At 75.6% G+C, this 56,090-nt stretch carries 55 protein-coding genes and 1 pseudogene (1 of these 56 running past the window's edge); 26 read left to right on the plus strand and 30 right to left on the minus strand.

The window, feature by feature from the left end; genetic code table 11:
• The 3 genes and pseudogenes from AB0883_RS26570 to AB0883_RS26580 all read right to left on the minus strand — a co-directional run.
• Window positions 1-224, minus strand: a pseudogene (locus AB0883_RS26570) (hypothetical protein); the annotation flags it as partial.
• A gap of 711 nt (window positions 225-935) precedes the next feature.
• Complete coding sequence (locus tag AB0883_RS26575) at window positions 936-1,643, minus strand: hypothetical protein (protein WP_366644057.1); 708 nt, start codon at window positions 1,641-1,643, stop codon at window positions 936-938.
• Window positions 1,644-1,908: 265 nt separating this feature from the next.
• Entirely contained in the window at window positions 1,909-3,093 is a 1,185-nt protein-coding gene (locus AB0883_RS26580) for a DUF3626 domain-containing protein (protein ID WP_366644058.1), read from the minus strand.
• A gap of 366 nt (window positions 3,094-3,459) precedes the next feature.
• Between AB0883_RS26580 and AB0883_RS26585 the strand changes: the two genes are divergently transcribed.
• Window positions 3,460-4,404 (plus strand): sensor histidine kinase, encoded by a 945-nt coding sequence (locus tag AB0883_RS26585; RefSeq protein WP_366644059.1) that lies wholly within the window; start codon window positions 3,460-3,462, stop codon window positions 4,402-4,404.
• A gap of 57 nt (window positions 4,405-4,461) precedes the next feature.
• Here the strand turns inward: AB0883_RS26585 and AB0883_RS26590 are convergent, their stop codons facing one another.
• Together AB0883_RS26590 and AB0883_RS26595 are read right to left on the minus strand one after the other, a co-directional pair.
• Entirely contained in the window at window positions 4,462-5,091 is a 630-nt protein-coding gene (locus tag AB0883_RS26590; protein ID WP_366644060.1) for an MBL fold metallo-hydrolase, read from the minus strand.
• Complete coding sequence (locus tag AB0883_RS26595) at window positions 5,091-6,176, minus strand: S-(hydroxymethyl)mycothiol dehydrogenase (RefSeq protein WP_366644061.1); 1,086 nt, start codon at window positions 6,174-6,176, stop codon at window positions 5,091-5,093. The genes AB0883_RS26590 and AB0883_RS26595 overlap by 1 nt, the downstream gene beginning before the upstream one ends.
• A gap of 186 nt (window positions 6,177-6,362) precedes the next feature.
• Between AB0883_RS26595 and AB0883_RS26600 the strand changes: the two genes are divergently transcribed.
• The gene (locus AB0883_RS26600; protein WP_121398398.1) at window positions 6,363-6,782 is read left to right on the plus strand and encodes a hypothetical protein; all 420 of its coding nucleotides are present in this window, start codon (window positions 6,363-6,365) and stop codon (window positions 6,780-6,782) included.
• A gap of 20 nt (window positions 6,783-6,802) precedes the next feature.
• Here the strand turns inward: AB0883_RS26600 and AB0883_RS26605 are convergent, their stop codons facing one another.
• The 6 genes from AB0883_RS26605 to AB0883_RS26630 all read right to left on the minus strand — a co-directional run bounded on the left by AB0883_RS26605 (window position 6,803) and on the right by AB0883_RS26630 (window position 13,416).
• A complete protein-coding gene (locus tag AB0883_RS26605; protein ID WP_366644062.1) occupies window positions 6,803-8,098 on the minus strand; it encodes an MFS transporter in 1,296 nt (431 codons plus the stop codon).
• Window positions 8,095-8,757 (minus strand): GntR family transcriptional regulator, encoded by a 663-nt coding sequence (locus tag AB0883_RS26610; RefSeq protein ID WP_366644063.1) that lies wholly within the window; start codon window positions 8,755-8,757, stop codon window positions 8,095-8,097. Before AB0883_RS26610 ends, AB0883_RS26605 begins: the two co-directional genes overlap by 4 nt.
• A 67-nt stretch (window positions 8,758-8,824) precedes the next feature.
• Window positions 8,825-9,931, minus strand: a complete 1,107-nt coding sequence (locus AB0883_RS26615) for a CapA family protein (RefSeq protein WP_366644064.1) — start codon at window positions 9,929-9,931, stop codon at window positions 8,825-8,827.
• Between the two features lie 147 nt (window positions 9,932-10,078).
• Window positions 10,079-10,990: an alpha/beta fold hydrolase gene (locus AB0883_RS26620; protein ID WP_366644065.1), complete on the minus strand. Its 912-nt coding sequence runs from the start codon at window positions 10,988-10,990 to the stop codon at window positions 10,079-10,081.
• Window positions 10,991-11,012: 22 nt separating this feature from the next.
• Entirely contained in the window at window positions 11,013-11,939 is a 927-nt protein-coding gene (locus tag AB0883_RS26625; RefSeq protein ID WP_366644066.1) for an SDR family oxidoreductase, read from the minus strand.
• Window positions 11,932-13,416 (minus strand): NAD(P)/FAD-dependent oxidoreductase, encoded by a 1,485-nt coding sequence (locus AB0883_RS26630; protein ID WP_366644067.1) that lies wholly within the window; start codon window positions 13,414-13,416, stop codon window positions 11,932-11,934. The genes AB0883_RS26625 and AB0883_RS26630 overlap by 8 nt, the downstream gene beginning before the upstream one ends.
• Window positions 13,417-13,529: 113 nt before the next feature.
• Here AB0883_RS26630 and AB0883_RS26635 point away from each other — a divergent pair, with 113 nt between their 5' ends.
• The gene (locus AB0883_RS26635) at window positions 13,530-14,192 is read left to right on the plus strand and encodes a TetR/AcrR family transcriptional regulator (protein ID WP_366644068.1); all 663 of its coding nucleotides are present in this window, start codon (window positions 13,530-13,532) and stop codon (window positions 14,190-14,192) included.
• Here AB0883_RS26635 and AB0883_RS26640 read toward each other — a convergent pair.
• From AB0883_RS26640 to AB0883_RS26655, 4 genes are all read right to left on the minus strand, one after another.
• Window positions 14,162-14,386, minus strand: coding sequence for a hypothetical protein (locus AB0883_RS26640; RefSeq protein WP_366644069.1), 225 nt, complete (start codon window positions 14,384-14,386; stop codon window positions 14,162-14,164). The genes AB0883_RS26635 and AB0883_RS26640 overlap by 31 nt on opposite strands.
• The gene (locus tag AB0883_RS26645) at window positions 14,383-15,264 is read right to left on the minus strand and encodes a hypothetical protein (protein WP_366644070.1); all 882 of its coding nucleotides are present in this window, start codon (window positions 15,262-15,264) and stop codon (window positions 14,383-14,385) included. Before AB0883_RS26645 ends, AB0883_RS26640 begins: the two co-directional genes overlap by 4 nt.
• Window positions 15,261-16,355: a DUF916 domain-containing protein gene (locus AB0883_RS26650; protein ID WP_366644071.1), complete on the minus strand. Its 1,095-nt coding sequence runs from the start codon at window positions 16,353-16,355 to the stop codon at window positions 15,261-15,263. Before AB0883_RS26650 ends, AB0883_RS26645 begins: the two co-directional genes overlap by 4 nt.
• 90 nt (window positions 16,356-16,445) lie before the next feature.
• Window positions 16,446-17,948, minus strand: a complete 1,503-nt coding sequence (locus tag AB0883_RS26655) for an HtaA domain-containing protein (RefSeq protein ID WP_366644072.1) — start codon at window positions 17,946-17,948, stop codon at window positions 16,446-16,448.
• 180 nt (window positions 17,949-18,128) lie between these two features.
• Here AB0883_RS26655 and AB0883_RS26660 point away from each other — a divergent pair, with 180 nt between their 5' ends.
• The 10 genes from AB0883_RS26660 to AB0883_RS26705 all read left to right on the plus strand — a co-directional run bounded on the left by AB0883_RS26660 (window position 18,129) and on the right by AB0883_RS26705 (window position 29,164).
• A complete protein-coding gene (locus AB0883_RS26660) occupies window positions 18,129-18,959 on the plus strand; it encodes a hypothetical protein (RefSeq protein WP_366644073.1) in 831 nt (276 codons plus the stop codon).
• Window positions 18,956-20,005, plus strand: coding sequence for an ABC transporter substrate-binding protein (locus AB0883_RS26665; RefSeq protein WP_366644074.1), 1,050 nt, complete (start codon window positions 18,956-18,958; stop codon window positions 20,003-20,005). Before AB0883_RS26660 ends, AB0883_RS26665 begins: the two co-directional genes overlap by 4 nt.
• Complete coding sequence (locus AB0883_RS26670; RefSeq protein WP_366644075.1) at window positions 20,002-21,090, plus strand: iron ABC transporter permease; 1,089 nt, start codon at window positions 20,002-20,004, stop codon at window positions 21,088-21,090. Before AB0883_RS26665 ends, AB0883_RS26670 begins: the two co-directional genes overlap by 4 nt.
• The gene (locus AB0883_RS26675; protein WP_366644076.1) at window positions 21,087-21,971 is read left to right on the plus strand and encodes a heme ABC transporter ATP-binding protein; all 885 of its coding nucleotides are present in this window, start codon (window positions 21,087-21,089) and stop codon (window positions 21,969-21,971) included. The genes AB0883_RS26670 and AB0883_RS26675 overlap by 4 nt, the downstream gene beginning before the upstream one ends.
• Window positions 21,968-22,636 (plus strand): biliverdin-producing heme oxygenase, encoded by a 669-nt coding sequence (locus AB0883_RS26680; protein WP_366644077.1) that lies wholly within the window; start codon window positions 21,968-21,970, stop codon window positions 22,634-22,636. The genes AB0883_RS26675 and AB0883_RS26680 overlap by 4 nt, the downstream gene beginning before the upstream one ends.
• Entirely contained in the window at window positions 22,633-22,938 is a 306-nt protein-coding gene (locus AB0883_RS26685; RefSeq protein WP_366644078.1) for a DUF2470 domain-containing protein, read from the plus strand. The genes AB0883_RS26680 and AB0883_RS26685 overlap by 4 nt, the downstream gene beginning before the upstream one ends.
• A gap of 190 nt (window positions 22,939-23,128) precedes the next feature.
• Window positions 23,129-23,737: an ATP-binding cassette domain-containing protein gene (locus AB0883_RS26690; RefSeq protein WP_366644079.1), complete on the plus strand. Its 609-nt coding sequence runs from the start codon at window positions 23,129-23,131 to the stop codon at window positions 23,735-23,737.
• Entirely contained in the window at window positions 23,734-25,032 is a 1,299-nt protein-coding gene (locus AB0883_RS26695; RefSeq protein ID WP_366644080.1) for an extracellular solute-binding protein, read from the plus strand. The genes AB0883_RS26690 and AB0883_RS26695 overlap by 4 nt, the downstream gene beginning before the upstream one ends.
• A complete protein-coding gene (locus tag AB0883_RS26700; protein WP_366644081.1) occupies window positions 25,029-26,792 on the plus strand; it encodes an ABC transporter permease subunit in 1,764 nt (587 codons plus the stop codon). The genes AB0883_RS26695 and AB0883_RS26700 overlap by 4 nt, the downstream gene beginning before the upstream one ends.
• A complete protein-coding gene (locus AB0883_RS26705) occupies window positions 26,789-29,164 on the plus strand; it encodes a tetratricopeptide repeat protein (RefSeq protein WP_366644082.1) in 2,376 nt (791 codons plus the stop codon). The genes AB0883_RS26700 and AB0883_RS26705 overlap by 4 nt, the downstream gene beginning before the upstream one ends.
• Before the next feature lie 43 nt (window positions 29,165-29,207).
• Here AB0883_RS26705 and AB0883_RS26710 read toward each other — a convergent pair whose 3' ends face one another.
• Window positions 29,208-30,239, minus strand: coding sequence for a PHB depolymerase family esterase (locus AB0883_RS26710; RefSeq protein ID WP_366644083.1), 1,032 nt, complete (start codon window positions 30,237-30,239; stop codon window positions 29,208-29,210).
• A 130-nt stretch (window positions 30,240-30,369) separates the two neighbouring features.
• Window positions 30,370-30,681, minus strand: a complete 312-nt coding sequence (locus AB0883_RS26715) for a hypothetical protein (RefSeq protein ID WP_366644084.1) — start codon at window positions 30,679-30,681, stop codon at window positions 30,370-30,372.
• A gap of 90 nt (window positions 30,682-30,771) precedes the next feature.
• Between AB0883_RS26715 and AB0883_RS26720 the strand changes: the two genes are divergently transcribed.
• Complete coding sequence (locus AB0883_RS26720) at window positions 30,772-31,134, plus strand: metalloregulator ArsR/SmtB family transcription factor (protein WP_121399309.1); 363 nt, start codon at window positions 30,772-30,774, stop codon at window positions 31,132-31,134.
• A complete protein-coding gene (locus tag AB0883_RS26725; RefSeq protein ID WP_366644085.1) occupies window positions 31,131-31,616 on the plus strand; it encodes an SRPBCC family protein in 486 nt (161 codons plus the stop codon). Before AB0883_RS26720 ends, AB0883_RS26725 begins: the two co-directional genes overlap by 4 nt.
• Before the next feature lie 157 nt (window positions 31,617-31,773).
• Here AB0883_RS26725 and ygiD read toward each other — a convergent pair whose 3' ends face one another.
• Window positions 31,774-32,643 (minus strand): 4,5-DOPA dioxygenase extradiol, encoded by an 870-nt coding sequence (gene ygiD, locus AB0883_RS26730; protein ID WP_366644086.1) that lies wholly within the window; start codon window positions 32,641-32,643, stop codon window positions 31,774-31,776.
• A 401-nt stretch (window positions 32,644-33,044) separates the two neighbouring features.
• Complete coding sequence (locus tag AB0883_RS26735; RefSeq protein ID WP_366644087.1) at window positions 33,045-33,647, minus strand: MBL fold metallo-hydrolase; 603 nt, start codon at window positions 33,645-33,647, stop codon at window positions 33,045-33,047.
• Between the two features lie 165 nt (window positions 33,648-33,812).
• On the opposite strand from AB0883_RS26735, the gene AB0883_RS26740 reads away from it, so the two are divergent.
• Window positions 33,813-35,387 (plus strand): LLM class flavin-dependent oxidoreductase, encoded by a 1,575-nt coding sequence (locus AB0883_RS26740; protein WP_366644088.1) that lies wholly within the window; start codon window positions 33,813-33,815, stop codon window positions 35,385-35,387.
• Between the two features lie 41 nt (window positions 35,388-35,428).
• Entirely contained in the window at window positions 35,429-35,860 is a 432-nt protein-coding gene (locus AB0883_RS26745) for an archease (RefSeq protein ID WP_366644089.1), read from the plus strand.
• A gap of 63 nt (window positions 35,861-35,923) precedes the next feature.
• Here AB0883_RS26745 and AB0883_RS26750 read toward each other — a convergent pair whose 3' ends face one another.
• From AB0883_RS26750 to AB0883_RS26780, 7 genes are all read right to left on the minus strand, one after another.
• A complete protein-coding gene (locus AB0883_RS26750; protein ID WP_366644090.1) occupies window positions 35,924-37,342 on the minus strand; it encodes an RtcB family protein in 1,419 nt (472 codons plus the stop codon).
• 28 nt (window positions 37,343-37,370) lie between these two features.
• Window positions 37,371-37,985, minus strand: coding sequence for a GNAT family N-acetyltransferase (locus AB0883_RS26755; RefSeq protein WP_366644178.1), 615 nt, complete (start codon window positions 37,983-37,985; stop codon window positions 37,371-37,373).
• Between the two features lie 100 nt (window positions 37,986-38,085).
• Window positions 38,086-38,955: a sugar ABC transporter permease gene (locus AB0883_RS26760; protein ID WP_366644179.1), complete on the minus strand. Its 870-nt coding sequence runs from the start codon at window positions 38,953-38,955 to the stop codon at window positions 38,086-38,088.
• 38 nt (window positions 38,956-38,993) lie between these two features.
• Window positions 38,994-40,037 (minus strand): ABC transporter ATP-binding protein, encoded by a 1,044-nt coding sequence (locus tag AB0883_RS26765; RefSeq protein WP_366644091.1) that lies wholly within the window; start codon window positions 40,035-40,037, stop codon window positions 38,994-38,996.
• Window positions 40,034-41,356, minus strand: coding sequence for a sugar ABC transporter substrate-binding protein (locus tag AB0883_RS26770; RefSeq protein WP_366644092.1), 1,323 nt, complete (start codon window positions 41,354-41,356; stop codon window positions 40,034-40,036). Before AB0883_RS26770 ends, AB0883_RS26765 begins: the two co-directional genes overlap by 4 nt.
• A 2-nt stretch (window positions 41,357-41,358) precedes the next feature.
• On the minus strand, window positions 41,359-42,213 hold the full coding sequence (locus AB0883_RS26775; RefSeq protein ID WP_366644180.1) for a carbohydrate ABC transporter permease: 855 nt from the start codon (window positions 42,211-42,213) through the stop codon (window positions 41,359-41,361).
• 26 nt (window positions 42,214-42,239) lie between these two features.
• On the minus strand, window positions 42,240-45,032 hold the full coding sequence (locus tag AB0883_RS26780; RefSeq protein WP_366644093.1) for a sialidase family protein: 2,793 nt from the start codon (window positions 45,030-45,032) through the stop codon (window positions 42,240-42,242).
• A 170-nt stretch (window positions 45,033-45,202) separates the two neighbouring features.
• Here AB0883_RS26780 and AB0883_RS26785 point away from each other — a divergent pair, with 170 nt between their 5' ends.
• From AB0883_RS26785 to AB0883_RS26800, 4 genes are all read left to right on the plus strand, one after another.
• Window positions 45,203-46,015, plus strand: coding sequence for an SDR family oxidoreductase (locus AB0883_RS26785; protein ID WP_366644094.1), 813 nt, complete (start codon window positions 45,203-45,205; stop codon window positions 46,013-46,015).
• Window positions 46,016-46,184: 169 nt separating this feature from the next.
• Window positions 46,185-47,084, plus strand: coding sequence for a pentapeptide repeat-containing protein (locus AB0883_RS26790; RefSeq protein ID WP_366644095.1), 900 nt, complete (start codon window positions 46,185-46,187; stop codon window positions 47,082-47,084).
• A 387-nt stretch (window positions 47,085-47,471) separates the two neighbouring features.
• Window positions 47,472-47,708 carry a preprotein translocase YidC gene (locus AB0883_RS26795; protein WP_121398426.1) on the plus strand — a complete coding sequence of 79 codons (237 nt, stop codon included), beginning with the start codon at window positions 47,472-47,474 and terminating at the stop codon, window positions 47,706-47,708.
• 48 nt (window positions 47,709-47,756) lie between these two features.
• On the plus strand, window positions 47,757-47,987 hold the full coding sequence (locus tag AB0883_RS26800; RefSeq protein WP_121398427.1) for a hypothetical protein: 231 nt from the start codon (window positions 47,757-47,759) through the stop codon (window positions 47,985-47,987).
• A 29-nt stretch (window positions 47,988-48,016) separates the two neighbouring features.
• Here the strand turns inward: AB0883_RS26800 and rnhA are convergent, their stop codons facing one another.
• Window positions 48,017-48,496, minus strand: coding sequence for a ribonuclease HI (rnhA, locus tag AB0883_RS26805; protein ID WP_366644096.1), 480 nt, complete (start codon window positions 48,494-48,496; stop codon window positions 48,017-48,019).
• Between the two features lie 199 nt (window positions 48,497-48,695).
• Here rnhA and AB0883_RS26810 point away from each other — a divergent pair, with 199 nt between their 5' ends.
• Window positions 48,696-49,799 carry a serine hydrolase domain-containing protein gene (locus AB0883_RS26810; protein ID WP_366644097.1) on the plus strand — a complete coding sequence of 368 codons (1,104 nt, stop codon included), beginning with the start codon at window positions 48,696-48,698 and terminating at the stop codon, window positions 49,797-49,799.
• A 6-nt stretch (window positions 49,800-49,805) separates the two neighbouring features.
• Here the strand turns inward: AB0883_RS26810 and AB0883_RS26815 are convergent, their stop codons facing one another.
• On the minus strand, window positions 49,806-51,056 hold the full coding sequence (locus AB0883_RS26815; RefSeq protein WP_366644098.1) for a lycopene cyclase family protein: 1,251 nt from the start codon (window positions 51,054-51,056) through the stop codon (window positions 49,806-49,808).
• 195 nt (window positions 51,057-51,251) lie between these two features.
• On the opposite strand from AB0883_RS26815, the gene AB0883_RS26820 reads away from it, so the two are divergent.
• Window positions 51,252-52,361: a hypothetical protein gene (locus AB0883_RS26820; RefSeq protein WP_366644099.1), complete on the plus strand. Its 1,110-nt coding sequence runs from the start codon at window positions 51,252-51,254 to the stop codon at window positions 52,359-52,361.
• Window positions 52,362-52,424: 63 nt separating this feature from the next.
• On the opposite strand, the gene AB0883_RS26825 is transcribed toward AB0883_RS26820, so the two are convergent.
• A complete protein-coding gene (locus AB0883_RS26825; RefSeq protein WP_366644100.1) occupies window positions 52,425-52,961 on the minus strand; it encodes a GNAT family N-acetyltransferase in 537 nt (178 codons plus the stop codon).
• Between the two features lie 55 nt (window positions 52,962-53,016).
• Entirely contained in the window at window positions 53,017-53,352 is a 336-nt protein-coding gene (locus AB0883_RS26830) for a helix-turn-helix domain-containing protein (RefSeq protein WP_366644101.1), read from the minus strand.
• 139 nt (window positions 53,353-53,491) lie between these two features.
• Here AB0883_RS26830 and AB0883_RS26835 point away from each other — a divergent pair, with 139 nt between their 5' ends.
• The 3 genes from AB0883_RS26835 to AB0883_RS26845 form a co-directional block, all read left to right on the plus strand.
• Window positions 53,492-54,376, plus strand: a complete 885-nt coding sequence (locus AB0883_RS26835; RefSeq protein ID WP_366644102.1) for an NAD(P)-binding domain-containing protein — start codon at window positions 53,492-53,494, stop codon at window positions 54,374-54,376.
• Complete coding sequence (locus tag AB0883_RS26840; RefSeq protein ID WP_366644103.1) at window positions 54,373-55,257, plus strand: NAD(P)-binding domain-containing protein; 885 nt, start codon at window positions 54,373-54,375, stop codon at window positions 55,255-55,257. Before AB0883_RS26835 ends, AB0883_RS26840 begins: the two co-directional genes overlap by 4 nt.
• A gap of 110 nt (window positions 55,258-55,367) precedes the next feature.
• Window positions 55,368-56,090, plus strand: partial view of a metalloregulator ArsR/SmtB family transcription factor gene (locus tag AB0883_RS26845; RefSeq protein ID WP_366644104.1) — the 5' portion only. The gene runs 117 nt beyond the window's last position; only the first 723 of its 840 coding nucleotides appear in the window; its start codon is at window positions 55,368-55,370; the stop codon falls past the right edge of the window.

Here is a 56,090-nt window from a genome sequence, read left to right on the forward strand (position 1 = left end):
ACCTGCTCGTCGGACAGGTCGATACGCGACTGCGCACCCTGCACACCATGCGGCACCAGCACACCCATGTCCGGCTTGTCCGCCTGCACCGCCACGGCGGTGACCGGAGCCGCCGACGACACCGCGGCGCTGCTGTCGCTGTGGTTCAGCGGACCGGCAGCCAGACCACCGGCGAACGCCAGACCAGCAACACCGAGAACGCTCTTACGCAGAATCGTGTTCATCGCAGATGCTCCATTCGGGGGTTGGCACCCACACGCCGAGGGGGATCGGCTCACGCGGGTGCAAGCACCGTCCGGCGCTCATGTACTCAAGGGGGAATCTCCGGCGAATCAACCGGAGGAAAGATCAGATCGGCCCGTGCCGGCCGGATGTCCGAGCCGTAGAGGCCCACACCGGGGCCTGTCTCGCGGGGGCGGGGGGATGCCCTCACGTCGGCCGGACCATGTGTAACGACCACCGGCCCGCCATCATTCCGGGGCCCCGGCACGCCATCCTGTCGGGCGGCGCGGCCCTGCCTTGCTCGGTCGTACGCAGGGTGTAACGACCCCGGCCCCGCCACGATTCCGCCCCCACGATGCCCCCGATCACACCCCCGAACCGGACACCCGTCACCGGATTACCTGACGGGACACGAGCCACCCGCCTCTCTTGGACAGCCACCCACAAACCGGACACCTCACGCAGACGACTATCGGTGAGCCGCGGAGATCTTGATGGACGGCGGCCCCCGGAGGGGCATTTTTCTTGCCAAGATCGCTCTCCCCGGCAGTCGCGCACCCGGTAGTAGCAGCCCGGAGCGGGTCGGGGATGGCGGGAGGGCGGGAGGGCGGGTTGGGGGCCGCCGGTCGGGTGCCGGGTTGGAGGCGGGTCGCGTCGGTGTGGACGGGACCGGCCGGCCCCCGATGCGGGGACCGGCCGGTGTCACGGGGTTGTCACCAGAGCTGGGAGACGATGTCCGCCGCCTGCTCCTCCCACTGCGCGTACGCGAAGGGGTAGGCCGAGACCTGTACGGTCTGCGCGGCGGAGGTCAGCGGCAGGTCCTGCCAGCCGCCCACGTTCTTGAGCGCGCGGAAGAACGCCTGCGAGGCGTACTCGGGGTCGGTGATCTGGTCCGGCGAACCCCAACCCGACGACGGACGCTGCTGGAACAGGCCCTGCGAGTCGTGGTCGTTGTACGCGCCCAGGTGGCCGAGGTTGTAGAGCTTCGACTCCTGTAGCGAGGTGGCGATCCCGATGACGGCGCCCCGCTCACCCACGCCGGTCTCCTTGGCCTCCTCGATGATGGCCTTGGCGTTGGCGAGCTGCGCGTCGTCGAGCGGGATGCGCGACTGGGCGCCCTGCACGCCGTGCGGGATGAGTTCCTCGCGGCTGGGCTTGTCGGCGGACGGCTTGGTGGTGGTACCGCCCGTGGTCAGGGCCGACTCCTCGGCCGCGCCCGGCCTGCCCTTGCCGGTGGCCTGCTCGATCGCCGCCACGGCGCCCTCGTGGGGCGTGGTGGTGACAGGGGCGGCCACGGCCGTCGGCCCGAAGGCGAGGCCACCGAGGGCGGCGACACCCACCACGCTCAGCGCGATCTTGCGGTTCGAGTCCTTCGAGTCCTTCGCGATGGCCGGGAGCCATCGAGTGAAGTCGTACTTCACGATGGTTGCCCTTTCGGTCAGGCGAAGCGCTCCCTGGATGAGCACTCCTTCGGGGGAAACTTCCGCGCCGGACGGGTTTCGGTTCCGGCGGTACGGGGAACACAACCAGCCTGGCCTGTCGGGCATTCCGGATATGAACCGGTGCCGGTCGGCTGCGACCCGGGTCACTCGGCGCTCGGGACGGGCGGGCACAGGCGGTCGCGTTCCGGAATACCGCGGCGGAACCGGACGGCCGGCACGGTCCGCCCGGCCGCGTCCGGGCGGCTCACCGACCCGCCCGCGCTCCCCCCGAGGGGCCCCCGGGCCGCGGGGCCCGGTCGTCCTGGGCGGCGTACGGGGCACCGAAGCGGACGAGGACGTGCCAGAGCTGCTTGAGGTGTTGGCGGGTGACCTCCGTCGGCCCACGGTCGGCCCAGCGGGACGGCTCCGTGACCAGCGAGGCCGCCGCGCGGCCGATCAGGGCGGCGTCGACCGGTTCGCCCGGCCGGGCGAACTCGGCGTGCACCCGGGCGGCCAACGGCGGGATGGCCGGCCCCCGGAACTCGGCGTCGATCCGGTCGACGGGCAGCGCGAACCCGGCGTGCCAGCGCAGGGCGAAGCCGTGCCGCCGGGCGATCGCGGCGAGCGTCGCCCCGGCTTCGGTGCCCCGGAACGACGGATCGACCACCATCGCCTCCACGTCCCGGGCGAGGCTCAGCTCGCCGTGGACCTGCGCCTCGATGTAGTCGTCGAGCGCGCGACCGGCCGCGCCGGGGGCCCACACGGCGTCCTCGCGCCGGCGCAGCAGCGCCCGGGTCAGGGTCACCACGTCGCCCGGCACGCCGAGGCAGATCCCGGTGCCGTCGGTCGCGGCCAGCAGGGCCGCCAGCACCGGTTCGAACACGTCCACGGTGCCCACGTCACGGGGTCCGAGGTGGCTGTCGCCGAAGCAGAACGTGGTCCGCGCCAGCACCTGCGAACGCAGCCGCAGGTAGCAGGAGCCGAACCGGGGGCACGCGCCGTCCGGATGGTCGAGCAGGTTCAGACCGCCGTACTTGGGCCGGTCGGCGGGGCGTACGCCGGCCGTCTGGTAGGCGCCGCCGAAGAGCGTCTCCTCCCAGCGGTCCCGGTCGCCCCCGGGGTAGGCGAACAGGCCGCCGTTGGAGATGCCGGTCTCGAACTGGCTGCGGTAGACGCCCTCGGCGGCGAGGGCGTCGGCGACCGTACGCCCGTCGGCGAGCAGCCGGTCGGGGTGGAAGTTCAGGGTGAGCCGCCCGTTCCCGCCGACCGCCGCGATCAGGCGCTCCGGCCCGTGGGTGACGCCCGAGCCGGCGAGCGCCCGGGCGATGGCGGCCAAGGCGGCGGGACGCTCGCGCAGCGCCGTCTCGCGTACGTGCGCGAGAGCGGCGCGTTGGGCGGGGGTGAGTGCCGGCTCCGCGTGCGTGGCGGCCGGTTCTGTGGCGGGTCGCACGCCGACGAATCTCCCTCACGAGCGGGCCGGGACGCACCCCCGTTTTCGGTGCGCCGCGCACCTCCTCGAAGAGGGTGGTCCGGCGGCCGGCCGGGGGTTCGAGGCGCGCGTCGGACGCGACCCGGACCACGCCTGTGGGCGGGCGATGCCCGGCCCGTGCCGGCCGGATGGGCGGCGCGGCGGCGCCGACGTTTCACCCGGTGGGCCGGCACCGGGACCAGCCACTACAGTGGGAACGCGAAGTGAAAGCCGACGGATGACTGGTGGTGCCGTGGTCGAGCAGGTGCCCCGCCGGGTGGTCGCGCTGCGCCGCTACGACCGGCGGCTACGCGGGACCAGGTCCGCCCCCGGCCTGGGACAGCCGGCATGACCGGGGCGTGGCATGCGGAGGCGGCGGGCGCCTTCGTGCACGAGGGGCTCTTCTACCACGACCCGGAGGGTCTGCTCGCGGGCACGGTGCCGTTCGTCACCGACGGGCTCGCCGCCGGGGAGCCGGTGCTGGTCGCGATGCCCGGCGCCAACCTGCGGCTGGTCCGCGCCGCCGTCGGGCCCACGGCTTCGGTGCGCTGGGCGGACATGTCGGAGGCCGGCCGGAACCCGGGCCGGATCATCCCCTGGGTGTTGCAGGCGTTCATCGACCAGCATGCCGGCCGCCGCGTGCGGATCATCGGCGAGCCGATCTGGGCCGGGCGCAGCGACACCGAGTATCCGGCGTGCGCCCAGCACGAGGCGCTGATCAACGCGGCGTTCGCCGGCCGCGAGGCGACCATCCTCTGCCCGTACGACGTCGCCGGGCTCGACGCCGACGTGCTGGCCGACGCGTACGCCACGCATCCGATCCTCGTCGACCACGCCGGGCGACGGCCGAGCGCGGAGTACGCCCCGGCGGACGTGGTCGCCCGCTACAACAAACCCCTGCCGTGCCCGGCGGAGCCGGTTTCGGCGCTGGTCTACGAGTTCGGCACGCTGTCCGCCGTGCGCCGGTTCGTGGCCGGGCACGGCGAGGCCGTCGGGCTGGACGAGGACCGGCTGGCCGACCTGCAGATCGCGGTGACCGAGCTGGCGACGAACAGCGTCGCGCACGCCGGCGGCACCGGCGTGCTGCGCGTGTGGCGCACCGCCGAGCACCTGGTCTGCGAGATCCGCGACGACGGCTGGCTGACCGACCCGCTGGCCGGGCGCCTGACCCCGGCCGCGGACGGCATCGGCGGCCGGGGTCTGGTGATCGTGCAGGCGCTGTGCGACCTGGTCCGCGTGCACACCACCGCCGCCGGGACGACCGTCCGGATGTACGTGCGGCGCCCGGCGTGACCGGGGCCCCGGGCAGTCGCTGAGCGGCTGCCCGGGACGCCCGGCGGCCGGCCTGGGTCAGTGCCCGCGGGCCAGCCACTCGTCGAGGTGGGGAGCCTCCCCGCCGATGGTGGTGCTCTCCCCGTGCCCGGTGTGCACGACCGTCTCCGCCGGAAGGGTGAGCAGCCGGTTCCGGATCGAGGCGACGATCGTGCCGAAGTCGCTGTACGAGCGTCCCGTCGCCCCCGGCCCGCCGGCGAAGAGCGTGTCGCCGGTGAACACGACGCCGAGCTGCGGCGCGTGGAAGCTGCACGCGCCGGGGCTGTGGCCCGGCGTGTGCAGCACGGTCAGCGCGGTGCCGGCCACCTCGACGCTCTGCCCGTCGCGCAGGTCTCCGCCCGGCGCCTCGTCGGGGTGCACCATGTCCCACAGCACCCGGTCGGCGGGGTGCAGCAGCACCGGAGCGCCGGTGGCCCGGGCCAGCGCCGGGGCCACCCGGACGTGGTCGTCGTGCGCGTGGGTGGCGAGGATCGCCCGGACCCGTCGGTCGCCGACGGCGGCCAGGATCGCGTCGACGTCATGCGGGGCGTCGACGACGACGCACTCGGTGTCGTCGCCGACCACCCACACGTTGTTGTCCACGTCGAAGGTCTGACCGTCGAGGGAGAAGGTGCCGGAGGTGACGGCGTGGTCGACGCGGGCCGCCATCAGAGGACCACCACCGAGCGCAGCACGTCGCCGCGGTGCATCCGGGCGAATGCCTCCTCGACCTTGTCCAGGGCGATCTCCTCGGTGACGAAGGCGTCCAGGTCGAGCCGGCCCTGCAGGTAGAGCTCGGTGAGCACGGGGAAGTCCCGGCTGGGCAGGCAGTCGCCGTACCAGCTCGACTTGAGCGCGCCGCCGCGGCCGAAGACGTCGAGCAGCGGCAGGTCGACGGTCATCTCCGGGGTCGGCACGCCGACCAGCACGACGGTGCCGGCCAGGTCACGGGCGTAGAACGCCTGCTTCCAGGTCTCGGGGCGGCCGACCGCGTCGATCACCACGTCGGCGCCGAAGCCGCCGGTGGCGGCGCGGATCGCCTCGACCGGGTCGTCGTCGCGGGCGTTCACGGTGTGGGTGGCGCCGAACTTCCGGGCCCAGTCGAGCTTGCGCGGGTCGGTGTCCACCGCGACGATCGTCGTCGCGCCGGCCAGCGCGGCGCCGGCCACCGCCGCGTCCCCGACGCCGCCGCAGCCGATCACGGCCACCGAGTCGCCCCGGGTGACCCCGCCGGTGTTCATGGCGGCGCCGAGACCGGCCATCACGCCGCAGCCGAGCAGACCGACGGCGGCGGGCCGGGCCGCCGGGTCGACCTTGGTGCACTGACCGGCGTGGACCAGGGTCTTCTCCGCGAAGGCGCCGATGCCCAGCGCGGGCGTGAGCTCGGTGCCGTCGGTGAGGGTCATCTTCTGCGCCGCGTTGTGGGTGGCGAAGCAGTACCACGGGCGGCCCCGGCGGCAGGCCCGGCACACCCCGCAGACGGCCCGCCAGTTGAGCACCACGAAGTCGCCCGGCGCGACGCCGTCGACGCCCGGCCCGACCTGCTCGACGACGCCGGCGGCCTCGTGGCCCAGCAGGAACGGGTAGTCGTCGTTGATGCCGCCTTCCCGGTAGTGCAGGTCGGTGTGGCAGACCCCGCAGGACTGGATCCGCACGATCGCCTCGCCCGGCCCCGGGTCGGGCAGCACGATCGTGGTCACCTCGACCGGCGCGCCCTTGCTGCGGGAGATGACTCCCCTGACCTCCTGGCTCACGCTTCCTCCTGCTCCACGACGACGCGTCGCGCCGCCGTCCGTCGGTGCGCTGACGCGGCACCTCGATCACATCCCTCGGGCCGAAACTACCCCCGATCGTCGCGGACGACCGGGGCCGCCGGGCGGTTATCGCGGCCGGCGAGGGGTAGGCGGGGGCACGGTTCGACAGTCGGACGGGAGTACGCCATGAGGGTCAGCCATCTGCCGCTGCGGGTCAGCATCGGCGCGTTCGTCCTCAACTCGGGGATGGGCAAGCGGTCGCTGGAGGGGGAAGCAGCGCAGGGCGTGCACGGGATGGCCGTCGGCGCCGTCCCGCAACTCGGCAGGCTCGACCCGGACCGGTTCGCCCGGCTGCTCTCCCGGGCCGAGATCGCCCTGGGCGCCGCGCTGCTCGCCCCGTTCGTGCCGTCGGCCCTGGCCGGTCTGGGGCTGGCCGCGTTCGGCGCGGGGCTGGTCCAGCTCTACCTGAGGACCCCGGGCATGCGCGAGCCGGGCAGCCTCCGGCCCACCCAGGACGGCATCGGCCTGGCCAAGGACGTCTGGCTGCTCGGGGCCGGCCTGACCCTGGTGCTGGACGACCTCACCCACGGCCGCCGGCGCCGCTGAGGTCCCGCGCGCGCCGGAGGTCAGGTCGGGATCGCGGCGGGTGTCCGCGCGGCGAGTTCGCGGCGGGCCGCGTTGCGGTAGCGCAGCACCTGGACCGCGCCGAGCGCCCAGAGGACGTACTGCACGGCGAAGGCCCACCGGAAGGCGGCCAGGTCCGGGGTGGCCCGACCGGCCGGGGTGGCCAGGTCGAGCACCACGCCGACGGCCAGCACCAGCACGATCGAGGCGACGAAGCCGCCGACGTTGACGACCCCGGTGGCGCTGCCGATCCGGTTGACCGGGTTGAAGCTGCGCGCGTAGTCGAAGCCGATGAGGGAGGCCGGGCCGTTGACCGCGAGCACCAGCACCAGGGTGACCAGCAGCCAGCCCGGCGCGCGTCCCGGCCAGGCGAGCACGACGGCCCAGACCGCGGCGGTGGCGCCGGTGATCGTGAAGACCAGCACCGAGCGGTGGAAGGGGTGCCGGGCGCAGAGGTGCGCGACCACCGGCCCGGTCAGCAGCATGGCGGCGGTCATCAGGGTGAGCAGCGACGCCGCCGTGGTCGGGCTGAGCCCCTGCCCCTGCACCAGGAACGGGTACCCCCAGAGCAGGGCGAACACGGCACCGGAGAACTGGGTGACGAAGTGCGTCCAGAGCCCCAGCCGGGTGCCCGGCTGGGCCCAGGCGGCGGCGAGTTCCCGGCGGACGTCGGTGAGGGTGGGCGCCGCGCCGGCCGGGACCGGCCCGCCCGGGGTGTCCCGGACGGCGACGACGACCATCAGCAGCACGGTCGCCCCGACCGCCCCGGCGGTGAGGAAGGCGGGGGTCCAGCCCGCCGCGTGCAGCAGGAACACCAGCGGTACGGCGCCGAGGATCGCCCCGAGCTGGCCGAGCGTGCCGGTGAGCTGGGTCATCATCGGGTAGCGCCGCCCCGGGAACCACAGCGCCACGATGCGCAGCACGCTGATGAACGTCATCGCGTCGCCGAGCCCGATCAGCACGCGGGCGGCGATCGCCAGGGGCACGTCGGTGGCGAGGGCGAAGCAGAGCTGGCCGGCGACCATCAGCGCGCCGCCGGCGACGAGCAGCCGGCGGGACCCGAACCGGTCGAGCAGCACGCCGACCGGGACCTGCATCGCCGCGTACACGGCGAGCTGGGCGACGGAGAAGGTGGCCAGCGCCGAGGCGCTGACCTCGAAGCGGTGCGCCGCGTCGACGCCGGTGACGCCGAGCGAGCTGCGGTGGAACACGGCGGCCACGTACGCGGCCACGGCCACGCCCCAGACGAGGCCGCCCGCCGACCGGAGCGGGGCGACCCGCGCGGTCAGCACCCTCACCGCAGGGCCCGCAGCACGGCCGCGGCGTTGTCGATGTGCGCGGCGACGGCGGCGAGCCAGCGCCCGGGGTCGTCGGAGTCGAGCGCCGCGAGCTGGTCGGCGTGCTCGGTCAGCGCCGTCTCGGCCCAGCCGGGCGAGAGCCGGAAGCTGGCCTCCCCCATCCGCAGTTGCCGGTCGCGCAGCCGCTGGTACAGCTCGGCGAGGATCTCGTTGCCGGCGGCGTCCACGAGGGTGGCGTGGAACGCCCGGTCGGCCTGCATCAGCGCGGCCAGGTCACCGGCGGCGTGCGCGTCGCGCATGTCGGCCAGCCGGGCGGCGAGGTCGTCCCGCAGCGCCGCGCGCCGGGGCCAGACCCGCTCGGCGGCGTGCAGCTCGACCAGCCGCCGCGCCTCGATGACGTCGGTGATCTCGCGGGCGGAGACCGGGCGGATCAGGGCTCCCCGCTTGGGATAGAGCCGGACCAGTCCCTCCGCCTCCAGGCGCAGCAGCGCCTCCCGGACCGGGGTGCGGGAGACCCCCGTGGCCTCGGCGATCTCCCCCTCGCTGACCAGCGACCCGCCCGGGTGGATCTGCTCCAGGATCTCGCGCTTGAGATGCCGGTAGGCGCGTTCGGCGGCCGAGGGCGCGGCCGTCCGGCCCGGCGGGGAGGGATGCGTCATGTATCTATGGTGGGCCCCGCCTCCTCGGCGCGCCCGGCGCCCCCGCCGGGGGTGGTGCGGGCCACCGTCAGCGCGGGTGGAGCGTCAGCAGCCCGTCGCCGTCGACGGCGAACCCACGCGCGAACGGTGGGTCGAAGCCGCCGAGCAGCCCGGCCAGCCAGCGCGCCTCGTCGGGCGCGGCCCGCTCCAGGCGCATCCGGCGCATCCGCACGGGGGCCGCCCGCAGTCGCCGCAGCGCCCCGGTGGCCGCGTCGAGGGTCGGCAGCCAGAGCAGCCGCAGCTCCGGCCGGTACGCCTCCCGCCCGCCGATGCCCTCGTAGTCGTCGACGAGGTCGCCGCAGCCGTAGAGGACCAGCCGGTCGCGGTACACCTCGACGGGCCGGGGGTGGTGCGACGAGTGGCCGTGCACCACGTCCACACCGGCGTCGACCAGCCGGTGGGCGAAGTCGACGTGCGCGGGCGGCACCTCGTACCCCCAGTTGGTGCCCCAGTGCACGGAGACCAGCACCCGGTCCCCCGGCCCGGCCACGGCGGCGATCCGTCCGGCCAGCGCGTCCGCCGAGGCGACCGAGACCTCCGGCAGGTACGCCACCCCGGGCGCCCCGGCGGTGGCCGCCCAGGTTGGAGGCACCCCGCTGGACGGGGCGGCCACCGACCAGACGAGCAGCCGGCCGCCCGGGCCGAGCGGCACCCGGGCGGGTCGCCAGGCCGAGGCCGCGTCCCGGCCGGCGCCGGCGGTGGCGATGCCGGCGTCGGCCAGCGCGTCGAGGGTGTCGGTGAGCCCGACCGGGCCGAAGTCGAGGCTGTGGTTGTTGGCCAGGGCGCAGACGTCGAGCCGGGCGGCGGCGAGGCAGGCCAGGTTCCCCGGGTGCATCCGGTAGTGGATCGCCTTGGCCGGGGCGTGCCCGCCCCGGCCGGTCACCGCGGTCTCCAGGTTGACCACGCGCGCGTCGGGCCGCAGCTCGTCGAGCAGGTCGAGCGCCTCTCCCCACGGCCAGGCCGGCGGCGCCGGGCGCGGGACCGGCCCGCTGGCGGCCCGGGCCAGGTCGACGTAGTCGCGGGCGTCGCGTACCGCCGGTTCCCGCAGCTCGGGCGGGCCGGGCGCGGGCAGGATCGCGTCCACGCCCCGGCCGGTCATCACGTCGCCGCCGAGGAACAGGGTCAGCTCGGGCACCCGGTCCGCTTTCCCCGTCCCGCCGCCCGCTCACCTGCCGACGCCCGGGCGCCGCCGAGCGGCCGTGCATTGCCGGGACACCGGCGACCGCCGTGCATTGCCGCGACACCGTCGCCCGGCCGTCCCGCGCCGGGACGCCGGCGTCGGTCAGCCGGTGCCGGCGACCGCCGGCCGGTCGCCGGGGTCGACAGCGGAGTCCTCGGGCGGGGCGGCGGCGTCCGTACCGGCCCAGAAGTCGACGAGCAGGCGGTGGAACTCCTCGGCGCACTCGATCTGCGGCATGTGCCCGCAGTCGGCGAACAGGTGGGTGCGGGCGCCGGGCAGCCGGGACCGGGCGGCGTCCAGGTGCGCCGCCGGCAGGATCAGGTCCCGGTCGCCCCAGACGACCAGGGTGGGGAGGTCGAGCCGCTCCACCTCGGCCAGCAGCTCCTCGCGCCACTGCGGGCTCACCCCCCGGAAGGTGCCGAGGCTGCGCGCGGTCTCCAGCATCACCCGGGCGGCGTACGGCTGGCGGGCGACCGCCAGGGCGTGGGCGACGCGTTCGGCGGTGGCGAAGGCCGGGTCGTGGAAGAGGGACCGTTCGGCGCGGCGGGCCGCCCACCGGGTGGGCCGCAGCAGCAGCCGGCCCAACGGGCGCAGCGCCAGCAGCCGCAGTGCGATGGTCACCTCCCGGCCGAAGCCGGCGCTGTTGACCAGCGTCAGGCTGGCCACCCGGGCCGGCTCGGACGCCGCGAGGCGCATGGCGACCGCGCCGCCGAGGGAGTTGCCGACCACGTGCGCCGGCCGGTCGACGCCGACGGCGTCGAGGTAGTGGGCGGCGAACTCACCCAGCGCCGGCAGGGTGCAGGGGCGGGCCATCGGCAGCGAACCGCCGTAGCCGGGCAGGTCGACGCTGTGCACCCGGAACCGCTCGGCGAGCAGCTCGTGCAGCTCGGTGAAGTCGCGCAGGGTGCGGCCGATGCCGTGCAGCAGCAGCACCGGCGGCCCGTCGCCGTCGACGCGGTGGCACACCCGCCGGCCGTCCACGCTCACGTGCCGGCGTCCGGCCGGGGCGTTCATGCCGGCTCCCCGGCCGGGGCGTTCATGCCGGCTCCCCGGCCGGGTCGGCCGCCGGGGCCGCCTCGGGCTGCCGCTGCGCCGGGACGGACGACCCGGTGGTGAGCCGGCGCGTGGACTCGCCTCCGACGCGGTCGAGCGCGAAGGCCACGACCCGCTGGTACGACACCGGCGCCACCCGGGCCAGCAGGTCGGGCAGCTTCGCCGACCAGCCGATCAGCACCCGGCCCCGGCGGCGGTGCACGCCGCGCAGGATCACCTCGGCGGCCCGCGCGGAATCGATGGTCAGCAGCTTCTCGAACTGCCGGCGGCCGGTCTCGAACTCCTCGGCGGGCACGCCGCTGCCCACCCGGGCGTTCTGCGCGATCCGGGTGCGGATGCCGCCCGGATGCACGCAGGTCACCCCGATCCCGTCGCCGGCCAACTCCTGGCGCAGCGCCTCGGTGAAGCCGCGGACGGCGAACTTGCTGGCCGAGTAGGCGGTCTGCCCGGCCGGGGCGATGATCCCGAAGAGGCTGGAGACGTTGACCAGGTGCGCGCCCGGCTCGACCCGCAGGGTGGGCAGCAGCGCGTGGGTCAGCTGCGCCACCGCCCGGAAGTTGACGTCGACGACCCAGCTGAACTCGTCCAGGCTCACCTGGTCGAACCGGCCGCCCAGCGCCACTCCCGCGTTGTTGACCAGCAGCCGAAGCACCGGGTGCCGCCGCCGGATCTCCTCGGCCACCCGCGCGGTGGCGGCGGCGTCGGCCAGGTCGACCACGTAGGCGGTGAGCTGCCGGTCGGGGTGCGCGGCGCGGACCGCCGCGACGACGGCGTCGAGGCGCCCGGCGTCGCGGTCGACCAGCACCAGGTCGCTGCCCCGGCGGGCCAGCCCGTGCACGAGGGCCTCCCCGATCCCGCTGGCGGCGCCGGTCACCACGGCCGTGCCGCCGGTGAAGACGAATCTACGCACGGATGGTCCTCCTTTCCGCTGTGCCGGCGCGGGAGAACCGCACGCCGGGGTCGGTGAGCCGGCCGTGCCGCATCAGCAGGACGTCCCGGGGATAGTTCTGGTGCAGCCGCCACGGCGCCCGGGCGCCCTGCTTGGGCAGGGCGTCGACGCTGCGCAGCACGTAGCCGGCCGTCAGGTCGATGATCGGCTCCAGCTCGCCGTCGGGCGGCGGCAGCGGGGTGACGACCTGCTGACCGGTGCGGTCCAGGTGCCGCAGCAGCCGGCAGACGTAGGTGGCGACCAGGTCGGCCTTCAGCGTCCACGAGGCGTTGGTGTAGCCGAGGGTCATCGCGAAGTTCGGCACCCCGGAGAGCATCATGCCCTTGTAGGCGACGGTGCCGGGCAGCTCCACCTCGGTGCCGTCCACGGTCAGCGTCATGCCGCCGAGGGCGAGCAGGTTGAGCCCGGTGGCCGTGACGACGACGTCCGCGGCCAACTCCTCACCGGAGGCGAGCCGGACGCCCCGCTCGGTGAAGGTGTCGATGGTGTCGGTGACCACCGACGCCCTCCCCCGCGCCAACGCGGTGAACAGGTCGCCGTCGGGCACCACGCACAGCCGCTGGTCCCAGGGGTCGTAGCGGGGCGAGAAGTGCCGGTCGACGTCGTAGCCGGCCGGCAGCCGGCCCCGGGCGGCGCGCAGCAGCAGCTTCCTGACCAGGGCGGGGGCGCGCCGGCTGAGCTGGAAGTTGGCGGTGGAGAGCAGGACGTTCTTCCAGCGCACCACCGGATACGCGGCCTTCGCCGGCAGCCGGCGCCGCAGCGCGTCGGCGAGGACGTCGCGCGAGGGCAGCGCGATGACGTACGTGGGTGAGCGCTGGAGCATGGTCACGTGGGCGGCGCGCTCGGCCATCGCCGGCACCAGGGTCACGGCGGTGGCGCCGCTGCCGATCACCACCACCCGCTTGCCGGTGTGGTCGAGGTCCCGCGGCCAGTGCTGCGGGTGCACGATCCGCCCGGCGAACCGGTCGACGCCCGGGAAGCGGGGCGTGTAGCCGCCGTCGTAACGGTAGTAGCCCGCGCAGGTGAACAGGAAGGAGCAGGTCAGCGCGACCGTCTCGCCGGTGTCGTCGCGGTGGGCGTGCACCGTCCAGCGGGCGCTCGCGCTGTCCCAGTCGGCCCGGAGCACCCGGTGCCGGAAACGGATGTGGTCGGTGACGCCGTACTCGTCGGCGGTGCGGCGGACGTAGTCGCGGATCGAGTCGCCGTCGGCGATGGCCTTCGGGTCGGTCCACGGCTTGAAGGAGTAACCAAGGGTGAACATGTCGGAGTCCGACCGGACGCCGGGATAGCGGAACAGGTCCCAGGTGCCGCCGATCGCGTCGCGGGACTCCAGCACCGCGTACGTCTTCTCGGGACAGTGGCGGCGCAGGTGGCAGGCGGCGCCGACGCCGGACAGGCCGGCGCCGACGATGAGCACGTCGACGTGGTCGGTGGCCATCTCGTCTCCCGTCCGCGGGTGAGACACCGGACACTAGCCACGGCTGTCGAGGCTCGTCAACACCGTGTCGAGTTCGATCGACACCGTGTTGATCCGGTGTAGAGTCACCGGGCATGACACCCGCCCGTACGGCCACCGGCAGCGCGACCGGGCGCGGACGGCGCGCGGCGCGCTCCGTCGGCGACGAGCGGGAGCTGGCCATCCTGGCGACCGCCGAGCGGCTGCTGGGGCAGCGGGCCTTCGCCGACATCTCGATCGACGACCTGGCGCGCGGGGCCGGCATCTCCCGGCCCACCTTCTACTTCTACTTCCCGTCGAAGGACGCGGTGCTGCTGACGCTGCTGGACCGGGTCATCGAGGAGGCCGACGCCGCCGCCGGTGACGTGCTGGAGCGGCTGGCCGAGGACCCGCCGGCGCGCTGGCGGGAGCTGATCGACCGGTTCCACGAGACGTTCGGCGCGCACCGCGCGGTGGTGCTGGCCTGCGCCCAGGTGCGCGGCACCAACGCCGAGGTGCGCCGGCTCTGGGCGAGGGTGCTGGAGCGCTGGGTGCACGCGATCGAGACCGCCATCGTGGCCGAGCGGCGGCGCGGGGCGGCCCCCGACGGCGTGCCGGCCCGCGACCTCGCCATCGCGCTCAACTCGATGAACGAGCGCGTCTGGTACGCCACCTTCGCCGGCGACGGGCCGGCGGTGGCCGAGCGGGACGTGGTAGACGTGCTGCGCGACGTGTGGCTGGCAGCGATCTACCGCAGCACCGCTCCCCCGCCGGCCTGACCGCGGCGGGCGGCGGCCAGCTCGGCGTCGAGCCGGGCGACCATCCGGTCGAAGTCCTCCGTACGCAGCACCGGTCCGATGTCCTTGCGCCAGCCCGCCGTCCGGGACCGCCGCTGCACCGGCGTCTCGACCGCGCCGTCGGCCGTGCACCCGGCGGGCGTGCCGGGCGGTCGGCTCCCGCGCGGCGGCGTCACGCGTGCCGGGCGGGACGCCCCGATCCGACCTCCGCACGGCGAAGCCGGCGGGGGCGCCGGGCCGGCCGCGCCAGGGCCCACAGCAACGGTACGGCGACCAGGCCCAGCAGGCCCCAGGGGTAACGGGCCGCCTCGACGGTGAAGGCGACCGGCCCGCCGGACGGCTCGATCCGGCCGTGCAGTTCGTGCCGGCCCACGACGGTCGCGCCGGTCGGGACGCGGATCCGGTACTCCCGGGTCTGCCCGGCCCCGATCGTGCCGAGCGGCGGGGCGTCGACGAGCGTGTGCACCCGGCCGGGGCGGCCGAACAGCAGCGAGAACGGAGGGTCGACCGCGTCGGTGGGGCCGACGTTGCGCAGGGCGAGGTCCACGGTCAGGTCTCCCGGCACACCGAACCAGCCCGGCACGCCGGACCGGTCGGTGGCGCGCAGCCCGGCGACGACCAGTTCCGCAGCGCCGACCGGCGCGGGGGCGGGTGGCGCGCTCACGCCGGTCAGCGGCAGGGCGACGCTGGCCCGGGTGCCGCCGGTCGGCGTGCGGGCCCGTACCAGGCAGGGGCAGCCGACCGGCGGGGCGGCGAGCACCACCGGCAGGGTGAGAGCGCCCGACGCCGGCACCTGTCCGTGCCCGGCCCGGCTCGTCGCGCAGTCGAGCGCGCCGCGTCGCCCCCCGTTGCCGCAGACCTCGATCTGCACGGTGCCGGCCGGCCAGCCGCCGAGGGTGACCAGGATCTGATCGCCGGCCCGGAACGTGCCGGCCGGCACGGCGATCCGCGGCGCCGGTGCGGCGGCGGGGGCGGGCGTGGGGCCGACGACGGGCGCGGGCACCGGGGCGGTCAGCGCGAGCAGCGTGGCGGCGGCCGGCAGGAGCCGGGTCACGGCGCGCCGCCCGCCGGGCCGGCGACCGGGCGGGCGGCCGGTGAGCCGGCCGGACGGCCCGGATCCGCCGCCACGTCCCGCGCGGACGCGTCCCCGGCGCCGCGCCTGGCGAGGGCACGGCGGCGCAGCCGGACGGCCAGCCAGCCGGCCAGCACGGCCAGCGCGGCGAGCAGCAGCCACGGGGGCGCCCAGGCGCTCGCGGAGCGGAGCACCGGCGGCAGCGCCGCGTCCACGGTGGTCGGCGCCAGGTCGACCTCGGCGGTCAGCCGGAGCGCCGGCGGCACGCCGGTGACCCGCTCGGTGACGGTGAAGACCCCGCCGGGCAGCAGCTCGGGCAGGTCCACCGGCGCGGTACGGGCCAGCCGCCACCCGAACGGTCCCTCGACGGCCACCGTGCCGGTTCCGCCGACGCGCACGTTGCCGGTGTTGCGTACGCGGTAGCTGACCACGGCGTCGCCGCCACCGGCCGGGTTGATCGGATTGTCGTAGCTGACGCTGACCGACTCGATCGCGACGGCGGGGCGGACGTCGCCGTCCACCCGGAGGTAGACCCGCGCGGCCAGCCGTTGGTCCACCCGGACCTGCTGCCCGTCGGCCGTGGTGCGGGCCCGGGTGATCGCGGCGATCACCCCGCCCGCGTGGTCGCCCGGGGTGGCGTTGGCGGGCACGCTCAGCCGGAACGGGATGTCGGCGCGGCGTCCGGGGGCGATCGTCCAGGTGCGCTTGTCGAAGCGGACCCAGGAGCCGACGTCGGTGGCCGCCCGGTCGGCCGGCAGCAGGGCGAAGGCGCCGTCGGCGGTGGTGTAGGCGTCGGTGCCGTACACCTGGAAGGTCAGCGGCCGGTCGCTCAGGTTGGTGACGCCGACGTGGTCGGTGAGGGTGCTGCCGGGGGCCAGGTCGTAGATGAAGTAGTTGCGTCCGGTCGGGCCGTCCGGTCCGGACGGCTGCACCGCCCACCGGGTCGCGGCGGGGCCGGGCGTCGGCGCGGCCGGCGCGGGCGTCGGCGCGGCGACGGCGGCCGTCGGCCCCGCCGCGAGCAGCGCGGCGGCGAGCGTGACGCAGGTCCGGGACAGGAGGGTGACGAGGGACATGCCGGGCTCCGGGTGGGTGGGTGACGGTGGGCGGGACGGCCGGTGGGGCGGGCCGGGGAGGGCCCGCCCCACCGGTGACCCGGCGCCGACCTAGGAGAGGGTCAGGGTGAGGGTCGCCGCGTAGTCGCCCGCCGCCGCGGACACCGGCACCCCGAGGTCCAGCCGGGCACCGCAGGTGAAGGTGCCACCGCTGGCTCCGGCCGCCGAGGTGCAGAGCGCCCGGGCCGCACCGAGGCCGGCACCGGGCGCGGCCACCGCGCCCGGCACGACCGTGCCGGGGTCGCCGGCCAGCGGGTCGTCGACGGCGACCGCGCTCGGCACCCAGCCGAGGTTGTCCGCGGCGATGACCCCGCCGGTGCTGGAGGTGAAGTCGGAGACCTGCCCGACGAGGCTCCAGCCGGCGTCGGTGCCCCGCAGGTCCGCCACGGTGGCGTCGTGCAGTGCACCGCTGGCGACCTGGCCGTTGGTGACGGCCGGCAGGGCTACGGCGGAGCCGGCCACGCCCAGGGTGAGCGGGCCGCCCTTCACGGTGGCGGTGATCCGCTGCTCGGCGTCGCCCGCGCCGGTGCCGGTCCCCGAGAAGGTGACCGGCGTGAAGGTGTCCTGGCTGCGGTCCGCCGAGCCGCGGGCCGCGAAGGTGATCACGTAGCACTGCACGGCGGTGCAGTCGACCCGCTTACCGGTCCTGTCGGTGTAGACCGCGCTGACCGGAAGCGTGGTGCGGAACGTGCCGTCGGCGTTGAGCCTGTCCCGCGCCTCCGTCGGCTCGTTCGTCGCGCTCACCCACTTGGTCACCTGGAGCACGCCGGCGTTGGTCCAGTGCTCGTCGACCCTGGGCCCGAACGCGACGTAGATCCCGGCCGCCCCGTTGGCGGCGGGGTCGAAGCCGGAGCCCTCGACGGTGATCGTCGCCCCCGACGGGTCGAGCCCGCCGGACGGGGTGACGGCCACCGCCGGACGCGCCGGCCCGGAGTCCCCGCTGGTGAACGTGAACGACACCGGGTCGAGCGCGTCACCCGCGGCGTAGAAGCCGTTGAACGCCGAGGCGCCGGCGGCGGTCAGCGTCGCGGCGAGGTTGCTGCCGCTCACCGTCCCCGTGCCGCCCGGGTTCCCGCCGCCGGACGCGAGCGTGGCGATGGTCGCCTGCCGCACCGACACCGGTTCGGCCGCCGTCGTCACCAGGTCGACGTCGGCCTTCAGGGCGGCGGTGCCGCCGGAGATGGCGATCGTCGGGTTGGCCAGGGTGATGGTGAACATGTGCGAGGGGTACGAGAAGACCACGGTGCCGCCGTACTCGGCGCTGGCGGCGCCGGTGGCGGAGTCGTGGGTGCCCCCCGTCGACGGGAAGGTGAACGTGCCGTCGGCGTTGATGGTGGCGCCGTTGCTCGCCGCGATCGGCGGGTTGCCGTTGCCGCCGGAGACGTAGTTGCGGAACGACTGCTTGAAACCCCAGGTCAGGGTGCCACCGGTGATGTCGGCCTCGGCTGCCGAGGCGGGGCCGGCGCCCACGAGTGCGGTCGACAGGCCGAGGGCGGCGACCGCCGCCCAACGCATCGACTGCCGCCAGGCCTGACCGGCTCTGGATCGGACCATGCTGACTCCTTCTCTTGATCCGTTACGGACAGTCAGTAAGGTAAGGCAAACCTAAGATCGCGGCCATCTTCATTCGGCCCGGTTATCCGGACCGAACAACCCCTTGTGAACTGGATCTTTATAACTTAGGTTAGCCAAACCTAACTTCGCCTCGCCGCCGACACTCTCGTGAGGAGCCCGATGCGCACACCGCGTCACGTCTTCATGGCCGCCACCCTCATCACCGTGGGTGTCGTCGCCGCCGCACCGCCCGCGTACGCCGGCACCGGCCGCGGCCCCGGCGGCCAGACGCTCAGCGTCACCCCCAGCACCGGACTCGACAGGTCCGGCGCGACCGTCACCGTCTCCGGCCGCGGGTACGACGTCACCAAGGGCATCTACGTGGCGTTCTGTGTGGACAACGGGGCCGGTGCGGTACCCAGCCCCTGCGGCGGCGGGGCCGACACGACCGGCGCGCTCGGGGCGTCGCACTGGATCTCGTCGAACCCGCCCTCGTACGGCGAAGGGCTGGCCGTGCCGTACGGGCCCGGCGGGTCGTTCCGGATCACCCTCCGGGTCACCCCGACCATCGGCGACGTCGACTGCACCACCCGCCGGTGCGCGGTGGTGACCCGCGCCGACCACACCCGCACCGCCGACCGTTCCCAGGACGTCCGGGTGCCGACCACCTTCGCCCGGCCCGCCCCCGCCCCGGCCAGCCCCCGCCCGGCGACATCCGGCGCCACCGCCCCGGGCCGCGCCCCCTCGGCCGCCACCGGGGCACCGGGAGGTGCCGCCGAACCGGCGACCACGACGGCCAGGTCCGCCTCCCCCGCCGGCGCCCCGGTGGCCACCGCCGCCGGGGACGGCGCCGCCCCCACGGCCGCCGCCCCGAGCGAGCTGGCGATCAGCAGGGTGAGCACCGCCACCGAGGTCGGACGCGGGTGGACAATCGGCCTGGTGGTGCTCGCGCTGTCGGCCACCGCGCTGCTGGGCCTGCGCCGGTGGCGTCGCCGAGGACAGGCCCGGTGACCGGGCACCCCCGCCTCGTGCCGGCGGCCGCCCGCCGTCGCGCGGTCGCCGCCCTGGCGGTGCTGCTGCTCGGGGCCACCGCCTGCTCCGCGTCGCCCTCCGGCGCCACGCCGGCCGCGACCGCCGGCTGCGGGCCGGTCACCGCCACTCTGGACAGCACCGACGTCACCGCGTTGCGGCCGGCACCGGCACCCGCCCTGCCGGCCACCGTCACCTCCGCCGACGGCACGAGCGTCACCGTCACCGACGCCAGCCGCATCCTGCCGGTGAACCTCTACGGCTCCATCGCCGAGACCGTGTTCGGCCTCGGGCTCGGCGGCAACGTCATCGGCCGGGACACCTCGACCACCTTCCCGGCCGCCGCGCACCTGCCGGTCGTGACCCCGGCGGGGCACGACCTCTCCGCCGAGGCGGTGCTCGCCCTGAACCCAACCGTGGTGCTCGCCGACGACAGCATCGGGCCGCCGGAGGTGCTCCGCCAGCTGCGCGCCGCCGGCATCCCCGTCGTCCTGATCGAAGCCGAGCAGACCCTCGCCGCCGTACCGGGCCACGTGCGCGCCGTCGCGGCGGCCCTCGGCGTCCCGGCGGCCGGCGAACTGCTCGTGTCCCGGGTCGAGAGCGAGATCGCGGCGGCCCGCCGGAGCGCGCCCGGGGGCCGGGCGCCCCGGATCGCCTTCCTCTACCTGCGCGGCACCGCCGGGGTCTACCTGATCGGCGGCGACGGGGCCGGCTCGGACGCGATGATCGAGGCGATCGGCGGGGTGGACGCCGGCAGCGCCGTCGGCCTGGCCAGGTTCCGCCCGCTGACCAGCGAGGGACTCATCAACGCCGCCCCGGACGTGATCCTGGTGATGAGCGCCGGGCTCGCCTCCGTCGGTGGCGTCGACGGTCTGCTGAAGCTCCCCGGCGTCGCGCAGACCCCGGCCGGCGCGGCCCGCCGGATCGTCGACATGGACGACGGCACCCTGCTCACCTTCGGCACCCGCTCCGGGCGGACCGTGCAGGCCCTGGCCGCCGCCGTGTACTCCTGCGGCAGCCCGTCGTGACCGGCGTCGACACCCCCGTCCGACCACCCGCGCGGCCCCCGTCCCGCCGCCCGGTCCGACGCGGTCCGCTGCTCCTCGCCGGCCTCGGCGCCGCCCTGCTGCTGATCGTCCTGGTCGCGGCGGGCCGGGGACAGGTGCAGGTCTCCCCCGCCGAGGTGCTCGGCTCGGTCCTGCACCGGCTCGGCCTGGACGTCGGCGCCCTGCCGACGAACCCCCAGGGCGAGAACGCGCTCTGGATCGTCCGGTTCCCCCGGGTGGTGCTGGCCGCCGTGGTGGGCGCCGCGCTCGGCTGCGCCGGCGCCGTCATGCAGGGCGTCTTCGGCAACCCGCTCGCCGAGCCCGGCGTCATCGGCGTCTCCGCCGGGGCGGCCGTCGGCGCGGCCCTCGCCATCGTCACCGGTGTCACCGTCCTCGGCGGCTGGACCGTGCCCGCCGCCGCCTTCGCCGGAGGGCTGGCCACCACGTACGCCGTGTACCTGCTGGCCCGCGCCAACGGTCGGACCGAGGTGGTGACCCTGGTCCTGACCGGTGTCGCGGTCAACGCCGTCGCCGGGGCGGCGATCGGACTGCTCATGTTCGTCGCCGACGAGTCCGGCGTGCAGGCCATCGCCTTCTGGAACCTCGGCAGCCTCGCGTCGGCGAACTGGTCGGCGGTCACGCTGGCCGCACCCTGCCTGGCGGTCGGTCTCGGCGTCGCGTACGCCGACGCCCGCCGGCTCGATCTGCTCGCCCTCGGCGAGCCCGCCGCCCGGCACCTCGGGGTCGACGTGGAGCGGCTGCGGATCCGCATGATCGTGGTCACCGCGCTGCTCGGCGCGGCGGCCGTCGCCTTCACCGGCATCATCAGCTTCATCGGGCTGGTGGTGCCGCACCTGGTCCGGATGGTCGCCGGCCCGGGGCACCGCGTGCTGCTGCCGGCCAGCGCGCTGGGCGGCGCGGTCGTGGTGATCGCCGCCGACCTCGCCGCCCGCACCCTGGTCGAGCACCAGGAACTCCCGCTCGGCGTGCTCACCGCGGTCGTCGGCGGGCCGGCCTTCTTCTGGCTGCTGCGCCGCACCCGGGACCGGGCCGGGGGCTGGGGATGAGCCCGCCCGTCGGTTGGGTGACGCGCGCCCCGCGTCGCTGGGCGACGCCCCGCGTGCCGACGCCGGCGCCAGCCGGGACGACCCGGGTACGCGTCGCCGGCCTGCGCGTCGCCCGCGCGGGGCGGCCGGTGCTGGACGGCGTCGACCTGCTGATCCGGGCCGGCGAGGTGCACGCCCTCGTCGGGCCGAACGGGGCGGGCAAGTCCACCCTGCTCGCGGCCGTCAGCGGGGACCTGCCCGCCGTGGCCGGCACCGTGGAGATCGACGGCTCGCCCCCGGCGGGCTGGACGCCGGTGGAGCTGGCGATGCGCCGGGCCGTGCTCCCGCAGCGCAGCACGCTGAGCTTCCCGTTCACCGTCGACGAGGTGGTGCGGATGGGACGGGCGCCGTGGGCGGGGCGACCGGAACAGGAGCGCGACGACGCGGTCGTCGCCGACGTCCTGCGGCGCTGCGACGCGACCCGGTTCGCCGACCGGCCGTACCCGGCGCTGTCGGGCGGCGAGCAGGCGCGCGTCGCGCTGGCCCGGGCGCTGGCGCAGCAGGCCGCCGTGCTGTTGCTCGACGAACCGACCGCGGCCCTCGACCTGGGCCACCAGGAGCTGGTCATGCGCGTCGCGCGGGACCGGGCGCGGGCCGGCGACGCCGTGGTGGCGGTGCTGCACGACCTGACCCTCGCCGGCGCGTACGCCGACACCGTCACCCTGCTGGCCGACGGGCGGGTACGCGCCGCCGGGCCGCCGGCGGAGGTCTTCACCGCCCCCCTGCTCAGCGAGGTGTACCGGCACGACATCGAGGTCGTGCCCCATCCACGTACCCGACTACCCTTGGTCGTTCCCCGGCGGCGAGCCACCCGGCCTTCCGTCACCCTGGAGGAGACATGAGCCCGACCAGCACCCCGTTCTCGGCCGAACTGCGGGCCGCCAGCCAGGAGGCCCACCAGGGCGCCGAGTCCCAGCGGTACGTCTCCGCCCTGGTCGCCGGCGACCTGGACCGCGCCGGCTACACCGCGCTGGTGATGCAGCACCACGTGATCTACGAGGCGCTGGAGGGCGCCGCCGAGGCGATGCGCGACGACCCGCTCGCCGGCCCGTTCGTCGACGACGCGCTGACCCGGCTGCCCGCCCTCGCCGCGGACCTGGAGTTCCTGCTCGGTCCCGACTGGCGCCGACGGATCGACCCGACCCCGGCGACGGTCGCCTACGCCGGGCGCCTCGCGGTCTGTGCCGGCTCGCCGGAGCGGTTCGTCGCGCACCACTACACCCGCTACCTCGGCGACCTCTCCGGCGGCCTGCACATCGGACGGTCGCTCGCCCGGCACTACGGGCTGACCGGGGACGCCGGGGCGGCGTTCTACCGGTTCGACCGGATCCCCAGCCCGAAGGCGTACAAGGACGCCTACCGGGCCAGGCTCGACGCCCTCCCGCTCGACGAGGAGGGTCGGGCCGTGCTGCGGGCCGAGGTGCTCGTGGCGTACCGGCACAACACCGAGGTCCTCGCCGCCCTGTCGCACCTCGTGCCGGCCACGGACGCGGAGGCGGCGGCGTGAGCGCCCCGTTCGGCGCCGACGTGGTCGCCGCCGTCTGCCGGCACATGAACGACGACCACGCCGGGGACTCGGTGCTCATCTGCCGCACGCTCGGCGGGCAGCCGGCGGCCACCCGGGCCCGCGCCACCGGGCTGGACGCCGAGGGGATGGAGTTCGCCGTCACCGTGGACGACATCGAGGTCCCGGTGCGGGTGCCGTTCGCCCACCGGCTGACCGAACGCGCCCAGATCCGGCAGGAGGTGGTGCGGATGTACCGGGAGGCGTGCGAGCGACTCGGGATCCCGCCCCGCCAGGCCGGCTGACCGGACGGCGGTCGCGGCGGCGCGACGCGACGCGGCGGCGCGACCGCCGCCAGCACCGATTGGCCGCCGCACCCGGTGGGCGGTCCCGACCCGGGACCCGCGCCGCCGCTCCACAGGCGACGGTGACGGGGGCGCGGGTCGTCGCCCGGTTGTGCGACCCTGGGACCGACTGCCCCGGTCACCGGAGGTGATGGCCACGTTACGACTGTGCGAGCTCGTCGCCGTGCCCGGCGCCGCCGCGGTGACCCTCGACATTGCCGCCGGCGCCACGGCCGCCCTGGTCGCCGCCCCGCCCGTCGGCACGGCCGTCGCCCGGGTGGTCAGCGGGCTGGCCGCGCCGGTCGCCGGCCGGGTCCTGGTCGGCGACCGGGAGGTGACCGCCCTGCCGCCGCCGCACCGCCGCATCGCCTACGTGCCGGCCGGCGGCGCGCTGCTGCCCCACCTGACCGTGCGCCGCAACATCGCCTACGGCCAGCGCCGGCGGGAACGGGTGCGGGAGATGGCCGACGCGTGGACGGCGACGGTGGTCGACCGGCTGGAGCTGGCCCCGACGCTGGGGCTGCGACCGCACCTGCTGTCGGACGCGCAGCGGTTCCGGGTGGCGCTCGCCCGGGCGGTGGTCTGCCTGCCCGAGGTGCTGGTGATCGACCTGCCGACCGGGCCGGCCGGCGGTGGGCGGCTGACCGACCTGGTCGGCCGGCTCTCCCCGCCGGACACCCCGGGGGTCGCGGTGCTGGTGTGCACGGCCGACCCGGGCGCGCTGCCCGACGTGCCGGTCGCCGCCGAGGTGGGCGGGTGACGCCGGTGGGCCGGGCCGCGCCGGCGGCGCGCCTGAGCCGCCGTGCCCTGCTGCGGGCCGCCGCCGCGGCGACCACGGTCGCCGTCGCGGGCTGCGCCACCACGCCGCCGGCGGTCCAGGTCGCGGTCGTATGGAGCGGCGGCGAGCTGGCCCGTTTCCGCGAGGTCGTGGCCAACTACGGCGCCGACGTGCAGGTGATCAGCGCCGGCAACGACATCGACGCGTTCCTGCGCGCCCGCCAGCTGGCCGGCACCAGCCCCGACGTGGCGATCCTGCCCCGGTCGGGGCTGGTCGTCGAGTACGCCCGGCGCGGCTGGCTGCGCGAGCTGAGCCCCGCCACCAGCTACGCGCTCCCGCCCGGCATGGCCGACCTGCTCTCCGCCGACGGGCGCCGCTACGGCGTCTGGGTCAAGGCGGCCCACAAGTCGCTGTTCTGGTACTTCCCGTCGATGCTCCCCGCGCCCCCGCGCACCTGGGACCAGCTCGTGACGCTCACCCGGCGGCTCGGCGCACGGGCCCGCTCGGGCGACGGCCCGGCGCCGCTGGCCATCGGCGCGGCCGACGGCTGGGTGCTCACCGACTGGTTCGAGAACGTGCTCGCCGACGTGGCCCCGCCCGGCTACTACGAGGCGCTGGCGCGCGGCGAGGCCGACTGGCGGAGCCCGTCGGTGCACACGGCGCTGGACCGGCTCGCCGAGCTGTGGGGCGTCGACGGCGCGTTCCCCGGTGGCGGTCGCCGGGCCCTGCTGACCCAGTACGAGGAGTCGGTGATCCAGGTGGTGCACCACCGCCGGGCGACCATGCTCTTCGAGGCCGACTTCGTCGACGACGTCAGCCGCCGGTTCCGCCGGGGCCCGGAGCAGCCGGAGACCTTCCGCTTCCCCGGCACCCGGGTGGCCGACAGACCGCTGATCGTCGGCGGTGACGCCGCCGTGGCGTTCGCCGGCTCGGCCCGCGGGGCGGAGCTGGTGCGCTGGCTCAGTGGCGGCTCCGCGTTCCAGCCGTGGCTGCGCGCCGGCGGCTACCTCTCCCCCAACGTGTCCGTGCCGCTGGACGACTACCGCGACCCCGTCCGCCGCCGCCTCGCCGCCGAGCTGCGCACGGGCGAGGCGGTGCGCTTCGACCTCTCCGACCGGTTGCCGGGCCCGTTCACCGGCTCCGACGGGGTGGGCATGTGGCGGATCATGCAGGACTTCTTCGCCGACGTCACCGACGGGGTCCCCGCCGGCAGGGCGACCCGCCGGGCCGTCGGGCAACTGGCGGCGGCGGCCCGGTCGGCGGGCGGCGGCCGGTGAGCCGGGTCCTGGGCGAGCTGGCGGTCCTCGACGACGTCGGGCCGCCCCGGCGCGGGCGGGCCTACCCGGCGGCGGGGGCCACCTCGGCGCTGCTGCTGCCCGCCCTGCTGCTGCTCGGCGGACTGGTGGCGTGGCCGGTGCTGCGTACGCTGCACGCCAGCGTCACCACCGACGGCCGGTGGGTGGGCGCGGAACACTTCCGCACCGCGCTGTCCGCGCCCGGCACCGGCGCCGTGGTGGGACGCACGCTGCTCTGGGCGCTGCTGGTGCCGGCGGTGGTCACCGTGCTGGGCTACCTGCTCGCCGCCGCCTCGCGTCGCTCGCAGGAGGGCGGGCTGGTCCGCCTCATCCTGGTGGTGCCCACCGCGCTGCCGCTGGTGGTCACCGGGGTCACCTTCCGGCTGATGTACGACCCGGACCCGGAACGCGGGCTGGCCACCCTGGTCGCCGCGACGCTGACCGGCCGCTCGGCGGCCGACGCCCCGCAACTGCTCGGCCCCCGCCTGGTCACGGTGGCGCTGATGTCGGCGTTCGTGTGGGCGTGGGTAGGGCTGGCCGTGCTGGTGTTCCGGGCCGCCCTCGACGCGGTGCCGCCCAGCCTCGCCGACGCGGTGCGCGCCTACGGCGGCAACCGCCGCGACGTGCTCTGGGACGCGCAGTGGCGGCCACTGCTGCTGCGCACCGTGGCGGTGGTGTTCACCCTGGCGGCGCTCGGCACCGCCAGGACGTTCGACCTGATCCTGGTCATGGCGCCCGGCTCGGTACGTGACGAGGCGTCGGTGCTCGCGCTGCGGGTCTGGCAGACCTCCAACGGCGCCACCACCGGCGAGGGCGCCGCGCTCGGCGTGGTGTGGCTGGTGGCGGTGGCCGCCGGCATGCTGGTCGCGGCGCTGTTCGTGCGGCAGGCGTGGCCGCCGCCCCGGGACCCGGTGCCCGTCGCGCCCGAGCCGGTGGCGGCGGCGCCGCGGCGGACGACCCGGCTGCTGGTGGCGGGCGCGGCGGTCGCCTGGCTGGTGCCGCTCGGGGTGCTGCTCGCCACCTCGCTGCACGGCGCGGTGGACGCGGCGGCCCGGGGCTGGTGGTGGAGCCCGCCCGGCCTCGACTCCTACCGGGACCTGCTGACCGGCGCCGAGCTGTGGCGCACGCTGGGCTTCACGCTGGTGCTGGCGACCGTGGTCACCGCCGTGGTGCTGGGCGTCGCGCTGCTCGCCGCGTACCCGCTGGCCTGGTTGAGCGGGCCACCCGCCCAGGCCACCGGGTTGCTGCTGATGGCCGCCAGCATCGTGCCGGTGCAGGTGATCGCCGGGCCGGTCAACGAGGTGCTCGGCGTGGTGCTCTCCTCGGGCACGGCGCGCGGCCTGGCACTGGTGCACGTCGCGCTGGGCGTGCCGTTCGCCGTGCTGGTGCTGCGCAACGCGTTCGCGGACCTGCCCGCCGAGCAGGTACGGGCGGCCCGGGTGGGTGGGCGGCACTGGTGGGGCACCCTGCGGCTGCTCGCCCGGCACAACCGCCCGGCCGTGGTGGCGGTCGCGGTGCTGGAGTTCGTGCAGGTGTGGAACGACCTGGTGGTGGGTCTGCTGTTCAGCGGGCCGGGCGCGCTGCCGCTGGGGCTGTTCCTCGCCGGCCAGACCCGGGGCTTCGCGGCCAACAGCGGGGCGCTGGCCGCCGGGTCGGTCATCGCCTCCATCCTGCCGGTGCTGCTGGTGGTGCTGGCCCGCCGCCAGCTCGTCGCCGGCCTGGTCGCCGGGGGCGTGCGGTGACGCCGCCGGGGCCGGCCCGCCGCTCGCGGCGGCCCCGGCGGCTGAGCCTGCTGCTCGCGATCGGCGGCGTGGTCGGCGGCACGGTCAGCGCGGTGCTCGGCAACGTCACCGGCAACCTGCTCTCCGAGCTCTCCGTCGCCCAGCTCGGCTCCGCCAGCGCCGGGGTGATCGTGCTCGGCCTCGCCGCCGCGATGATCGTGGAGTGGCGCCGTCAGCGGCAACAGGCCGCCACGCCGGACGACGTCGAGGCCACACCCGTCGCCGGCGCGCCCACCCTGCCGTGGCCGGCCGGCTTCACCGGGCGGGACGGGCACGTCGACGCGATCATCGGCCTGTTGGAGAAGGAGCACGCGGTGGCGGTGGTCGGCCGGCGGGCCGTCGGCACCTCGGCCTGCGCGATCCAGGCCGCCAACCTGTGCCGGGACGACTTCCCGGACGGCCAGTACTACCTGGACCTGCGCCGGGGCGGCCGGCGGCACGACGCGCGGCAGGTGCTGACCGCGCTGGCCCGGATCCTCGGCACCCGGCCACCGGCGTCGGGACGCGCCGACGACCTCGCCGACGCCGTCGACGAGCTGAGCGGCCAGCTCGACGGCCGGGCGATCCTCGTGGTGCTGGACAACGTGGACGACCCGGCCCAGGTCCGGCCGCTGCTGCCGCCGACCGCGCGGACGTGCCGCCTGCTGCTGGCCGGCACGGGAGCGCTGGCCGCGCTGGACGGGGTGGTGGCGCACGGGCTCGCCGAGCCGGACGCCGACGACGCCGTCGAGCTGTTCGCCGCCGCGGGCGCCACCGCGCCCGTCGCCCGGCCGCACCGCCCCGACCCGCGCACCGACCCGGCGGTACGCGCCCTCGTCGAACTCTGCGGGCGGCAGCCCCGCACGGTCGCGGAGCTGGGTCGGCGTACGGCACAGCACGGGTGGCGGCACACCGACGTGCTCGACGCGCTGCGCCGCGCCGTGGACACGCCCCCGCACCAGCACGTCGCCGCCTCCCCGGCGACCCTGCTGGTCACCGCGCGGGACACCGCGTACCACGCGCTCGGCGGCGAGGCGGGGCGACTGTGGCGGCTGATGTCGCTCAGCCCGGTGCCGCTGGACCGGCCGACGCTCGCGGCGCTCGCCGGTCGTCGCCCGGACCGGGTGGCCGCCCTGCTGCACGAGCTGGCCACCGGCGGGTTCGTCACCGGCGCGCCCGGCGACCGCTACGAGGTGCGCCCGCTGCTGGCCCCGTACGCCCGGATGCACCTGCGCGACGCGGAGCCGGCGCGGCGGCGGGTCGCCGCCCAGGCCCGGCTCACCCGGCACCTGGCCCGGCGGGCCGAGCGGCACGCCGCGAGCCTCGCCGTGGTGGGCTCGCCGCCGGACCGGGAGCCGACGTTGGCGCTGGACGACGACCCGTACGGCTGGTTCGACCTGCACCAGGAGCTGCTGCTGGCCGTGGTCCGGGTGCCGGCGGGCGCGGCGGAGACCCTGCCGCGCCGGGTACGCCGCTGGTGGTTCCGCCTGGCGGTGGCGCTGTGCGGCTGGCTCGCCCACGCCGAGCGGCTCGACGAGTGGGCGGAGGTGTGCCGCACGGTGCTCGCCACGCCCACGGCCGACGACCGGCCGGAGATCGCCGGCTGGGCGCACAACGAGCTGGGGGTGCTGCGCCGCCGCCGGCACGACCCGCAGGGGGCGGCGACGGCGCTCAGCCTGGCGGTGGCGGAGCGGGGCCGGCGCGGCACCGCGCAGGCGCGGATGAACCTGGGCCTGGTGCTGCTGGACCTGGGGCAGTTCGACGACGCGGTGGAGCACCTGGAGCTGTCGCGGCGGCACCGCTCCGCGGCCGACCGGGCCGGGCACGCGCTGACCGATCTGGGCCTGGGCGCCGCCCGGCTGGCCCGGGGGGAGCTGGAGGTCGCGCACCGCCACCTGGTCCGCGCGGCGAACGCCTTCCGCGCGCTCGGCGACGCCCGGGGTTACGCGGCGGCGCTGACCAACCTGGTGCTGGTGCACGCCGGGCTCGGCGAGCACCTCGACGCGGCGCAGTCGTGGCGGGCGGCGCTGCGCGAGTACGACTCCGTGGCCGATCCGACCAACCGGGCCGCCGCCCTGCTCAACGCGGGTGCCGCGCTGTTGGCCGCCACGCCGGCCCAGGCCCGGCAGGCGTACGAGATGCTGGCGGAGAGCCTGCGGCTGCGCGACGGGCGACCGACTGCCGGCCTGGGGCGGACCCTGCTGCACCTGGGCGACGCCGCGGCGGCCCTCGACGACGCCGACGAGGCCCGACGGCACTGGGCGGACGCGGCGGGCGTCTGCGAGGAGGCGGGAGACGTCGACGGTCAGGCCGCGGCCGACGCCCGCCTGGTGGGCAGCGACGCGCCGGCCTGAGCGGGGCCCCGTTGACGCCCCGCCCGCGCGGCGGCGGTGCGGCTCAGCCGTCCAGTCGGCGCACCATGTTCATGATCGTCTCCAGCTGGGCACCGCCCTTGATCGGGTAGTTGGTCGCGCCCAGGTAACCCCACCAGTCCCAGCAGCCGTTCGGATTCGTGGCGGCGGTGCTCGCCTGGGGGTACAGCACGATCAGGTCGTTGGTGTCGGCGTACTGGTTGAGGTTCGCCCGGTCCACGAAGGCGGTGCCGACCGCGCCGTGGCCCTGGAGGCAGCCGTGCAGGGCGACGAGCAGCCGGCACGAGTGTCCGGCGGCGCAGGAGGCCGGCACGTAGGCGAACCCGTCGGCGCCCATGCTCAGCCCGGGAGCCCAGCCGTTGACCGCGTACGTGTGCTGGCTGAACCGGATCAGGTTGCCGCCCAGCGGGCCGGTGTTCGGCGCCCGCACGCTGCCGAGGAGCTTGCGCAGCAGGGCGTTCTGCGGGTCGGTGCCACAGTCGGCCAGGAACGGCGACGCGGTGACGGCGCACCCGAGGGTCCCGTACGGGGTGACCCAGGCGTGGCCGGCCGGCGAGCCGCTGTCGTACTGCACGCTGGCACCGAAGTGCTGGTAGTAGCGGACCAGGTCGTCGGTGACGGACTTCCTGACCACGGTGTCGCCGTTGCCGTGGAAGACGTACACGGGATCGCCGGACAGGTTGCCCACCGGGTCGACCCAGCCGTACGAGGCCCACGTCCGGGTGTACGCCTGGAGGGCGGGGACGTTCGTGGGGTACACGTTGTCGCCGCAGCCGTCGAGCGCCTGGGCGACGTTGTTCTGCGCGCAGTAGTACGGCCCCGCGGCGAAGACCGCCGCGCCCCGGATCCGGGACGAGTAGGCGACGTGGAGCTGGGTGGCCATGTAGCCACCCGAGGAGACGCCGGCGACGTACACGCCGGAGACGTCGTAGGCACGCAGGGTGCCGGCGACCGGCGCCTTGGTGGCCGGGGTGGCGGCCTGGGCGGGGATCGCGGTGGTGAGGACGAGCAGCAGGGCGGTGACGAGGGCGGCGGTGGCCCTCAGCGGTGCGGTCATGGCGCTCTCCTGTCCGGGAGCGGCGGCGTCGTGCCGGCGTGCGCAGACGCTAACGTGACGCCGGGCACAGTGGACATGAGTGCCGTCGACACCTCGGGCGACGCCGGAGTGTCCGGGACCGACACAGGGCCTATTCGGCGCGCCAGACGGCCTCGCGCGGCGGGCCGGGTTCGGCCCAGCACAGCCCGCCCTTCGCCGCCACGCCCGGCAGTCCGTCGATCATCCGGTTGATGTCCACGAGCGACGCCAGCGACACGACGACGTCGTTGCGCAGGTCCGCCACCGCCGTTTCGAGGTCGTCCTCCTCCGCCGACCAGTCGATGTCCGCGGCCCGCAGGTCGGCCACCGCGTGGTCGGTGAGCACCTGCGGATCGGTCACGGCCACCGTGAGCCGGCAGTACACGTTGAGGGTGAGTGGTTCCGGGGCGCCGGCGTCGGTCATGCCCTCAGCATGACCGACGCGGACGGATCGGGACCAGGCCACTTCACTTAGGGCTTGACCTAAGTGTGGGGCACGGGCATACTTAGGTCCATGCCTAAGCAATCGGGCGCCGGAGACCGCAGCGACGACGGGACCCTGGACGGCGTGTTCCACGCGCTGTCGGACCCGACCCGCCGCCGGGTCGTCGAGCTCCTCGGCCGGGGGCCCGCGACAACCAGCGAGCTCGCCCGTCCGTTTGACATGGCACTGCCGTCGTTCACCCAGCACCTGGGCGTCCTCGAGCGCTCCGGCCTGGTGACGTCGGAGAAGAAGGGGCGGGTGCGCACCTACCGGCTCGCCCCCCAGCCGCTCGAGCACGTCGACACCTGGCTCGCCGGTCAGCGCGCGACGTGGTCCCGGCGCCTCGACCAGCTCGACTCGTTTCTCCACGACCTGAAGGAGCAGCAGACATGACCGCCTACCCGAGCGTGAACCCGGATCTCGACCTCGTCCTGGAGCGCACCGTCGACGTCGCGCCCGAGCTGGTCTGGAAGGCATGGACCACGCCCGAGCTGGTCGTGCAGTGGTTCGCCCCGCGGCCCTGGTCGACCTCGTCCTGCGAGATCGACCTCCAGCCCGGCGGCAGGTTCAACACGGTGATGCGCTCGCCCGAGGGCGAGGAGTACCCGAACACCGGCTGCATCCTGGTCGTCGAGGAGGGCTCGACGCTGATCTTCACCTCGGGGCTGGGCCCGGGCTTCCGCCCCCAGGTCGGCAGCGACGACTTCCCGTTCACCGCGATCATCAAGCTCGAGCCCACCGGCAACGGCACGAAGTACACGGCCACGGCGATCCACGCCGACGCCTCGGCGAAGAAGTCGCACGAGGAGATGGGCTTCGTCGAGGGCTGGAGCGCCGCGCTGGACCAGCTGGTCGAGGTCGTCAAGGGCCGCTGACGGACGCGGCGGCGGCAGCGGATGAGGGCCCAGCCGTGCGGACCGGTCGCCGGGCCGGCACCCCACGACCGGCTGGTCCCTCGTCCCGCCGCCCGCCGGGACCGGCCGGAAAGCCGACAGGCGGCGGCCCGCAGCGGCGGCGGCCGGCCGGTGGCCGTCAGATGTTGGAGGAGTCCGGCGGCACGTCGGTCGGCAGAGCGGGTGCGCCGGCCAGCGGGGCCTCGGCACGGCAGGACGACCCCACCGTGTAGGCGGTCATCGACAGCGACCCGTACGCGTACCCGTCCACCAGCACCCGCGCGCCGTCGCCGGCGGCACCGGCCAGGCCGGCGAGGTAGAGCAGCGGGATGAAGTGGTCGGGCGTCGGCACGGCCCGGCCGAAGTCACGGTGGGCGTCCAGCGTGGCCGCCTCGGTCGGCTCGCCGAGCATGACGTCCTTCGCCGCCTCGTCGAACCGCCGCGCCCAGTCGAAGCCCTCGTCGACCATGCGCGGGTCCACCCCCCGCAGGTTGTGCACCACGTTGCCGCTGGTCACGACGAGCACTCCGCGCTCGCCCAGCGGGGCGAGCCGCGCGCCCAGGTCCAGGTGGTAGTCCAGGCCCTTGAACGCGTTGATGCTCAACTGGACGACCGGGACGTCCGCGTCGGGAAACGCGTGGGTGAGCACCGACCAGGTGCCGTGGTCGATCCCCCACGAGTCGACGTCCGCCCCGACCCAGGTGGGACGGACCACGTCGGCGATCTCCTCCGCCAGCTCCGGCAGGCCGGGCGCCGGGTAGTCGACGTCGAACAGCTCCGACGGGAAGCCGTAGAAGTCGTGGATCGTCCTCGGCCGGGGCATCGCGGTGACGGCGGTGGCGCCGATGTACCAGTGGGCCGACACGACCAGGATCGCCCGGGGCCGCGGGACCGCCCGCCCGAAGGCACGCCACGCCTGCGTGTAGCGGTTGAGTTCCAGCGCGTTCATTGGGCTGCCGTGGCCGATGAACGCGGCCGGCATCACCGCCGGGACGGTCTCGCCGCTCATGCTGCTCCCCCCGCCGTGGTCACCCGAGCGTAACCAACGTCGGAGGGAGCAGCCGGCCAACGCCGACCGCGACCGGCCGTCACCGCCCGAGGCCGGCGGTCGCCGTCAGTCGGAAACCTCGCGCCAGGCGGGGTGGTTGCCGCGCCACGCGCCGGCCAGAATGACCGCCGATGTCCGACCGGGGCACTCCTGCACCCGGGAGCGGCCTGACTCGCCGCCGATCCGTACCTGTACGTCCCATCGCTGCCCGTCGGTGCGGATGTACACGTCCCGACGTCCGCGTTGCGACGTGTCACCGTTCCACCAGTGTTCTTCGACCCTCACCCAGCGACCGTATAGCAGTTGGCCCGCGGACGACACGGCCGGTCTCGGTGGAGACCACCCCTGAGTGGGGTCAACGGTCAGGCGGACTCCCCCGGCGCCAGGTGGCGGTAGCCGGGCACGGTCTCGGCGAACCAGCCGTTCACGCTGGTCAGGCCGCGCTCGTTGAGCTGCGCGTCGTGGATCGGGAACACCCGCTCGGCCCCGACGGCGGTGGCGAAGTCGATCGCCTCGGTGAGCTTCAGCCAGGATGCCTGTGCCGGGACCAGCAGCGTCTCGACCGGCCGCTCCGGCCGGTGCAGGGAGTCGCCCGGGTGGTAGACCGCGTCGCCGACGAGGTAGCCGAGGTTGGCGCAGTCGGGCTGGCCGCCGTGGATGGTGGCGTGCCGACCGCCGAGCGCGGTCACGGTGAGGCCGGCGGCGGTGAACCGCTGACCTGCGCCGACCCTGGTCACGGACAGCGGCGCCAGATCGGGCAGGACGGCGCCCTCCGGCGCGAAGACCGGCACGCCGAGACCCGCCAGCCGGAGCACGTCGACGTGGTCGGTGTGCTCGTGGGTGACCAGCACGGCGTCCGCGCCGGCCAGGGCCCGTGGCTCGCTCCAGGTGCCGGGGTCGATGACCAGCACGCCGCCGTCGTGCTCCAGCCGGACGCAGGAGTGGGTGAACTTCACGATCCGCATCCGCCGACCGTACGCCGGTGGCGGCGCCCGGTGTGCCCCCGTGGCGGGCGGCACGGGCCGTGCCGGAGCGCGGCGCCGACCGGCGTTCCCGGGCCCGATTCGCCGGACGGCTCGGGGACCGCCCCGAGCCGCGTGAGAGGCTGCGGGACGGAAGGGGGTACCGACATGGGCGACTACGGCCATCCGCTGGCCTTCGGGGCGTTCCTGACGCCCGGCAACGCCGAGCCGGGGCGGGTGGTGAGCCTCGCCGTGCTGGCCGAGCAGGTCGGGTTCGACCTGGTCACCTTCCAGGACCACCCGTACCAGCCCGCGTTCCTCGACACGTGGACGCTGATGAGCTTCGTGGCGGCCCGGACCGGCGCGGTGCGGCTGGCCGCCAACGTGACGAACCTGCCGCTGCGGCCGCCGGCCGTCCTGGCCCGCAGCGTGGCGAGTCTCGACCTGCTCAGCGGTGGCCGGGTGGAGCTCGGCCTGGGCGCGGGCGCGTTCTGGGAGGCCATCGAGGCGATGGGCGGGCGCCGGCTCTCCCCCGGGCAGGGCGTGCGGGCCCTGGCCGAGGCGATCGACGTCATCCGCCAGGTCTGGGACGTCGGGGCGCGCGGCGGCGTCCGGGTCGACGGCGAGTTCCACCGGGTGGTCGGCGCGAAGCGGGGCCCCGCCCCCGCCCACGACGTGGGCATCTGGCTCGGCGCGTACAAGCCGCGGATGCTGGCGTTGACCGGGAGCCGGGCCGACGGGTGGCTGCCGTCGTTGGGCTACCTGCAACCCGGCGACCTCGGCAGGGGCAACACGATCATCGACGACTCCGCCCGGGAGGCCGGCCGCGACCCGGCCGACGTGCGCCGCCTGCTCAACGTCACCGGCCGCTTCGCCCCCGTCGGCCGGGGACCGCTCGACGGCCCCGCCGAGCAGTGGGCCGAGGAGCTGGCGGACCTCGCGCTCAGCGACGGGATCAGCACCTTCATCCTGGGCAGCGACGACCCCGAGGACCTGCGGCGCTTCGCCGCCGAGGTCGCCCCCGCCGTACGCGAACTCGTGGCCGGCGAGCGCGCGGCCGGCACCGCGCCCGCCACGGCCCCGGCGACGCCCGGGCCGACCCCGACGGGGGCGCCGGTCGCTCCCCGCCCGCCCGCCGTCGCCGGAGCCTTCGCCGTCGTCCCGACGCCCGACGACGGCGTGCGCCGCAGCGCGATCCGGGTCTGGGACGAGACCACGCGGCCCACCGGCCCCGCGCCGGACCCGGCACGCGCCTACACCCCGCACGACCAGGCCGGCGCCCAGCACCTGATCGACGTGCACGACGGATTGCGCGCCGAGCTGAACCGGCTGTACGACCTGGTGGAGCAGGTGGGCGCCGGGCTGGTCGACGCGGGCACCGCCCGCTCGCACATCAACACGATGACCATCCGGCAGAACAAGTGGACCCTGGGCACGTACTGCGAGTCGTACTGCCGGGTGGTCACCACCCACCACACGCTGGAGGACCGGGGCATCTTCCCGCACCTGCGCCGGGGCGACGCCCGCCTCGCCCCGGTGCTGGACCGGCTGGAGCAGGAGCACCACGCGATCCACGACGTGCTGGAGCGGGTGGACCGGGCGCTCGTCGCGTTCGTCTCGGTCGCCGACGGGATGGCGGAGCTGCGCGCGGCGGTCGACCTGCTCAGCGACACGCTGCTGTCCCACCTCGCGTACGAGGAGCGCGAGCTCGTCGAGCCGATCGCCCGGCTCGGGCTGAACTGAACCGGCCGTCGCGCGGCGCCCGCGTGGCGGAGGATCGGGGCATGCAGCGACGACCCGGGCGGGGGCACCGCCGCCTGCCGCACACCGCCGACGTCCGCATCGAGGCGTGGGCGCCGAGCCGGGAGGAGTGCGTCGCCGAGGCGGTCGCCGCGCTGGTCGACACGTTCGTCGACCCCGCCGGAGCGCGGCCGGGCCCACGGCGGGAGTTCCGCGCGCCGCCCGGCGACGACGACGCGGACCTGCTGGTGGGCGTACTCGACGAGGTGATCTTCCGGATGGAGACGGCGGGTGAGCTGCCGCTGCGCACCGACGTGGCCGACGACGGCGCCGGCGGCCTGGTGGTGCGCTGGCGCACGGCGGACACCGACGCCGTCGAGCTGGTCGGCGCGGTGCCGAAGGCCGTCGCCCTGCACGGGCTGCGCTTCGGCCCCGACGACGAGGGCTGGTCCTGCGCCGTCACGCTGGACGTGTGAGCCGCCCGCCCGGCCCCGCACCACGCCGCGTGCCGCTCAGCCCTGGACCACGCCGCGTGCCGCTCAGCCCTTCACCACGCCGAGCGGGACCAGCCGGGCCACCTTCCGGCAGAGCCCGGCGCCCTCGGCGGCGGCCACCACCGCCGAGACGTCCTTGTACGCCGTCGGCATCTCCTCGGCCAGGCCGCGCCGGGACGCCCCGCGCACCGCGATGTCCTGCGACTCCAACTGGGCACGCGGGTCCAGCCCGCGCTCCGACCGCACGGCCTGCTTGCGGCTCTGCACCCGGCCGGCCCCGTGGCAGGTGGACGCGAAGGCCGGCGACCCCGGCACGCCGGTGAGCACGTACGAGCCGGTGCCCATGGAGCCGGGGATCAGCACCGGCTGGCCCACGTCCCGCAGGTCGCCGGGCAGGTCGTCGTGGCCGGGCGGCAGCGCGCGCGTGGCCCCCTTGCGGTGTACGCACAGCGCGCGCCGCTCGCCGTCGACGCCGTGCGTCTCGATCTTCGCGAGGTTGTGTGAGATGTCGTAGACCAGGTCGAGCCGGCTGCCGGTGACCCGGGCGAAGACCTTCCGGGCGGCGTCGGTCAGCAGTTGCCGGTTCGCCCGTGCGTAGTTGGCGGCGGCCGCCATCGCGCCCAGGTAGGCGCGGCCCTCGTCGGAGGTGACCGGGGCACAGGCGAGCTGGCGGTCCGGCACCTCGATGCCGTGGCGGGCCATCACCTTCTCCATCTTCCGCACGTAGTCGGTGCAGATCTGGTGGCCCAGCCCCCGGGAGCCGCAGTGGATCATCACGCAGACCTGGCCGGGGCGCAGCCCGAAGGCGGTGGCGGCGGTGTCGTCGTACACCTCCTCGACGGCCTGCACCTCCAGGAAGTGGTTGCCGGAGCCGAGGCTGCCGACCTGGCGCGCGCCGCGCTCGATCGCCCGCTCGCTGACCCGCGCCGGATCGGCGTCGCCGACGGCTCCGGCGTCCTCGCAGCGGTACAGGTCCCGCTCGACGCCGAAGCCGCGCTCCACCGCGTAGCGGGAGCCGCCGCGCAGCACCGCGTCGAGTTCCGCGCGCGTCGACAGCTGCCACACCGCGCCCTTGCCCATGCCGCGCGGGGTCGCCTCGCCCAGCCCGTCCATCAGCGCGTCCACCCGGGGCCGCAGCCCGTCGCGGTCGAAGTCGGCGGCGAGCAGCCGGACGCCGCAGGAGATGTCGAAGCCCACCCCGCCGGGCGAGACCACGCCGCCGTTCGCGACGTCGGTGGCGGCCACCCCGCCGATCGGGAACCCGTAGCCCCAGTGCACGTCGGGCATGGCGTACGAGGCGTCGACGATGCCGGGCAGCGTGGCGACGTTCGCGACCTGCTCCAGCGACCTGTCCTCCCCGGCGTCGGGCAGCAGGGACCGGGACGCGAACACCACCCCCGGCACCCGCATCGGGTCGTGCCGGTCGATCCGGAAGCGGTACGGCGACTCCTCGACCAGCTCCATTCCCGGCGGCTACCCGGGCGGACGGCCCTTACACCCGCTCGCCGGCGGCCGGCCGCCGCATCGCCCAGACCTCGGGTCCGCCGTCGGGCACCCGGGCCTGGCCGGTGACCACGAAGCCCAGCCGCCGGTAGAACCGCACGTTCGGCTCCGACGAGGTCTCCAACACGGCGGGCAGACCGGCGCGGTCGGCCTCGGCCAGGCCGGGCCGCAGCACCCGGGCGCCCAGCCCTCCGCCCTGGTCGGACCGGCGCACGCCCACGGTGGCGAGCAGGAACGCCGGCTCGGCCGACCGCAGGGAGGCGCAGGCCGCGTCGGCGGCGTGCAGCGCCGACTGCCGGTCGCCGGCCAGCTCGGCGTTGCGCGCCGCGACACCGGCCCAGACCTCGTCCGGCACCGGCCGGTCCGGGCGCAGCCAGACCGCCACCGCCGCCGGCCGGCCGCCGGCGTCCACCGCACCCCAGACGTCGCCGTAGGGCAGCCCGACGGCGGCGACGGTGCCGGCGAACATCGCCGACAGCCGCTCCCGGTGCCGGTCGGCCGCCACCGTCCAGGCCATCCAGGGGTACCCGTCGAAGGCGTCGGCGAGCACGTCGGCCGCCTCGGCGGTCGACTCCGGCCCGATCCGGCGTACCTCGAACTCCATGCTGTCCTCCTCGCGCGCCGCCACCCGGCCGGCGCAGTGCGCGATCATGCCACGGCTTCCGGGGCCGGCGCGCGGGATTATCGGGTCGGCGCCGGTGGCCTCAGAGCCGGTAGAACGCGCGGTAGCGGCGGATCAGCCGCCACTGCACCAGCACGGCCGCCACGGTCAGCAGGATCATCACCAGGGTCGCCGCGGCGGCGTAGCCGTAGCGCAGGTACTCGAAGCCGGTGCGGTAGACGAACAGCGACAGGTAGGTGGTGGCGTACGGGGGCGGGCCGCCGTCGGTGACCACGAAGGCCGGCACGAAGGAGAAGTGCAGGCTCTGGATGGCGTCGCGCACCGCCAGCAGCCCCAGCACGGGCGCCATCAGCGGCAGCGTGACCCGGCGGAACACGTCCCAGCCGGTGGCGTCCTCGATCGCCGCCATCTCGTAGACGTCGCGGGGCAGCGCGCGGCGGGCGGCCAGCAGCACCACGAAGGTCTCCCCGACGGTGAACAGGCTCATTCCGATGATCGCCGCGCGGGCGTCGGTCGGGTCGGTGAGCCACTGCGGCGGGGTGCGTCCCAGCGCGGTCAGGCCGTTCTCCCCGCCCGTGCGCAGCAACTGGTTGATCGGGCCGTAGAGCGGGTTGAGCAGCCAGAGCCAGAGCAGCCCGTAGGCGATCTCCGGCACCGCGGTCGGCAGCACCGCCGCGGTGCGGGCGCTGCCGACGCCGATCGCCCGGCGGTGCAGCAGCAGCGCCAGGCCGAGGGCGAAGAGCACCCGCAGCGGTACGGCCACCAGCGCGAAGACCAGCGAGTTGGTCAGCGACACCCGGAACACCGGGTCGGCCAGCAGCGCCGCGAAGTTGTCCAGCCCCACCCAGCGGGGCGGGCGCAGCAGGTCGTACTCGGTGAAGGCCAGCGCCAGGGTGACCGCGGCAGGCAGCAGCACCAGCCCGACCAGCCCGAGCAGGTACGGCGCCAGCATCAGCGCCAGCTGCCGGCGCGAGCGGCGGTCCGTGCCCGTCACGGGACGTACCGGCGCCCGGAGCCGGCGTGGAAGACGTGCACGTCGGCCCAGCGCACGCCGACGCGTACCGGCGCGCCCCTTCCGGGCCGGTGGGCGGCGGGCACCCGGGCGACGACGGGGTGCCCGCCGGCGAGGGTCAGGTACGCGTACGCGTCCTCGCCGACCACCTCGACCCGGTCGACGGTGGCCGCCGCGCCGTCGGTCGCGTCCAGCACGACCGCCTCCGGCCGGAAGCCGATCTCCAGCTCGCCCGCCCCGGCCCGGTCGACGGGAGCGGCGCCGCCGGGCGTGAGCGGCCCCCCGGCGGGCAGCAGGTTCATCGCCGGGGAGCCGACGAAGCGGGCGACGAAGGTGGTGGCCGGGGTGCGCCAGATCTCGTCGGGGGTGCCGACCTGCTCGATGCGCCCGTCGCGCAGCACGGCGATCCGGTCGGCGAGCACCAGCGCCTCGGTCTGGTCGTGGGTGACGTGCACCATCGTCGCGCCCAGCCGGTCGTGCAGGGCCCGCAGCTCGGCGCGCATCTGCACCCGCAGCGCCTGGTCGAGGTTGGACAGCGGCTCGTCGAGCAGGAACACGTCCGGCTCGCGGACCAGGGCCCGGGCCAGCGCCACCCGCTGCCGTTCGCCGCCGGAGAGCTGCCCGGGCCGGCGGTCCAGCAGGGTGGCGCAGCCGACGGTCTCGGCCGCCGCGCGGGCCCGCTCCCGGGCCACCGCGCGCGGCGTGTCGCGTACCTCCAGGCCGAACGCGATGTTCTCGGCGACGCTCAGGTGCGGGAAGAGCGCGTACGACTGGAACACCATCGACACGTTGCGCCGGCCCGGGCGCTCGGCGGTGACGTCGCGGCCGGCGATGCGGATCCGGCCGGCGGTGACCGGCTCCAGGCCGGCGACGACCCGCAGCACCGTCGACTTGCCCGCCCCCGACGGGCCGAGCACCACCAGCAGCTCGCCCCGGGCGGCCGTCAGGTCCACCTCGTGCAGCACCGTCGACCCCCGGTACGCGGCCGAGACGCCGGCCAGGGCCAGGCCCGGATCGCTCACCCGTGCTCCCCGCGGGCGAAGATCGGCCGGGTCTGCCGGTCGAGCTCGCGGACGACGTCGTCGAGGCGGTCGCCCCGGTGCATGGCGTTCTCGAGGATGCCGTAGGTGACGTCCTCGATCTCCGGCCAGGTGGAGACGGTCGGCAGCGCCCGGACGGTGGGGATCGCGTCGAGGAAGACCTTCGCGCTGCGTGGCGGCTGGGCCGGGCCGAGGAACGCCGGGGACCGCGACACCCCGATGTGGGACGGGACGGTACGCCCGGTGGCGGCGATGATCCGCTGGCCCTCCTCGGCGATGGCGAACTCCAGGAACCGCCACGCGGCGTCCTTGTGCTTCGCGCCCCGGGTCATGCAGTACGCGTCGGAGTGCAGCACCCCGACCTGCTCCTTGTAGACGGGCAGCGGGGCGACGTCCCACTCGAAGCCGCTGATCGAGCGGAACGTGGTGGTGGAGCGGCGCGAACTCATCAGCATGGCGAGCCGGCCGTTGGCGAAGCGCGACTCGTCGTCCTCGGCCTCCACCTCCTCGTCGGTGGGCACCACCCCGTACGCCAGCCGCAGGTCGACGAGGTTCTTCAGCGCCTCCCGGGCGGCCGGGGTGTCCAGGGTCAGCCGGGTCGGCCTCGCCGGGTCGTCGACGATCTCGGCCCCGCCCGACCAGACGAACGGGGCGAGCCGGATGATCGACGGCTCGACGCCGAGGCCGTGCACGGCCGGGCGCAGCGCGGCGCCCTCGCTCTCGGTGGCCCTGACCACCACGCCGCGGGAGTCGCGGGTCATCGCGGTCGCGGTGGCGACCAGGTCGTTCCACGTCCAGCCGGCCCTCGGCTCGGGCACGCCGTACTTCGTGAACAGGGTGCGGTTGTAGTAGACGGCCAGGCTGGAGACGTTCTGCGGCAGGCAGAGCTGCCGTCCCTGCCACCGGAACGCGTCCCACGCCACCGGGTAGTAGTCGGCCGGGTCGACGGCCTCGGAGGCGGCCAGCCGGTCGTCCAGCGGCTCGATGACGTCCTTGGCGGCGAACTGGCCGTAGAAGCGGTAGTTCATGAGGAACAGGTCCGGCGGGGCGCCGCCAGCCACCGAGGTGGCCAGCCGGGCCAGCAGGTCCTTGCGGTCGCTGGCCTCGACGAGCTGCACGTCGGCGCCGGGACGCGCCTTCTCGTACGCCTCGACGAGGGTGCGGTAGGCGGCGAGTTCCTCGGGGGCGCCGAAGACCAGCAGCCGCACCGGGCCGTCGGCGGACGACCCGGAGCCGGCGCCGCACCCGGTGGCGGCCAGCACGGCGGTGAGCAGCAGCGCGAGCAGCGCCTTCGGTCGCATCGTCAGTTTCGTCCCGTCGGGTCGTCGTGGTGGAGGAAGCGCCGCTGGGCGAGCACGAAGACGACCAGCGCCGGCACCGTGGCCAGCACCGCGCCGGCCAGGAACACCGGGAAGTTCGTCGGGTCCAGCACCGACAGGGAGCGCAGCGCCAGCGGCAGGGTGAACAGGTCACGGTCGTAGACGTAGACCAGCGGGTCGAGGAAGTTCGACCAGGTGAGCACGAAGGTCAGCGCGGTGAGGCCGGCGGTGACCGGGCGCACCAGCGGCAGGGCGACCCGCCACCAGGTGCGCAGCGGCGACAGGTCCGCCACCAGGCAGGCGTCGTAGAGGTCGGCCGGCAGCGCCCGGAACGCCAGGTGGTAGACCAGGACGTAGAGTGGTGAGGTGCCCAGCAACGCCGGGGCCACCAGCGGCACCAGGGTGTCGGTCAGGCCGAGCATCCGGAAGATCGCGAAGCGGGGCACGAGCAGCGCCGTGGCCGGCACCATCAGCGCGACCAGGGAGGCCGCCACGACGACGCCGGTGACGCGCGGGGCGAGCCGGGTCAGCGCGAAGCCCGCCAGGGAGGCGACGAGCACGCTCAGCGGCACGGCGACGACCGCGACCAGGACCGAGTTGAGCGAGGCGCGCAGCAGCCCGCCCAGCTCGACGGCCTGCCGGTAGCCGGTGGTGGAGACCGGCTCCGGCACGAGCTGCGGGGTGGGCGGCGGCGGCAGGCCCGGCTCGGTGAGCGAACCGGAGACCAGTAGCAGCAGCGGTGGGACGAAGACGAGCAGGACGAAGGCCGCGCCGAGGGTCCGCCAGGCGCGGCCGGCCACCTCGGGCAGCGGTGAGGGGCCGCGTGCGCGGCCCCTCACCGTGTCGTTGCCGATGGTCACCTGCCTCAGAGCGTGAGCTGCCAGGCGCCGAGGCCGTGCGAGGCGGCGTAGAGCACCCGCTTGCCCGGCACGATGGTCAGCCCGGCGACCTCCACGTTCGGCATGCCCCGGGCCGCCTTCACCCAGGTCGTGCTGCCCTCGGCCAGCCGCAGCACGCCGAAGTCGGTGGCCGCGTAGAGGGTGCCGGTGACGTCGTCACGGACCAGGTCGGTGATCGGCTGGTCGCCGAAGTCGTACGACCGGTCGGTCCAGGTCGCGCCGGCGCCGGCCACCCGCACCTCGAACGCGTGCCCCAGGGTCGCCGGGGTGTTCGAGTTGAAGCCGCTGTAGGAGACCCACGCCCGCGCCGGGTCGGCCGGGTCGACGTGGACGCTGGTGACGAAGCGGTTCGGCGTGGCCGCGGTGTCGATGCGCGTCCAGGTGACCGCCGACGCCGGCTCGGCGTCGACGTTGCGGGACACGAAGACCCGGCCGGTGCTGGTGGCCGCGTACGCCGTGGACGAGTCGGAGGCGACCCGCTCGACGACCGAGACGGCGCCGCCGGCCCGGTCGCCCCACGCGGCGTCGGTCAGGTTGACCGTGCCCAGCGGCGCGAAGTCGCCGCACTGCGCCTCGAAGGTGCCGGTCCAGGTGTTGCAGATCCGGTCGGCCTCGGCCAGGCTCCGGTCGCCCAGCCCGAACGTCTTCGTCCGGTAGACGGTGCGCGAGGTGCCGGCGAACATCGTGCCGCTGACCTTCGGGTCGGTGGTCACCGGGGCGTAGAACAGGGTGCCCGGCTGCCCGAAGATCGGGTCGGAGACCGAGATCCAGCTGCCCACGTCGCCGTTGTTGAAGTTCACCTCGGGCGAGGCGTCGTAGAAGGTGTGGAAGCGGAACTCCGGCCTGCCGACGTCGAAGCCGGACGCGCCGCCGTCACCGATCATCGTGTTGACCCAGCGCCGGCGCTCGCCCTTGTTCTCCCAGGTGCCGTTGTCCTGGGTGCCGCCCTGGAGCAGGCGGTGGTCGTGCGGGCTGGCCGAGAGGCTGATGAACTGCAACGTGTTCATGCCCTTGTTGATGCCGTCCAGCTTCGACGGGATCTTCGACAGCATCTGCCGGCAGCGGTCCTTCTGCGCCTGCGTGGTCAGGTTGCGGTCGGGGTTGTCGCACCAGGCCGAGCGGTCCACGAACTGGCCGCTGGAGCGCATAACGCCGCCGTCGTTGGCCTCGAAGAACTGGTACGGGTTGCGCGGGTTGGTGACCAGGGCGTGCTGGTCGGGGTGCAGGCCGTTGGGGTGCAGCTCGTCGGTGCCGTCGTAGGTCATGTCGGTGCCGCTGACGCCGGCGTCCGTGGAGAGCACCACGGCCCGCTTGTGGGCGACGGTCTCGCCGTAGACGTACGAGCCGCCCGTGTAGACGATGTCGGGGTGCCCGGCCGGGGTGTGCACGAACACGTCGTACCAGCACTGGCCGGTGCACTGGTTGTAGGTGGCGTAGCCCGGGTCGGCCGGGTTGGCGCTGCTCAGGTCGGCGAACGCGGGGGCGCCGCCGGCCACGTCGTCGCTGCGGAACAGCCGCGAGTACGGGTTGCCGAGGTTGCCCTCGTAGACGTACATGCGGGTCTTGCCGTTCGGCAGGGCGGTCACGTCGATCGCGGCCCGGGTCTGGAAGACCGCCGGGTTCAGCGACGGCTTGATCTGCGTCCAGGTGGCGCCGGCGTCCGCGGAGCGCCAGACCCCCCGGGCGTACGAGGAGGCGTAGACCGTGTTCGCGTCGCGCGGGTCGAGCTTGACGTAGCGCACGCCACGCGGCGAGCAGGCGGCGGTGTTGTTGTATTCCGCGGCACTGCCCGTGCACTGGGTGGCGTCGGCCGAGCCGTTGTGGATGAACGTCCAGTTCGCGCCGCCGTCGGTGGACTTGTAGAGGCCCCACTTCTCGGCGTCGGGCACGGGCCGGGTGACGCCGGTGCAGCAGGAGCTGGACATGCCGCGCAGGGCGGTGGTGGTGGCGACGTAGAGCGTCTTCGGGTCGCCGGGCTTGATGGTGATCTCACCGATGCCCTTGCCGGCGAGGGCGTCCTTGCCCAGCGGGCCCTTCCAGGTGACGCCACCGTTGGTCGACTTGTAGAGGCCGACGCCGGCGACACAGCCGGAGGCGCAGGTGTTCGCCTCGCCGGTGCCGACGTAGATGGTCAGGCCCGTCCTGTCGTTGCGGTCGATCTTGACCGAGCCGGCCGCGTTGATGCCGAGCGGCCCGCCCAGGTAGAACCACTTCGGCTCGGCGGCGAGGACGTTCAGGGTGCCCCAGACGCCGCCGCCGGCCGGCGTGACGTACGCCCGGCAGAGCAGCGCGTTGCAGTCGGGCGCGATGTCGATGGAGGTGACCCGGCCACCCGCGACGTACGCGTTCGGCACGTAGTTGGAGGCGTTGCGGAACTCGGTGAACGGGTAGAGGGCCTCGCTGGGGCCGATGTTCGTCCAGCCCCGGGTGCCGCCCGCGCGCCGCTCGGCGGCGGCGTACGCCGACTTGGAGCGGTCGACCTGGGCGATGCTGATCGTGTTGGCCGGGTACGCGCGCTCCAGGAACTCCTGCTGCGCGGCGTTGCCGGGCCCGTCCGGCGACATGCCGTCGCTGCCCGGCACGGCCTGGCGCAGCCGCTCCATGTGGGCGCCGAGCGCGCCCGGCATCTCCCCGTCGCCGGCCGCGGCGACGGGCGTCGGCACCTCGGCGCCGGCGAAGTGGATTCCGATGAGCCCGGTCGATGCCACCAGGGCACCGACCGCCAGTCCTGCGAGCAGATGGCGACGTCTGCGCTTCACGAGGTCCCTCCGGCAGATGACGGCGCCACCTCAGCGCGACCTCCGGATTGCCGACCGCCGCTGGCAGCGTCCACGGTGGAGAATGACAGAGCGCATCGACGCAGACAATCCTCTTCGTGGACGGGGATCGACGCGTGGTTGTATCCGCAGGGAACGGGTAGTGCGCCAGCATGCCGTCGCGTTACGAGAACTACCCGAGGATCGCCATCGTCACCGGCGCGGACTCCGGCATCGGCCGGGCCTGCGCCGTCGCCCTCGCCGAGGCCGGCTTCGACGTCGGCGTCACCTGGCACCGCGACGCCGGGGGCGCCGAGCGGACCGCCGCCGAGGTACGCGCCGCCGGCCGGCGCTGCGAGGTCGCCGAACTGGACCTGACCCGGCTGCCGGGCGCCGACGCGGTCGTCGACGAGCTGGCCGACCGGCTCGGCGGCCTCGGCGTGCTCGTCAACAACGCCGGCACCGGGGCGTCCACGCCGTTCGTCGACACCGGCTGGGAGCAGTGGCGCGAGGTGCTCTCCGTCGACCTCGACGGGCCGTTCCTGTGCGGGCAGCGGGCCGCCCGGCGGATGCGCGCCGCGGGGCTGGGCGGACGGATCGTCAACATCACCAGCGTGCACGAGCACGCGCCCCGGGTCGGTTCGGCCGCGTACTGTGCCGCCAAGGGCGGGCTCGGCCTGCTGACCAAGGTGATGGCGCAGGAGCTGGCGGCGGACGGGATCACCGTCAACGCGGTCGCCCCGGGCGAGATCGCCACCCCGATGACCGGCCAGGAGGACGTCGACCCGTTCACCGAGGAACGCCCCGGGGTGCCGGTCGGGCGGCCCGGCGACGCGCGGGAGGTGGCCGCCGTGGTCGCGCTGCTCGCCTCGCCCGCCGCCGCGTACGTCACCGGCGCGTCCTGGCCGGTGGACGGCGGCATGCTGATGATGGGCCCGCAGGCCAACGCGCTGGAGTCGCACGACTGGCGTTCGGTGGAGGGCTGAGCGCAGGCGTGGCCCGCGCTGGCGACGCGGACGGTGCGCCGCGGCTCCCGCGCCCGGGGCGTGGGCCGCGCACCCTGCGGCCCGGTGGCCTCGCGGGGGGGCGGGACAATGGGAGCCTCCGCCCGCGAGACCGTCGGCGGAAGACCCGATCGGCAGGAGAACGGTCAGCGTGTCGGAGACTCCCGGGGCGACGTCGCCTGCGGACGGACTGCGCGCCGACTGCGCCCGGTGCTTCGGGCTCTGCTGCGTCGCGCCCGCCTTCTCCGCGTCGGCCGACTTCGCCATCGACAAGCCCGCCGGGCGGCCCTGCCCGAACCTGCGGGCCGACTCGCGCTGCGGCATCCACGCCGACCTGCGCGACCGGGGTTTCCCCGGCTGCACCGTCTTCGACTGCTTCGGCGCCGGGCAGCGGGTGGCCCAGGTCACCTTCGACGGGCGGGACTGGCGCGATGCGCCGGAGACCGCGGCGCGCATGTTCGACACGTTCGCGGTGATGCGGCCGCTGCACGAGCTGCTCTGGTACCTGACCGAGGCACTCGCGACGCGCCCACCGCAGCCACTGCGCGACGAGTTGTCCGCCGCGCTCGACGAGACCGAGCGGCTGGCCCGCGAGCCCGCCGGGACGCTGCTGGGGCTCGACGTGGACGCGTACCGGGGACGGGTCAACCCGCTGCTGGCCCGCGCCGGGGACGCGGCCCGGAGCCGGGGCGGCCGGCCCGGCGCGGACCGGCGGGGCGCCCAACTGTTCGGCGTCGACCTGCGCCGGACCGACCTGCGCCGGGCGAACCTGCGCGGTGCGCTGCTGATCGGCGCCGACCTGCGCGGCGTCGACCTCGGCCTGGCCGACCTCACCGGCGCCGACCTGCGCGGGGCGGACCTGCGCGGCGCGGACCTCTCCGGCGCCCTGTTCCTGCACCAGTCGCAGCTCGACGCGGCCCGGGGCGACCAGCGCACCGCCCTACCGCCCGGCCGAACGCGCCCCGGCCACTGGTCACCGCTGTCCCTCACCCCCCTGCGCCGCCCACCCCGATCCTCCACCCGCCCCACCCGCCCACCCCGCCGCCGCTGACCCCACTCTCCGGCCCCGCCCCGCCCTCGCGCCCTACGCGCCCCGCGCGCCGCCCCTCGCCCTCGCGCCCTGCGCACGCCCCGCGCGCCCGCTCTCCGCGATCATGCAGTTGTGGTGCTGGACAAAGCGGTCTGCACCCCATCACGGCGGGCACCACCACTGCGTGATCGCCACGGCAGGGCCGCCGGGGCGGGCAGGACCACCTCGGCGGGACTCGCGGCAGGGCCGCCCGGGCGGGCGGCGGCGGGGGGGTGGGGGCAGGGCCGGGAGGGCGGGACTCGCGGCAGAGCCGCCGGCGGGCGGGGGCGGGGCGGGGTGGGGTTTCGGGTGGGGGGTTGCGGGTAGCCGGGGGCGGAACGGCAGCGGCGGACGGCAGGGGAGGCAGCGGTGGGGTATCGGGCGCGCGACGGTGAGCTGCCGGTCGACCCGGCGCACGCCGAGGACGAGGCCGGTCAGGCCCGGCTGGTCCAGGTCGAGGCGGACACCGACGTCCCGGCGCCGGACGACACGACGACGAAGCCCGACATCGTCACCGAGGACGACGGGTCGGGCATGGCGGGCGGCGCGTCGGGCACCTCCAGCGGCGGGTCCGGCATGCCGGGTCACCCGGACGCGGCACGCTGAGCACCACGGGGCACGTTTGCGGGCAGGCCACGGGGGCAGGAGAGCGGCATGACCGATCAGAACCGTACCGACCGGGCCGCCACCGACGAGCCGGACGGCGCCACCGCAATGCAGGCGTCGCTGCGTCCGCCGGGCGAGTCCCTGCGTAGCACCGACGACACCGGCGACGACTTCGCCGACCTGCCGGCCGAGGACCGGCGCTCGGCCCGGGAGGTCAGCCGCGCCGGCTACGACGTGGACGCCGTGTCCGGCACCACCGACCCGAGCCGCACCGAGTGACCTGACCGCCGCCCCGCTCGCCGGTCCGGTCAGCGACCGGCGGGCACCGCCGACGCGCGGGCCTCGGTCATGCCCCGGTTGGCCAGCGCGTCGGCGCGCTCGTTCTCCGGGTGGCCGTTGTGCCCCTTCACCCACAGCCAGGTGACCTCATGCCGGGCGCACGCGGCCTCCAACCGCTGCCACAGGTCGGCGTTCTTGACCGGCTGCTTCGCGGCCGTCCGCCAGCCGTTGCGCTTCCACGAGGCCAGCCAGCTGGTGATGCCGTTGCGCACGTACGTGCTGTCGGTGTGCAGCTCGACCGTGACCGACCGGGTCAGGCTCTCCAGGGCCTGGATGGCCGCCATCAGCTCCATCCGGTTGTTGGTGGTCGGGGTCGCCTCGCCGCCGCACAGTTCCCGCTCGTGCGCGCCGTAGCGCAGCACCACGCCCCACCCGCCGGGGCCGGGGTTGCCGCTGCACGCCCCGTCGGTCCAGATCTGCACGACCCTGCCGGTCGTCTCGTCCACCATGCCGGCAACCTACCGAATCCGCACCGCCTCTCCCGTCGGCGGGCGGCGGCGCGGCGCGGGCCGTCTCCCCCGCGAACGCACCCCGTCGGTCGGAAAGGCCGCATCGCCCGACGGTCAGAAGGTCGCCGCCACCGGCCGGGCGTGGGGCGGCGGAAAAGGCCGTGACCCGGTTCCCCCGCCGCTGGCAGGATGGCCTCCCGTGACGGGGAGCTGGGAGGGCCTGCGGGCCGAGGTGCGGGGCAGGATCGACGAGCTGGTGGCCTCCGGCCGCGAGGCCGGCGTACAGGTGGCCGCCTACCTGCACGGGGCGCGGGTGGTGGACGAGGTGGCAGGCGTGGCCGACCGCGCCACGGGCCGGCCGCTCTCCTCCGGCACGCCGATCTGGAGCGTGTCGACCGGCAAGGGCCTCACGGCGACCGTGGTGCACGTGCTCGCCGAGCGGGGCATGCTCGACTACGACCTGCGGGTCGCCGAGGTGTGGCCGGAGTTCGCCCGCCACGGCAAGGGTGCCGTCACCCTGCGACACGTGCTGACCCACACGGCGGGCGTGCCCGCGCTGCCGCCCGACGTCACCGTCGCCGACGTGACCGACTGGGACCGGATGTGCGGGATCGTCGCCGACAGCGTGCCGCTCTCGGCGCCGGGCGACGTGCTCGCGTACCACGCCTGGACCTTCGGCTGGCTGGTCGGCGAGGTGGTCCGCCGGGTCACCGGCCGGTCGATCTCGCGGGTGCTCGCCGAGGACGTCGCCGGGCCGCTCGGCGTGCCCGGAGAGCTGCTCTTCGGGGTGCCCGAGGCCGAACTGGGCCGGCTGGCCCCGGTCGCCGACCGCAACCTGTCGGCCCTGCTGGCCTGGGCCGCCGCCAACCTGCCGAACTTCGACCGGGTCGCCCCGCCCGGCCTGCGGCCCGACGCCTCCGTCGGCGTCCGGGGCGAGTTCCTCCGCGCCGACGTTCCGGCCACCGGGACGATGTCCGCCCGGGCCGTCGCCCGGATGTTCGCCGCGCTGATCGGCGAGGTCGACGGCGTACGCCTGATCTCGCCCGAGCGGCTGCGCGAGGTCAGCGCCGTCGCGGTGCGCGGCACGGAGTGGGTCTTCGGCCGGGAGGCGAGCTTCGGCCTGGGCTACGCGGTCGAGCCGGACGGTGCGTTCGGCTCCGCGGGCAGCGGCGGCAGCCTCGCGTACGCCTATCCGGACCTCGGCCTGACCGTGGCCGCGACGAAGACGCTGCTCGGCGCCGGCGACGGCGACCCGATGGAGGAGCTGCGCGTCCTGATCCGCGACGCCGTGCGCGCCGGCTGAGGCGGCTCAGTCGTCGGCGTCGGCCCGGTCGCCGACCACCGGTCGCGGGACCGTCCAGGTCGCCGCGCGGCGGGTCGGGTCGAGGCGGTCGCGGAGCCGGGCCACGGCGTCGCCGGCGGTCGCGGCGACCATCGGCCGCAGCCGGGTGGAGCTCATCAGCGCCACCTCCTCCGCCGGGGTGGTCGCGCCGTCGAGGAACCGCAGCACCCGCTCGGCGGGGTTGCGGTCGAAGAGCCGACCGAAGAAGGCCGGGCCGCCGACACCGCCGGCGTCCAGCGCCCGCAGCGCGACCGCGTCCATCCAGCGGTGCCGACGGGGGTACGCGGGAGCGGGCACCGGCGGGCGGCCGGCGGCGAGGGCGCGGGCGACCTGCTCGGCCTGGCGGTGCATGGCGGAGAAGGTGAAGCCGGTGGAGGGTCGGGTGGCGCCGCCGGCCGTGCCGAGGCGGACCACCCGGGGCGAGGGCCGGGCCTCGAACGGGCCGTCGGTCATGGGGATCACCCCGTTCTCCACCTCGCGGACGGTCAGCCGGGTCGCGTCGAGGCCGAGCAGGTCCCGGTAGCCGGCCAGCGCCGCGTCGTACCCGGCGTCCGTGAGCAGGTCGGGGCCGAACTCCGTGTACTCCACCAGGGCGTACCGGTCGCTCACCGGCAGGACGTAGCCGAACGACACGCCCCGGGCGGGCTGCGGGGTGCGGAAGTCCATCAGGACGGCCCGTGCCGGGTCGAAGACCGACACGTCGGACTCCAGCCACCAGCCCCGGAAGTGCTGGAGCCAGTTGGTGCGCCCGGGTCGCCGGGGCGGCCGGGGTCGGGAGTCCAGCACCCAGGACGCGCGGACGGCCGGCCCGGCGCCGCCGGCGCGTACCGTGACGTGCCCGCCGTCGTCGTGCAGGGCGTCGACGGGCGCGACGATCCGTCGTACCCCGAGCCGCCGCTCGGCCTCGGCGGCCCGGTCGTAGACCGGGCCCGAGCGCAGCATGGCGTACCGCAGGGGGGCGAGATCGAGGACGCGGCGGCCGTCGGGCGTCGCCACCTCGACCTGGGGCCAGCTCGCGGCCAGCAGCGGGTCCAGGTCGCTGCCGGGACGGTCCCAGAACGCCCAGGTCCGGTCCTGGCCGCGCCGGTGGACCGGGTCGATGACGGCGACCCGGAGGTCCCGCACCCCGTGCCGGTCCAGGGCAGCGAGGACCAGCGACGCGGCACCGCCGCCACCGACCAGCGCCAGGTCGACGTCCAGCGGCGCGGAGGTGTTCACGCCGCCCACGCTGCCACACCGCCCGGGCCGGCCGGCCACCGACCGGCCCCGCCGCCCCCCGGCCGCGCGCATCCGGGCGCGCGCATCCGGGCGCGCGCATCCGGGCGCGCGCATCCGGCCGGCCACGGGCGGCGGTAGGGTGCCAGCGGTCGCCCCCCGGGCGACGGTCACGTCACCCCCGGAGGACGCCGCCCCATGAGCACCGACGCCACCAACGCGCTCACCGCCCGGTGGGCGTCCGGCCTGGACGACGGGCAGACGGTCCTCTCCGGCGCCGGCGTCTACCCGCTGCTGGCGCTGCTCGCCCGCTACGCCGCCGGTCCGGCCCGCGACGAGCTGCTGGCGGTCGCGCCGGAGTCGGCCCGGTCCGACCTGGACCGCTCCCCCACCACCCGGCTCGCGCTCGCCGCCTGGGCGCGGCGGGACCTGCCGCTGACCGACCGCTGGTCGCGGGAGGTGCCGGCGGCCATGCGCGGGGAGCTGACCGGTGATCCGGCGCGCGACCGGGCGGCCCTCGACGAGTGGGCCGCCACCCACACCGACGGCCTGGTCCCCCGGATGCCGGTGCGGGTCACCCCGACGACGGCGATGGTCCTGGCCAGCGCGCTGTCGCTGCGGACCGGGTGGGCCGAGCCGTTCCGCGACGCGTGGTGCCGGCCGGCCGCCGGGCCGTGGCGCGGCCGCCGGCTGGCCGGGCTGAGCCGGCTCGGGCACGACCTCGACGCGCTGCGGGCCGTCGACACCGCCGCCGGACCGCTGAGCCTGCTGACCGTACGCGGCGCCGAGGACGTCGACGTGGTCCTCGCCCTGGGCGCGCCGGGGCGCGGGGCGGCGCGGGTGCTGCCGGCCGCGATCGGCGCGCTCGGCGCACCGTCCGCGCTGCCGGTCGCCGCCGGCCCCGGCGTCGTCGAGGAGGTCGTGGACGCGTACGACGACCGGCCCGAGCTGCTCGTCTCCACGGTGGGCTTCACCGTCTCGGCCGACCACGACCTGCTGGAGCGGGCGGCGACGTTCGGCCTCGCCACCGCCGTCGGCGACGGCGACCACTTCCCCGGCATCGCCCGGCCCCTGGCCGTCTCGCAGGCGCGGCAGAGCGCGACGGCGACGTTCGGCGCGACGGGTTTCCGCGCGGGTGTGGTGACCGCCGTCTCCACGCGGGCGGGCGCGGCGCGGCGGCCGGTCACCGCGCGCAAGCGGCGGGTACGCCTCGACGTCGACCGCCCCTTCGGCTTCCTCGCCGTGCACCGGCCCTCCGGGCTGGTGCTGCTCGCCGGCTGGGTGACGGAGCCCGACGGCCGCGCCTGAGGTCGGGCGCCGGCCCGGCCCGGGAGACCGCCGGGTCGGGGCCGTGCCGCGACGCCCCGGGGCTCAGCGCCACCCGGCCCGCCTGCGGTAGACGACCTGGCGGCGCAGCGGACCGGAGTCGACGTCCGGGTCGTCGAAGTCGTCGGCCGGATCGGTGGTCATGCCCAGGCGGCGCATCACCGCCTGCGAGCGCACGTTGGTCGCGGTGGTGATGGCGAGGATCTCCGGCAGCCCGACGGTGTCGAAGCCGTGACGCAGGACGGCGCGGGCCGCCTCGGTGGCGTAGCCGTGCCCCCAGGCGGAGCGGGCGAGCCGCCAGCCTGCCTCCACGCCGGTGACCGGCACACCGTCGTCGACCCGGTCCAGCCCGGCGAAGCCCACGAACGCGCCGCCGTCGCGGACCTCGACGGCCCAGAAGCCGTAGCCGAGCCGGTCGAGGTCCGCCTGGAACGAGCGCGCCGAGGCGGCGGCCTGCTCGGCGGTGAGCAGCGGGCCGAGGTGCTCGCGCACCTCGGGATCGGCGTTCATCGCGGCCCACGGCGAGAGGTCGGACTCCCGCCAGTCGCGCAGCAGCAGCCGTTCGGTCCTGATCTCCGTCACCGCGCGACCCTAGCGCCGGGCGGGCGCCTGGGCACGCGGGATTCGCGGCGGCCCGTCAGTCCCGGGCGATGGCCTCGATGGTCGCCATGTGCCGCTCGCCCCAGTCACCGAGCGGCATCAGCGCCTCGTTGAGGGACCGGCCGAAGTCGGTGAGCGAGTATTCCACCTTGGGCGGAACCTGCCGGTAGACCTCGCGGTGCACGAGGCCGTACGCCTCCATCTCGCGCAACTGCTGGATCAGCATCTTCTCGCTGATCCCGTCGACTCCCCGGCGCACCTCGGCGAAGCGGCGGGGGCCGTGGTCCAGCTCCCACAGGATCAGCGCCTTCCACTTGCCGCCCACGACGTCGATCGCGGCGTCGAGCCCGCACGTGTAGGTCCGCTTCTTCACGTCGCTCCCCTCACTTACCAAAAGGTAAGTACCTGAGAAAATAGTCGGTACTTGCTGCTCCGTGCGTACGGAAACAGGATGGGACCGGCCCGGCGGCACGCGCAAGGCCGGGCGATCCGTCCACGAAGGAGCACTCCCCATGACCGACCTCGACCTGCCCCCGGTGACCGTGCTGGGTCTCGGACCGATGGGCCGGGCCCTCGCCGGCGCGCTGCTCGCCGCCGGCCACCCGACCACCGTCTGGAACCGCACGGCCGCCCGGGCGGACCCCCTCGTGGCACGCGGCGCACGCCGGGCGCCGACGGTGCCGGAGGCCGTCCGCGCGAGCCCGCTGGTGCTCGCCTGCGTCATCGACTACGCCGCCGTCCGCGCCATCGTCGAGCCCGCGGCCGACGCCCTCGCCGGGCGCACCCTGGTGAACCTGACCGCCGACACCCCGCAGCGGGCCCGGGCGATGGCCGCCTGGGCCTCCAGGCAGGGCGTCGACTACCTCGACGGCGCGATCATGACGCCGGCCCCCACCATCGGCGGCCCGGAGGCGCTGGTGCTCTACAGCGGGCCGGAGCACCTCTGGCGTGCCCACCGGGACAGCCTGGCGAACCTCGGCGGCTCGGCCGACTGGCTCGGCGCGGACCCGGCTCGCGCCGCCGCCCACGACGTGGCGCTGCTCGACATCTTCTGGACCGGGATGAGCGGTATGGCGCACGCCTTCGCCCTGGCCCGGGCGGAGGGGATCACGGCGGCGGAGCTCGCGCCGTACGCCAAGGGCGTCTCGGGCCTGCTGCCCGACCTCGTCGACGACCTGGCCGGGCGGATCGACGTCGGCAACCACACCGCCGACGTCTCCACCATCGCCTCCGCCGCCGCCACCATGGCACACATCGTCGAGGCGGCCGGGGGACACGGCATCGACACCGGCACGCTGCGGGCGGCCCACGCCGTCGTCGCCCGGGCGCTGGACGCCGGGCACGGTGACGACGACTTCTCCCGGCTGGCCCGGGTGTACGCGGAGGTGGGCGCGTGAGCGCCCCGCACCGACGGCCCGTCACCGTGCTCGGGCTCGGCATGATGGGGCGGGCCCTGGCCGCGGCGCTGCTCGCCGCCGGCCATCCCACGACCGTGTGGAACCGGACGCCGGGGCGGTCCGCCGCGCTGGCCGGGGCCGGCGTGGCCGGCTCGCCCGCCGAGGCGGTCGCCGCGGGCGAACTGGTCGTGGTGTGTCTCCTCGACGACGAGGTCACGCGGCGGGTGCTCGACGAGGCGGCGCCCGTCCTGGCCGGCCGGACGGTGGTCGACCTGACGAACGGCACCCCGGCGCAGGCCCGCCGGCTGGCGCAGTGGGTGACGGCCCGGGGCGCCAGCCACGTCGACGGCGGCATCATGGCGGTTCCGGCCATGATCGGCGGGCCCGGGGCGCTCGTGCTCTACAGCGGTGCGCAGGACGCGTTCCTGGACTGGCGGGACACCCTCGCGGCGTTCGGCGAGGCCCGCTGGCTCGGCACCGACCCCGGCCGGGCGGCCGCGTACGACCTGGCCCTGCTCGCCGCCATGTACGGGATGTTCGGCGGGTTCCTGCACGCCACGGCGATGATCCGCGCGGCCGGCGTACCGGCGGGCGAGTTCGCGCCGATGGTGACCGGCTGGCTGACCGCCATGCTCGGGGAGTTGCCGGCCATGGCGGCGGCCGTCGACTCGGGCACGCACGACGGCGACGGGTCGTCCCTGCGGATGCAGGCCGCCGCCTTCGGCAACCTGCTGGCGGCCTGCCGGGACCTGGGGGTCGACGCCGGGTTGATGCGACCGGTAGGTGACCTGCTGGACGCGGCGGTCGCCCGGGGCCACGGCGAGGAGGGCCTCTCCGCGCTGGCGGGGCTGCTGCACGACGACGCCGGCCGCCCGGCCTGACCGATCCTGCCGCCCCCGCGGGGGTGAAAGCGGCGGCAGACTGGACACGCAGCCGCCCGGTTGCCTAATCTGACAGGCAGCCGGTTGGCTGCGTGTGCGAGGTGAGCAGGGTGGACGACGTTTTCCGGGCGCTGGCTGACCCGAGTCGGCGCCGGCTCCTCGACGACCTCAACCGCCGCAACGGGCAGAGCCTGCGCGAGCTGTGCGCCGGGCTCGACATGACCCGGCAGTCGGTCAGCAAGCACCTGGCGGTGCTGGCCGCGGCCAACCTGGTGACCACCGTGCGACGGGGCCGGGAGAAGCTGCACTACCTCAATCCCGTGCCGATCAACGCCGTCGCCGAACGATGGATCGACCGCTACGACCGCGAGCGGGTGCGCGCACTCGCCGACCTACGGACAGCTCTGGAGCGGGAGCCGATGGACAGTCCCACCTTCGTCTACACCACCTACGTCAACACCACCCCGGAGAAGCTCTGGGCCGCGCTGACCGAGCCGGCGTTCACCCGCCGCTACTGGGGAGGCGTCGCGCTGCGCTCCGACTGGCGGGTCGGCTCCCCCGTGCTGTGGCAGGACGAGCCGGGCGGCGAGTTCCGCGACCTCGGCCAGCGCGTCCTGGTCGCCGAACCGTTCCGCCGGCTCTCCTACAGCTGGCACGGCTTCCAGCCGGAGCACGCCGCGCACTTCGGCTGGTCCGACGAGGAGCTGGCGGCCCGGCTCGGCGAGCGGAGGTCACGGGTCACCTTCGACATCGCCCCGCACGGCGGGTTCGTCAGGCTGACCGTCACCCACGAGGACTTCTCCCCCGACAGCGAGATGTACCGGGCGGTCAGC

This window comes from Micromonospora sp. NPDC047812, assembly GCF_040704175.1.
In the GTDB taxonomy this organism is placed as follows: Bacteria; Actinomycetota; Actinomycetes; order Mycobacteriales; family Micromonosporaceae; genus Micromonospora.

Coding starts and splice junctions, on each gene's coding strand:
- AB0883_RS26675 (WP_366644076.1), top strand. CDS start 21,087: ATGAGCCCGCCCGTCGGTTGGGTGACGCGCGCCCCGCGTCGCTGGGCG.
- AB0883_RS26590 (WP_366644060.1), bottom strand. CDS start 5,091: ATGGCGGCCCGCGTCGACCACGCCGTCACCTCCGGCACCTTCTCCCTC.
- AB0883_RS26600 (WP_121398398.1), top strand. CDS start 6,363: ATGAGGGTCAGCCATCTGCCGCTGCGGGTCAGCATCGGCGCGTTCGTC.
- AB0883_RS26770 (WP_366644092.1), bottom strand. CDS start 41,356: ATGCGACCGAAGGCGCTGCTCGCGCTGCTGCTCACCGCCGTGCTGGCC.
- AB0883_RS26750 (WP_366644090.1), bottom strand. CDS start 37,342: ATGGAGCTGGTCGAGGAGTCGCCGTACCGCTTCCGGATCGACCGGCAC.
- AB0883_RS26715 (WP_366644084.1), bottom strand. CDS start 30,681: ATGACCGACGCCGGCGCCCCGGAACCACTCACCCTCAACGTGTACTGC.
- AB0883_RS26800 (WP_121398427.1), top strand. CDS start 47,757: ATGACCGATCAGAACCGTACCGACCGGGCCGCCACCGACGAGCCGGAC.
- AB0883_RS26785 (WP_366644094.1), top strand. CDS start 45,203: ATGCCGTCGCGTTACGAGAACTACCCGAGGATCGCCATCGTCACCGGC.
- AB0883_RS26820 (WP_366644099.1), top strand. CDS start 51,252: ATGAGCACCGACGCCACCAACGCGCTCACCGCCCGGTGGGCGTCCGGC.
- AB0883_RS26585 (WP_366644059.1), top strand. CDS start 3,460: ATGACCGGGGCGTGGCATGCGGAGGCGGCGGGCGCCTTCGTGCACGAG.
- AB0883_RS26650 (WP_366644071.1), bottom strand. CDS start 16,355: ATGTCCCTCGTCACCCTCCTGTCCCGGACCTGCGTCACGCTCGCCGCC.
- AB0883_RS26635 (WP_366644068.1), top strand. CDS start 13,530: ATGACACCCGCCCGTACGGCCACCGGCAGCGCGACCGGGCGCGGACGG.
- AB0883_RS26760 (WP_366644179.1), bottom strand. CDS start 38,955: ATGCTGGCGCCGTACCTGCTCGGGCTGGTCGGGCTGGTGCTGCTGCCT.
- AB0883_RS26740 (WP_366644088.1), top strand. CDS start 33,813: ATGGGCGACTACGGCCATCCGCTGGCCTTCGGGGCGTTCCTGACGCCC.
- AB0883_RS26710 (WP_366644083.1), bottom strand. CDS start 30,239: ATGACCGCACCGCTGAGGGCCACCGCCGCCCTCGTCACCGCCCTGCTG.
- AB0883_RS26660 (WP_366644073.1), top strand. CDS start 18,129: ATGCGCACACCGCGTCACGTCTTCATGGCCGCCACCCTCATCACCGTG.
- AB0883_RS26610 (WP_366644063.1), bottom strand. CDS start 8,757: ATGACGCATCCCTCCCCGCCGGGCCGGACGGCCGCGCCCTCGGCCGCC.
- ygiD (WP_366644086.1), bottom strand. CDS start 32,643: ATGAGCGGCGAGACCGTCCCGGCGGTGATGCCGGCCGCGTTCATCGGC.
- rnhA (WP_366644096.1), bottom strand. CDS start 48,496: ATGGTGGACGAGACGACCGGCAGGGTCGTGCAGATCTGGACCGACGGG.
- AB0883_RS26655 (WP_366644072.1), bottom strand. CDS start 17,948: ATGGTCCGATCCAGAGCCGGTCAGGCCTGGCGGCAGTCGATGCGTTGG.
- AB0883_RS26720 (WP_121399309.1), top strand. CDS start 30,772: ATGCCTAAGCAATCGGGCGCCGGAGACCGCAGCGACGACGGGACCCTG.
- AB0883_RS26755 (WP_366644178.1), bottom strand. CDS start 37,985: ATGGAGTTCGAGGTACGCCGGATCGGGCCGGAGTCGACCGCCGAGGCG.
- AB0883_RS26680 (WP_366644077.1), top strand. CDS start 21,968: ATGAGCCCGACCAGCACCCCGTTCTCGGCCGAACTGCGGGCCGCCAGC.
- AB0883_RS26620 (WP_366644065.1), bottom strand. CDS start 10,990: ATGAACGCCCCGGCCGGACGCCGGCACGTGAGCGTGGACGGCCGGCGG.
- AB0883_RS26835 (WP_366644102.1), top strand. CDS start 53,492: ATGACCGACCTCGACCTGCCCCCGGTGACCGTGCTGGGTCTCGGACCG.
- AB0883_RS26630 (WP_366644067.1), bottom strand. CDS start 13,416: ATGGCCACCGACCACGTCGACGTGCTCATCGTCGGCGCCGGCCTGTCC.
- AB0883_RS26745 (WP_366644089.1), top strand. CDS start 35,429: ATGCAGCGACGACCCGGGCGGGGGCACCGCCGCCTGCCGCACACCGCC.
- AB0883_RS26690 (WP_366644079.1), top strand. CDS start 23,129: ATGGCCACGTTACGACTGTGCGAGCTCGTCGCCGTGCCCGGCGCCGCC.
- AB0883_RS26735 (WP_366644087.1), bottom strand. CDS start 33,647: ATGCGGATCGTGAAGTTCACCCACTCCTGCGTCCGGCTGGAGCACGAC.
- AB0883_RS26725 (WP_366644085.1), top strand. CDS start 31,131: ATGACCGCCTACCCGAGCGTGAACCCGGATCTCGACCTCGTCCTGGAG.